The 57,671-nt window shown below is 54.1% G+C and carries 48 protein-coding genes and 3 pseudogenes (1 of these 51 running past the window's edge); 20 read left to right on the top strand and 31 right to left on the bottom strand.

The window, feature by feature from the left end:
* Positions 1–595 precede the first annotated feature (595 nt).
* Positions 596–3,247 (bottom strand): AsmA family protein, encoded by a 2,652-nt coding sequence (locus ACR0LI_RS19675; RefSeq protein ID WP_480719092.1) that lies wholly within the window; start codon positions 3,245–3,247, stop codon positions 596–598.
* Between the two features lie 421 nt (positions 3,248–3,668).
* Between ACR0LI_RS19675 and ACR0LI_RS19680 the strand changes: the two genes are divergently transcribed.
* From ACR0LI_RS19680 to ACR0LI_RS19695, 4 genes are all read left to right on the top strand, one after another.
* The gene (locus ACR0LI_RS19680; protein WP_348539562.1) at positions 3,669–3,938 is read left to right on the top strand and encodes a potassium channel family protein; all 270 of its coding nucleotides are present in this window, start codon (positions 3,669–3,671) and stop codon (positions 3,936–3,938) included.
* Positions 3,939–4,116: 178 nt separating this feature from the next.
* Positions 4,117–5,196 (top strand): AI-2E family transporter, encoded by a 1,080-nt coding sequence (locus ACR0LI_RS19685; RefSeq protein ID WP_171634622.1) that lies wholly within the window; start codon positions 4,117–4,119, stop codon positions 5,194–5,196.
* A gap of 104 nt (positions 5,197–5,300) precedes the next feature.
* Entirely contained in the window at positions 5,301–6,257 is a 957-nt protein-coding gene (locus ACR0LI_RS19690) for an HlyD family secretion protein (protein ID WP_171634624.1), read from the top strand.
* A complete protein-coding gene (locus ACR0LI_RS19695) occupies positions 6,247–7,257 on the top strand; it encodes a DUF2955 domain-containing protein (RefSeq protein ID WP_171725207.1) in 1,011 nt (336 codons plus the stop codon). Before ACR0LI_RS19690 ends, ACR0LI_RS19695 begins: the two co-directional genes overlap by 11 nt.
* A 355-nt stretch (positions 7,258–7,612) precedes the next feature.
* Here ACR0LI_RS19695 and ACR0LI_RS19700 read toward each other — a convergent pair.
* The 13 genes and pseudogenes from ACR0LI_RS19700 to ACR0LI_RS19760 all read right to left on the bottom strand — a co-directional run bounded on the left by ACR0LI_RS19700 (position 7,613) and on the right by ACR0LI_RS19760 (position 23,395).
* Positions 7,613–8,753 (bottom strand): annotated as a pseudogene (locus ACR0LI_RS19700) (IS3 family transposase).
* A gap of 576 nt (positions 8,754–9,329) precedes the next feature.
* The gene (locus tag ACR0LI_RS19705) at positions 9,330–11,111 is read right to left on the bottom strand and encodes a thiamine pyrophosphate-binding protein (RefSeq protein ID WP_480719093.1); all 1,782 of its coding nucleotides are present in this window, start codon (positions 11,109–11,111) and stop codon (positions 9,330–9,332) included.
* The gene (locus ACR0LI_RS19710; protein ID WP_480485655.1) at positions 11,111–12,520 is read right to left on the bottom strand and encodes an aldehyde dehydrogenase family protein; all 1,410 of its coding nucleotides are present in this window, start codon (positions 12,518–12,520) and stop codon (positions 11,111–11,113) included. Before ACR0LI_RS19710 ends, ACR0LI_RS19705 begins: the two co-directional genes overlap by 1 nt.
* Complete coding sequence (locus ACR0LI_RS19715; protein ID WP_209834496.1) at positions 12,501–13,415, bottom strand: sugar phosphate isomerase/epimerase family protein; 915 nt, start codon at positions 13,413–13,415, stop codon at positions 12,501–12,503. Before ACR0LI_RS19715 ends, ACR0LI_RS19710 begins: the two co-directional genes overlap by 20 nt.
* Positions 13,416–13,569: 154 nt before the next feature.
* Positions 13,570–14,760, bottom strand: a complete 1,191-nt coding sequence (locus ACR0LI_RS19720) for a Gfo/Idh/MocA family protein (RefSeq protein ID WP_480719094.1) — start codon at positions 14,758–14,760, stop codon at positions 13,570–13,572.
* Positions 14,753–15,427 (bottom strand): hypothetical protein, encoded by a 675-nt coding sequence (locus tag ACR0LI_RS19725; RefSeq protein WP_209834499.1) that lies wholly within the window; start codon positions 15,425–15,427, stop codon positions 14,753–14,755. Before ACR0LI_RS19725 ends, ACR0LI_RS19720 begins: the two co-directional genes overlap by 8 nt.
* The gene (locus ACR0LI_RS19730; RefSeq protein ID WP_245223558.1) at positions 15,417–16,604 is read right to left on the bottom strand and encodes a Gfo/Idh/MocA family protein; all 1,188 of its coding nucleotides are present in this window, start codon (positions 16,602–16,604) and stop codon (positions 15,417–15,419) included. The genes ACR0LI_RS19725 and ACR0LI_RS19730 overlap by 11 nt, the downstream gene beginning before the upstream one ends.
* Entirely contained in the window at positions 16,594–17,409 is an 816-nt protein-coding gene (locus tag ACR0LI_RS19735) for a citryl-CoA lyase (RefSeq protein ID WP_210093389.1), read from the bottom strand. Before ACR0LI_RS19735 ends, ACR0LI_RS19730 begins: the two co-directional genes overlap by 11 nt.
* Positions 17,410–17,417: 8 nt before the next feature.
* On the bottom strand, positions 17,418–19,310 hold the full coding sequence (locus tag ACR0LI_RS19740) for a bifunctional sugar phosphate isomerase/epimerase/4-hydroxyphenylpyruvate dioxygenase family protein (RefSeq protein WP_480719095.1): 1,893 nt from the start codon (positions 19,308–19,310) through the stop codon (positions 17,418–17,420).
* Positions 19,310–20,605 (bottom strand): TRAP transporter large permease, encoded by a 1,296-nt coding sequence (locus tag ACR0LI_RS19745; protein ID WP_480492542.1) that lies wholly within the window; start codon positions 20,603–20,605, stop codon positions 19,310–19,312. Before ACR0LI_RS19745 ends, ACR0LI_RS19740 begins: the two co-directional genes overlap by 1 nt.
* Positions 20,602–21,177: a TRAP transporter small permease gene (locus tag ACR0LI_RS19750; protein ID WP_171634653.1), complete on the bottom strand. Its 576-nt coding sequence runs from the start codon at positions 21,175–21,177 to the stop codon at positions 20,602–20,604. The genes ACR0LI_RS19745 and ACR0LI_RS19750 overlap by 4 nt, the downstream gene beginning before the upstream one ends.
* Positions 21,178–21,207: 30 nt before the next feature.
* A complete protein-coding gene (gene dctP, locus ACR0LI_RS19755) occupies positions 21,208–22,218 on the bottom strand; it encodes a TRAP transporter substrate-binding protein DctP (RefSeq protein ID WP_171634656.1) in 1,011 nt (336 codons plus the stop codon).
* Between the two features lie 100 nt (positions 22,219–22,318).
* Entirely contained in the window at positions 22,319–23,395 is a 1,077-nt protein-coding gene (locus ACR0LI_RS19760) for a Gfo/Idh/MocA family protein (protein ID WP_480719096.1), read from the bottom strand.
* Positions 23,396–23,608: 213 nt separating this feature from the next.
* On the opposite strand from ACR0LI_RS19760, the gene ACR0LI_RS19765 reads away from it, so the two are divergent.
* Together ACR0LI_RS19765 and ACR0LI_RS19770 are read left to right on the top strand one after the other, a co-directional pair.
* Positions 23,609–24,262: a GntR family transcriptional regulator gene (locus tag ACR0LI_RS19765; RefSeq protein ID WP_170417164.1), complete on the top strand. Its 654-nt coding sequence runs from the start codon at positions 23,609–23,611 to the stop codon at positions 24,260–24,262.
* Between the two features lie 251 nt (positions 24,263–24,513).
* Complete coding sequence (locus tag ACR0LI_RS19770) at positions 24,514–25,497, top strand: hypothetical protein (RefSeq protein WP_480719097.1); 984 nt, start codon at positions 24,514–24,516, stop codon at positions 25,495–25,497.
* 510 nt (positions 25,498–26,007) lie between these two features.
* On the opposite strand, the gene ACR0LI_RS19775 is transcribed toward ACR0LI_RS19770, so the two are convergent.
* Positions 26,008–26,679, bottom strand: a complete 672-nt coding sequence (locus ACR0LI_RS19775) for a GntR family transcriptional regulator (RefSeq protein WP_480719098.1) — start codon at positions 26,677–26,679, stop codon at positions 26,008–26,010.
* A 117-nt stretch (positions 26,680–26,796) separates the two neighbouring features.
* Here ACR0LI_RS19775 and ACR0LI_RS19780 point away from each other — a divergent pair, with 117 nt between their 5' ends.
* From ACR0LI_RS19780 to ACR0LI_RS19795, 4 genes are all read left to right on the top strand, one after another.
* Positions 26,797–27,795 (top strand): TRAP transporter substrate-binding protein, encoded by a 999-nt coding sequence (locus ACR0LI_RS19780; RefSeq protein ID WP_480719099.1) that lies wholly within the window; start codon positions 26,797–26,799, stop codon positions 27,793–27,795.
* Positions 27,796–27,873: 78 nt separating this feature from the next.
* Complete coding sequence (locus tag ACR0LI_RS19785; protein ID WP_170347550.1) at positions 27,874–28,359, top strand: TRAP transporter small permease; 486 nt, start codon at positions 27,874–27,876, stop codon at positions 28,357–28,359.
* A gap of 10 nt (positions 28,360–28,369) precedes the next feature.
* A complete protein-coding gene (locus ACR0LI_RS19790; protein WP_226688646.1) occupies positions 28,370–29,653 on the top strand; it encodes a TRAP transporter large permease in 1,284 nt (427 codons plus the stop codon).
* A 47-nt stretch (positions 29,654–29,700) separates the two neighbouring features.
* Positions 29,701–30,846, top strand: a complete 1,146-nt coding sequence (locus ACR0LI_RS19795; protein ID WP_480719100.1) for an alpha-hydroxy acid oxidase — start codon at positions 29,701–29,703, stop codon at positions 30,844–30,846.
* A 24-nt stretch (positions 30,847–30,870) separates the two neighbouring features.
* On the opposite strand, the gene ACR0LI_RS19800 is transcribed toward ACR0LI_RS19795, so the two are convergent.
* The 13 genes from ACR0LI_RS19800 to ACR0LI_RS19860 all read right to left on the bottom strand — a co-directional run bounded on the left by ACR0LI_RS19800 (position 30,871) and on the right by ACR0LI_RS19860 (position 41,605).
* On the bottom strand, positions 30,871–31,284 hold the full coding sequence (locus tag ACR0LI_RS19800) for a methylglyoxal synthase (protein WP_480719101.1): 414 nt from the start codon (positions 31,282–31,284) through the stop codon (positions 30,871–30,873).
* On the bottom strand, positions 31,265–31,783 hold the full coding sequence (locus ACR0LI_RS19805) for a 2,4'-dihydroxyacetophenone dioxygenase family protein (protein ID WP_170347546.1): 519 nt from the start codon (positions 31,781–31,783) through the stop codon (positions 31,265–31,267). The genes ACR0LI_RS19800 and ACR0LI_RS19805 overlap by 20 nt, the downstream gene beginning before the upstream one ends.
* 9 nt (positions 31,784–31,792) lie before the next feature.
* On the bottom strand, positions 31,793–32,494 hold the full coding sequence (locus ACR0LI_RS19810; RefSeq protein ID WP_480719102.1) for an SDR family NAD(P)-dependent oxidoreductase: 702 nt from the start codon (positions 32,492–32,494) through the stop codon (positions 31,793–31,795).
* Positions 32,491–33,117 carry a 2-dehydro-3-deoxy-6-phosphogalactonate aldolase gene (locus ACR0LI_RS19815; protein ID WP_170411673.1) on the bottom strand — a complete coding sequence of 209 codons (627 nt, stop codon included), beginning with the start codon at positions 33,115–33,117 and terminating at the stop codon, positions 32,491–32,493. Before ACR0LI_RS19815 ends, ACR0LI_RS19810 begins: the two co-directional genes overlap by 4 nt.
* Positions 33,114–34,034 (bottom strand): 2-dehydro-3-deoxygalactonokinase, encoded by a 921-nt coding sequence (locus ACR0LI_RS19820; protein ID WP_480492537.1) that lies wholly within the window; start codon positions 34,032–34,034, stop codon positions 33,114–33,116. The genes ACR0LI_RS19815 and ACR0LI_RS19820 overlap by 4 nt, the downstream gene beginning before the upstream one ends.
* Positions 34,015–34,704: an RraA family protein gene (locus ACR0LI_RS19825; protein ID WP_480492536.1), complete on the bottom strand. Its 690-nt coding sequence runs from the start codon at positions 34,702–34,704 to the stop codon at positions 34,015–34,017. The genes ACR0LI_RS19820 and ACR0LI_RS19825 overlap by 20 nt, the downstream gene beginning before the upstream one ends.
* A 12-nt stretch (positions 34,705–34,716) precedes the next feature.
* Positions 34,717–35,748 carry a C-terminal binding protein gene (locus ACR0LI_RS19830; RefSeq protein WP_480719103.1) on the bottom strand — a complete coding sequence of 344 codons (1,032 nt, stop codon included), beginning with the start codon at positions 35,746–35,748 and terminating at the stop codon, positions 34,717–34,719.
* Entirely contained in the window at positions 35,741–36,235 is a 495-nt protein-coding gene (locus tag ACR0LI_RS19835) for a lactoylglutathione lyase family protein (RefSeq protein ID WP_480492535.1), read from the bottom strand. Before ACR0LI_RS19835 ends, ACR0LI_RS19830 begins: the two co-directional genes overlap by 8 nt.
* A gap of 22 nt (positions 36,236–36,257) precedes the next feature.
* Positions 36,258–37,046, bottom strand: coding sequence for an SDR family NAD(P)-dependent oxidoreductase (locus tag ACR0LI_RS19840; protein ID WP_480719104.1), 789 nt, complete (start codon positions 37,044–37,046; stop codon positions 36,258–36,260).
* A gap of 1 nt (position 37,047) precedes the next feature.
* Entirely contained in the window at positions 37,048–38,049 is a 1,002-nt protein-coding gene (locus ACR0LI_RS19845) for an ABC transporter permease (protein ID WP_480719105.1), read from the bottom strand.
* Positions 38,046–39,569: a sugar ABC transporter ATP-binding protein gene (locus tag ACR0LI_RS19850; RefSeq protein ID WP_480719106.1), complete on the bottom strand. Its 1,524-nt coding sequence runs from the start codon at positions 39,567–39,569 to the stop codon at positions 38,046–38,048. The genes ACR0LI_RS19845 and ACR0LI_RS19850 overlap by 4 nt, the downstream gene beginning before the upstream one ends.
* An 84-nt stretch (positions 39,570–39,653) precedes the next feature.
* Positions 39,654–40,688: a sugar ABC transporter substrate-binding protein gene (locus ACR0LI_RS19855; RefSeq protein WP_480492532.1), complete on the bottom strand. Its 1,035-nt coding sequence runs from the start codon at positions 40,686–40,688 to the stop codon at positions 39,654–39,656.
* Positions 40,689–40,714: 26 nt separating this feature from the next.
* Positions 40,715–41,605 (bottom strand): SMP-30/gluconolactonase/LRE family protein, encoded by an 891-nt coding sequence (locus tag ACR0LI_RS19860; RefSeq protein WP_480492531.1) that lies wholly within the window; start codon positions 41,603–41,605, stop codon positions 40,715–40,717.
* Between the two features lie 85 nt (positions 41,606–41,690).
* Between ACR0LI_RS19860 and ACR0LI_RS19865 the strand changes: the two genes are divergently transcribed.
* The 8 genes and pseudogenes from ACR0LI_RS19865 to ACR0LI_RS19900 form a co-directional block, all read left to right on the top strand.
* Positions 41,691–42,362: a GntR family transcriptional regulator gene (locus tag ACR0LI_RS19865; RefSeq protein WP_010437239.1), complete on the top strand. Its 672-nt coding sequence runs from the start codon at positions 41,691–41,693 to the stop codon at positions 42,360–42,362.
* Positions 42,363–42,497: 135 nt separating this feature from the next.
* Positions 42,498–44,063 carry a sugar ABC transporter ATP-binding protein gene (locus tag ACR0LI_RS19870; protein ID WP_480492530.1) on the top strand — a complete coding sequence of 522 codons (1,566 nt, stop codon included), beginning with the start codon at positions 42,498–42,500 and terminating at the stop codon, positions 44,061–44,063.
* Between the two features lie 2 nt (positions 44,064–44,065).
* Positions 44,066–45,052, top strand: coding sequence for an ABC transporter permease (locus ACR0LI_RS19875; RefSeq protein WP_174818509.1), 987 nt, complete (start codon positions 44,066–44,068; stop codon positions 45,050–45,052).
* A gap of 56 nt (positions 45,053–45,108) precedes the next feature.
* Positions 45,109–46,104: a substrate-binding domain-containing protein gene (locus ACR0LI_RS19880; protein ID WP_480492529.1), complete on the top strand. Its 996-nt coding sequence runs from the start codon at positions 45,109–45,111 to the stop codon at positions 46,102–46,104.
* Between the two features lie 51 nt (positions 46,105–46,155).
* Positions 46,156–47,058 carry a hypothetical protein gene (locus ACR0LI_RS19885; protein WP_171634709.1) on the top strand — a complete coding sequence of 301 codons (903 nt, stop codon included), beginning with the start codon at positions 46,156–46,158 and terminating at the stop codon, positions 47,056–47,058.
* A complete protein-coding gene (locus tag ACR0LI_RS19890) occupies positions 47,046–47,855 on the top strand; it encodes an NAD-dependent epimerase/dehydratase family protein (protein ID WP_171634711.1) in 810 nt (269 codons plus the stop codon). The genes ACR0LI_RS19885 and ACR0LI_RS19890 overlap by 13 nt, the downstream gene beginning before the upstream one ends.
* Positions 47,856–48,393: 538 nt before the next feature.
* Positions 48,394–48,507, top strand: a pseudogene (locus ACR0LI_RS19895) (IS5/IS1182 family transposase); the annotation flags it as partial.
* A pseudogene (locus ACR0LI_RS19900) lies at positions 48,506–48,706 on the top strand (transposase); the annotation flags it as partial. The pseudogenes ACR0LI_RS19895 and ACR0LI_RS19900, both read left to right, overlap by 2 nt.
* A gap of 51 nt (positions 48,707–48,757) precedes the next feature.
* Here ACR0LI_RS19900 and ACR0LI_RS19905 read toward each other — a convergent pair.
* From ACR0LI_RS19905 to ACR0LI_RS19915, 3 genes are all read right to left on the bottom strand, one after another.
* The gene (locus ACR0LI_RS19905; protein WP_480719107.1) at positions 48,758–50,029 is read right to left on the bottom strand and encodes a peptidoglycan-binding domain-containing protein; all 1,272 of its coding nucleotides are present in this window, start codon (positions 50,027–50,029) and stop codon (positions 48,758–48,760) included.
* The gene (locus tag ACR0LI_RS19910; protein WP_480719108.1) at positions 50,026–54,480 is read right to left on the bottom strand and encodes a Tle-like phospholipase domain-containing protein; all 4,455 of its coding nucleotides are present in this window, start codon (positions 54,478–54,480) and stop codon (positions 50,026–50,028) included. Before ACR0LI_RS19910 ends, ACR0LI_RS19905 begins: the two co-directional genes overlap by 4 nt.
* 1,263 nt (positions 54,481–55,743) lie before the next feature.
* The gene (locus ACR0LI_RS19915) at positions 55,744–57,060 is read right to left on the bottom strand and encodes a tetratricopeptide repeat protein (protein WP_216600164.1); all 1,317 of its coding nucleotides are present in this window, start codon (positions 57,058–57,060) and stop codon (positions 55,744–55,746) included.
* A gap of 122 nt (positions 57,061–57,182) precedes the next feature.
* Here ACR0LI_RS19915 and ACR0LI_RS19920 point away from each other — a divergent pair, with 122 nt between their 5' ends.
* Complete coding sequence (locus ACR0LI_RS19920) at positions 57,183–57,461, top strand: hypothetical protein (protein WP_480719109.1); 279 nt, start codon at positions 57,183–57,185, stop codon at positions 57,459–57,461.
* A 1-nt stretch (position 57,462) separates the two neighbouring features.
* Positions 57,463–57,671 carry the beginning of a sulfatase-like hydrolase/transferase gene (locus tag ACR0LI_RS19925; RefSeq protein WP_480488432.1) on the top strand. Its footprint extends 1,429 nt past the window's final position, so the window shows 209 of its 1,638 coding nt (coding positions 1–209); it begins with the start codon at positions 57,463–57,465; its stop codon lies off the right edge, out of view.

Raw genomic sequence — 57,671 nt, forward strand, 5'->3', positions numbered from 1 at the left:
AGATTGGCGACGTGTGGCAACCCGATACGACAGGTGCCCAAAGGTCTTCCTCTCAGCCATCGCACGGGCGGCTACCGTCATCTTTTTGGCTTTGAATTCTGACCCTAATGGCCAGTCTTAATCAACCCAGGTACTTATCCAAACCTTGATTTGTGTCCATAAGATCGCGTGGAAACTCAAGGGCATATCACGGGCGCTACTTGATCGGATTCATCGAAGGCTGCGGAGAGAAATCGCGATGGTTGGAAACACAATCTTCGTGCAGCCATTCAAATCGGTAGGTGGGTATGTTGGCGGGTAGCTGGTAAAAACCGCCAATTTTTCCAATGGATTCAAAGTGTCGGGCGACACATAGTTTTGCCACTCACGCTTCACTAAGCTATTGATTTCGCTTTAGCTACCATTTCAACAGAGCACACGTTTTTCCATTTGCGTCTCAAAGGTCTTCCATCATGTCCGCTGAACTCCACGAGAGTCTCTATTCGCCTAACGTGCGGAATATATCGAGAGAAAACCCAAAGCAAAAATCGCTTTCAGAAAGCGATGCCATTCTTTTTGAACTTTAAGAATGGTCTTTTATCGACTGCCTCCGCCACTACTGCAGTTGTAAAATGTCCGGAACGCAAAGCTGTCTTCTTGCCGGCATTTTGTCCGCACCATCCGATCGTTTCAGCCGCTTCGGACCGTCTTTGACCTTGATCTTCGGCTTTGCTAGTGGACCCTTCAAGGTCACGGGCCAAGGGCTCTTCGAAAGAGGTTCGCCAATCTTGCGGGGCTGCAGATTTAGGTCCAAAACCTTGCCCGCCACATTAACACCGCCAAAGACGACGACTTGGACATGATCTGTCTCCAATGTGGTTTGTTTCGTCGAAATACTTCCATTTGAAATACTAATCGGCGCGCGCAAACATACAATTGGAGCAACCTTCTGTTTCTTTTTGGTAAACACCCAAGGTAGCACCCCCAATCCTGCCAGATCTAAAAGCTGGGTCTCGATCGAGCCATCACGCATTGAAACTGTGGCATTGCCGCTCATGCTATTGGCAAAATGCTTGACTGAATCGGTCCCGCCGGTCACCGAAAAATCTGCATAGATCGTACCGCTTGCGCCCTTTTTGAAGTTCAGGCTGTGAAGAATTTCATCCAGTTGCCAGCCACCTGCCTTGCCGGTCAACGTGAGCAGATGTGCGTCGTTCGATAGATCTATTTGCCCACTGACGTCGAAATGAGCGCCTCCGTATTCAAACTTCAGTGGTCCTGCCTTAAGCGCGTTTTTGTTGAGCGTCACTTCGCTCTGCAGACTGCTGATGCCCTTGGCACCTTCGATGTGCCGAAGGTCAACGTCGACATCCATATCCATGCCGGACAAGAGAATTGAGCGCCCGATAGGTTTAAGCGTTACATCTCTTAACGCGCCTTGGTTGCCCTCGTCTTCTTTCTTAGGTTCTTTCTCTTCCGGATTTGGGCCGCCTAATTTCCGCAACTGTGCGGCAGCCTGAACGATAGTTCGGATCTGATCTATCATTATCAGGTCACTCTCAATGGAACCCTGCAGCACCGGGTCGCTTGTTGCATCATCAAGATCGGCCATAATCTGCAAGATAGAGTCGGCGACCTCAACATTGGCACTCGCGTTCCAATCAGTGCCTTCGCTAACAAGATTGATTTCAAGGCGAGCCTGCCCGGTTTCCACACGTTCAAGCGATAGTGCCTGCAAAAGATCCGCTCCGGATGGAACTGCGACATCAATTGCCAAATCCAGGTCCTCGAATTTGAGTACATTCTCGACAGTGCCATGCACCTCAAGGTTCCAGACGTCTGTATCGCTTGTCTTTCCATCCAAGTTCGTCAGCGAAAGCTGATTGATGTCGCCGTTCAAATGGAAGTCACCGGAAAACCTGCCAAGCTGGTCGTCTGGTCCCAACAATTCTGGCGAGATCAAACTGCTTGCCGGTATATCCACTAGGCCTTCTGCTGAAATGCCTTGCAACTGAAGCGCGTCATCGACCGAACCGTTCAAAATGATAAACGGATCGGCTGGGTTGCCAATTCTAAGGTTGATGTTTCCGACTTTTAAAGCGCCTTCTGGTGTTCTGGAAAGCTCGGAGAACTTAATCGGGGGCGGGCCTTCGCCGGACGTGTCCAACGTGAAACCGTTGGTCTTAATGACCATTTGTCGCTGCGGCACCTGCCCAGGCACGCTGTCGATAACCATGTCGACTGCGATAAGTTTAAGATCATACCGCGAGGCGGCTGGGGCTGGTTCCGCATCTTCTGGGTACAACCTAATTCGGGTTGTCAGGGATACGTCTTCTGGGTTTCCCAACTCTCCGATTTGTCCCGTCAGCGAAAGGCTTTGCCCACCATCCAATTCAGTCAATACAGCCAGGTCATCAATCCGGGCTACGCCGTCGACTGATTTGAATGCTGCACCAATACTCCCTGAACCCTCCAGAACGCGATTGAGTTTCAGGATATCAAGAAGCTGACCAAGTTCGGCAACCTCTATGGTCGTATTCACTTGTAGCCCGTTCTCTTGAGGGACTTCCTCGGCGGCAATCGCAATCTGATCGAAGTTCACCGCGACCTGAAACGAGTCGTCCGCAGGAATGCTCGCGTTCAGAGTAAACTTCTCTCCGTTTAGTGCACCAGCCCCAACCGCGGTCACAACGTCGGTTTCCGTATCACGCTTTAAATTCAGCTCAGGAAGCTGCAGATCCAGACCAAGCCCGTTTAGATCGTTCTGGTAAAGAACGGTGACGTCGGTCAGGTCAATTTTGTGGTCCGTTAGAATTCCAGCCACAGACAGGTTTGCAGGTTTGGCCGGATCCCTGGCTCTAGCGCCCGTTTGGGAAGCGGACTGCCAGTTTCCGACACCGTCTTTGTCCGTGATCAAGTTGAGGTGAACACCCGAGAGAGAAAGCTCACTCAGCGACAATTTTCTGTTCCAAAGGTCGCGGGCAGAAATTTTGAACTCAAGTTTATCGATTGCTGCCAGATTCGCTTCGGCTCTGATCGCGCCGGGTAGTACCAATCCCGCTGCTGATACATGCAGTTGCCGACCAAGGCCTAGACGCACTTCATCATCGATTAACACGTCCTGACCAAGTTTCTTCGAGATCAGGTTTTCAACAAAAGTGGCTCTGACAGAAGAAAACAACGCAGAGGACAGGAAAAGCCATGCCACAACAACCGCGACGAACGCGACAGCGCAACAAACCATGACACCTTTTGTGATGAACCGCACGCTTTTCTCCTAAGGTTCTGATTCCTTTTTTGGGCAGACTAGACCATTAAAGCATCATGTTAATGGAATGTGTGGCTTCTCATTTTGCTGAACCCTAAATGACCTTGACCATTTAACCGACTGCTCTTGCGGAATTGGTCGGGCGGCTAAGAAACGGTTAAAGGACTAAATTTAGGATGTGCTGCTGACCCAGTTTCAAAATAGCTGGCTTGAAACGCGTTTAACGATTCGTAAACGGGCACATTGCATTAGCTTTGATTACTGCGACCCGACGCCCAACCAAACTAGTGGCGGCTAAAATACTTCAATTCCCTCATCCATCTAATTACTGTTATATGTGAATTATTCAAACGATGGGGACACAATGAATTCGCTAACTAGAATCACACGTGGGATTGGTGTTGCTTTCAAGGATGGTAGAGTGAAAGGCCTTCTTGCCTTTACAGTCGGAATGATTTTATGGGCCTCGGCCTTCTACCACTTTGTCGAAGGTTGGAGTTGGCTCGACTCAATCTACTTTTCTGTCGTGACCATTTCGACCGTAGGGTTTGGTGACTTCTCACCCGAAACCGCGGCAGGGAAGATCTTTACGATGGTATACATCATTGTAGGTCTCGGTGTCTTCGTGACTGCAGCAACCACAGTGGCGGATACAATCTTGTCCCAAGACGACAAAAAAGCGGACAAGTAGATTATCCCAATTTGGCCAACCCGAACTCATGCCCAGGCATTGATTTGACTGGGCATCTCAAGCCGTGGCCCGGATTGATTTGTGTCTTCAAGCTGATAGATGACCACTAAATTCTAAAAAAATATACATATTAGGTTTTTTGAGTGTAACATTCAAAAAAAGTTCACGGAGGGATGGAATGGAAAAGACTCAGGACGCGAAGATTGTCGACCTCGCAATACGATTGCTTTTTCTCGGATTATTCCTTTACAGCGCCTTGGTCATGGTGGCCCCGCTTGCAAGTGTGGTTATCTGGGCAACGATCCTCTGTGTGGCGCTTTACCCGGCATTTGATTGGCTCCAGTCCAAGCTGGGAGGGCGGAAAAAACTTGCCACAACGATCTTGGTTTTGTTGGGCCTTGTTCTGACCCTCGGGCCAGTCGCAACTGCGGTGTCCGGGGCTGCTGAACTAGGGTCCGAGTTTGCGGAACAAGCAGACAAGGGTGAGTTGAAAATCCCCCCTGCCCCTGAGGGGATCAAGGAACTACCACTGATCGGAAGCAAGATTGCCGATGTCTGGAGTATGTTTGAACGGAATCTGGACGGTGCGCTTGCAAAATACGGCGCGCAAATCCTTGAAATCACCAAATCGCTCTTCGGAAAGGTGTTGGGCATTGGTATCGGGCTTCTTGGCTTAGCTCTGTCCGTGTTGATTATGGGGGCATTGTTCAGCCCCGGGCCAAATTTGGTCCAGGGTCTTCAGCGCTTTGCCAACCGTGTCTTTGCGCCGCGCGGCGGTGAATTCGTGACACTGGCAGGCGCAACGATCCGAAACGTTACAAAAGGCGTGATTGGCGTAGCAGCCATTCAGGCAGTTTTCGTTTGGATACTGTTGGCATTGTTTGGGATTTCTTCGGCCGCCACGCTGGCATTTATCTGCCTCATACTCTCAATTATCCAAATCGGGCCCGGACTGGTTCTGATACCAGTTATTATCTACGCATGGAGTTCTATGTCCGGTGGAACTGCTTTGATCTTCACCATATTGGCCGTTCCCGTCATGATAATGGACAGTTTCCTAAGACCCGTGTTCATCTCAAAAGGCCTTGAGACTCCCATGCTGGTCATCCTCATCGGTGTTCTCGGAGGTATGATGGCGTACGGGTTGATCGGCGTTTTTATGGGGCCGGTACTCTTTGCTGTCTTCTATGAGCTGTTCAAGGTTTGGATTGATACCTCACCTGAAGCCGAGGGCACTGTCGAAGGTGCGACGAAATGAGGAAAACGATATGGACAACCCTGGCTGTCATTCTGATTTTCCTTGTCTGGTATCTGGTCGCTGATCGAAAAACACCTTTTACCGGGAACGCCAGAGTAAAAGCTGTGGCCACCCAAATCGTGCCTCAGGTGACCGGAACGGTAACGGAAGTCTTGGTAGAAAACGGCCAAATCGTTTCGGCAGGTGATGTTCTGGTTCGAATAGATTCCAGACCCTACGAAATCGAGCGTTCAAAGGCGGAAGCTGATCTTGAAGCGGCAACCCAAGAGGTGGGTGCGTCTTCGGCAGAGGTAAGTGCGGCACAAGCCAAACTCGCAAGGGCGCAGAGCGATCTGGATACGATGCGCATTCAGACGGAACGTGTATTTGCGCTCGAAAAGAAAGGGTTGATTGCCGTCTCAAAAGCCGATGATGCACGAGGACAACTGGCAGAATCCGAGGCAAACTTTGAGAACGCAAAAGCTGATCTGGAAAAAGCAAAGCAAAGGCTTGGTGACGATGGGATTGAAAACCCGAAAATCCAGCGCGCACTGGCGGCCTTGGCGGATGCGGAACTGAACCTTGAATGGACCGAACTGCGTGCTCCTGCGACAGGTGTCATTTCTAATCTGCTGATTGCCCCCGGAACGTATGCGCGATCCGGCCAGGATCTTTTGACGTTTCTGGATGCAACCGACGTCTGGATCGAGGCGTATTTTACCGAGAACAATCTGGGAAGAGCTTCAATAGGGTCTCCGGTTGATGTGGTGTTGGATATGCATCCAGGTAAGATTGTTCCGGGCGTCATTGAGAGCTTTAGTGCTGCTGTTTCTTTGAGTGGCAGTGATGAGCCAGGGCAATTGGCGAGCCCGCCAAGCACCAAGGGATTTTTGCGGGAGCCCGAAAGGTTTCCGGTCAGGATTGTTTTACCCGGCTATGAAGCTGGAAGTGCCGAAGACGATCTTCGCTTTCAACTGAACGGGCAGGCCGATGTAATCATGTATCTAAGCGACAACTCGTTGCTGAACCTCGTAGGCCGCGCCTACATCCGCGTGGTTTCAATCTTCTCCTATGCATACTGAGAACCAACGCTCTGTCACCCGGCTTGCGCTGGGTGTTACCGGTGTATTTGCATTGGGCCTGTTTCTCGGGTGGCCACTCGCCATCATTGGAGCGGTTTTCACTGCCCTTTTTCTTCAAGCGCCTGCCGCATTGCCTTTGGCAGCGTTCGGCAAGCTGTTTGTCTTCTCGATTGGATTGATGTTCACTTCATTCCTGCTTTCCTCAATCTTCTCACCATATCCTGTTGTGTTCCTGATCCTAGTGGCGATTGGAATAATCCTGTCTTTCATATGGTCCGTTTCCGGTGCCGGAGTATTGCCCGGTGTCATCGCCCTCATGGGAGCGTTGATGATCCCGAACTTGGTTTTGCAATCACAGGATCTGGCCTTGGTGCTCGTGTATTGGATACCACTGAATCTGCTGTTTGCAGGCTTTGTATCGACGCTGATGTTCGTGTTGATACCCGCTGCACCTCAAACGGCACCTCAAAAGAAAGCTGCAACATCGCCGGACTTCGACTCACATCGCCGAATAGTCAGGATGTCTCTGGTCACAGTGCCCTTTGCTATGGCGTTCTTTATTTCTGGCGCTTCTGCTTTGTTGGTCCTGTTTTTTGTCGCCCTGCTGAGCCAGCAACTTGCGGCAATGCCTGCTGCAGGCAAAACAGTTGCAAAAGCTATGCTGACGGCAAATCTACTTGGGGCCGCAGTATCCATCATTTGTTATGAAATAAACGTAATAGCTCCGGTTATTCTCACCCCCGTTTTGCTGTGTTTTTTCTTTTGCCTAACACTCGGAGCACTTGGAAAGTCAAAAGTCCCGCTCGCCGCCGCCGCCGGTTCCGCTATTACGACAGCTCTGATAGTATATGGCGGTTCGGTTGCACCATTTTCAGACGAGGCTGACGTCAAGAGCATCACTCGCGTATTGCAAGTTGCCAGCGCCGCGTTTTTCGTAATCATCGCATATGTTGTGGTAGATGAGTTTTGGCCGGAGAAAGAGCGCCAGGCGACTCAATGAAGTTAGTTGCGACAAAACTGGGCGCTGAAACCAGCAGAGTTCCCAGTTTGACCAATTTTCGCAACCACCGCACGAGTTGCAGCGCCATAACAAACCGCAAACACCGCAGTAGTGGTTTATTGTGAAGCGATCTCTGGTTGAGTGCCCGACCTGTTCTCACGTACCTTCGACAATGGCATTTCAAGCCTTGGCAAATTCCTTAACGATGTACCGCAGCAAGTTATTACCCTCGTCAATGAGATCGTGGCGATCTTCTTTCTTTGTCACCACAGCTGCCCATGCCATTTGATCTTTGACCCAGCCCCTTGATCCGGGCCGTTTGGATGTAGAATCCGTTCCTGTTTTTTTCTCGTGACTAGGTTGCGGTCAAGGCCTGCTGAGCGGAGCCTTTGCGTAGCTCAAGCGAAGCAGACCGGGCGGCACGGTTGAGATTGGCGTAAACGGCCGGTGCCAGTCCGCCAAGCGATGTGTGTGGTCTCTGAGTGTTGTAGTCGATCCTCCAGGTTTCAATGATCTTTCGGGCTTCTGCGAGATTGCCGAAGATATGTTCGTTCAGGCATTCGTCACGCAGTCGACCATTGAAGCTCTCCACGAATGCGTTCTGCATGGGCTTGCCTGGTGCGATGTAGTGCCAGCCAACGCCAGTGTCTTGGCACCATCGAAGAACGGCATGAGATGTCATTTCCGTTCCATTATCGCTGACAATCATGTCCGGCTGGCCACGCCTGCGGATCAGATCATCCAGTTCACGGGTCATCCGCGCGCCTGACAACGAACGATCCACGACAGTTGCCAGTGCCTCTCGGGCGCAGTCATCAATGATGCACAACACACGGAACCGCCGACCATCCTCAAAGGCGTCGGACACAAAGTCAAACGACCACCGCTGATTGGCCCGATCCGGCACAAGAATAGGCCTTCGCGTGCCCAAAGCTCGTTTGCGCGACCGACGACGGCGCACAGCCAATCCTTCCTCACGGTAGAGACGAACAGCTCCTTGTGGTTCACTTCAAAGCCCTCTCTGGCCAATAGGATGCCCAAACGCCGGTAGCCGAACCGACGACGTTCGTTCGCCAGTTCGCGCAAGCGCTTGCGCAAGGCCGCGTCATCCTCGTCCTGTTTCTGATACTGGAAAACAGACCTGTGCAGGTCGGCCAGTTCACACGCCCGACGCTCAGACAAATCGTGTCGATCCATCACGTCTGACACGGCCCGTCTTTTGACATCGGGCGTCAGTAGTTTTTTGTCGCGAGATCCTTCAATGCCGCATTGTCGAGCATCGCATCTGCCAGCATGCGCTTCAGGCGGTTGTTCTCATCCTCAAGTGCACGCAGCTTCTTGGCATCCGACACGTTCATCCCGACGAACTTGGCCTTGTATTTGTAGAACGTTGCATCGCTGATCCCGTACTTGCGGCACAACTCCTGTGCTTTAACTCCAGCCTCGTATTCCTTGATCATTCCAATGATCTGTTCGTCCGAAAATCTGCGTTTCATAGTCCATCCTTTGCTTGGACGGATTACTAACACTTCAGTGGCCTGATTTCAGGTGGTTGGGTCATGAGGCAAGTGTGGTGAACAGCTGTCCAGCAGTGACCGAGGATATTCGTTAGTTTTGGCAAAATTCAAACTAACCAGTTCAGCCAAAGAAAACTCGGCAAATCGTCGTTACGCGCACGCACCTCAAGTGAGCATACCCAAGGTCATGAAAAATGCGACCAGGTCCAACCACCTCTGCCCAATCCGATTCCGGCATCAGCCATCACCGACTGGCACATAGCGAACCAACAAAAAACGAAGCGTCTATCACCAATGGAACGACTATGGCTGCCAAATGGCAAAACTATGTGTCGTCCCACAAGGAATGTCGGGCGACACATAGTTTTGCCATTCATCGACATCTAAGCCTTTGATTTTAAATTTCCCTAGAATAGCACGAGGCACGAGTCTTGCCATTTGCGACTCAAAGGTTTTCCATCAAGCTTAAGCCATCGCATAGCGGCAATTGCCCTTCTGTTAAACAGTTACAGGCAAAAGCCGTATGCACAGGCGGATCGCACACTCCAAATTGATCTAGGTGGCAACGTGCGAAACATCCCTGTCCGGCGAGTATATGTCCAAGATGTTCCAATGTCCGGTCGTTGGTGTTGGGTTGTTGATCATTGGGACATCAAGAACGGTTGGTTTGCCGCTGGCGATTGCCGCTTCCAATGCGGGCAACAATTCATCAGCAGCACTGAGCCTGTGCCCTTCTGCACCATAAGCTTTTGCAATATCTGCATAACCCGGTCCGTTTGCGGGTGCGGCGGCTGATCCGGGGAACGTGGTTCCATAGGTCAAACCGTAATGAGCTTTTTGAAGGCCTGCGATCGTTCCGAAGGCGTTGTTGTTCATGACCAGCCAGATGATGCCCAGATTGAGTTCGACGGCCGTTGCGAGCATCGACGGGTTTTGACCGAAGCCACCATCGCCAACTAAACTTAGTACGACTCGATCAGGTGCTGCCAATTTTGCGCCGATCGCGCCCGGAGGGCCAAAACCCATCGTCGCGAACCCGCCCGGGGTCAGTATTGAGCCAGGGGTCAGGATATCGAATTGCTGTCCGACACCGTTCTTGTTCCACCCAACGTCCGTGGTGATGATGGCATCCTCAGGCAGTGCCTTGCGGGCATCTGCCAGAATGCGCTCGGGCATCATCGGAAAGGCTGATGAGGTCGCCATTTCCACATTGCGCGCTTTGAAGTCCGTCCGAAAGTCAGCGATCTTCTGCTCCAGCACGGGGCGTTGGAGGCCCTCCGGATACATCTCGCGGACGACCCGGTTGAGGACTAGTAAAGCGGCCTTGGCGTCAGCAACGACTCCGATCTCGGTGGGGTAGTTCCGGCCGATCTCCTGCGGTTCAATGTCGATATGAATGACCTTGGAACCGGGGATGTTGAACGTATAGCCGGGGTACCAGCTGGAGCAATCGGCCTCTTTGAACCGAGTGCCCACGGCAAAGATGTAGTCCGCATTCAAGCAGGACTGGTTGACCAATTCGGTGCCCCAAAACCCGGTCATTCCCAGCACAAGCGGATGGTCGTCTCGCAACGCGCCTTTACCCATCAGGGAATGCGCGACTGGAAGGCCCATATGTTCAACAAATTCTCGCAACTCCTCACTGGCCTGCGCCAACAGGATACCGCCGCCGACATAGGCAACCGGGTTTTCGGCCTGTGCCAGAGCCTCAATGATTTCACGTGCGGTTTCATCGTCAATCGACGGCTTCTTGAGCGCGCGCGTGTTATCGCGGATACGGTCGAAGCTGTCCGAGGGGATCACCTCGGAGAAGATGTCCATCGGCACATTGACCAGCACCGGCCCGGGCTGACCGCTTTCAGCCAGATGGAACGCCTTTTCCAAGATTTCGGCCATCAGGTCGGCGCGATCCACCCGCCAAGCACGTTTGACGAAGGGGCGATAAATCTCCCATTGGGCCGCGTCTGCGTGCAGGTTCACTTCCTGATGCGGATGCTTGCCATAGTAATGCGTGGGAATATCGCCCGCGATCACGACCATGGGGATACAGTCCAGCGCCGCGTTGGCGACCCCGGTGGCACAGTTTGTCAAACCTGGGGAGAGGTGTGACAACACCACCGAGGCCTTGCCCGTCACGCGGGCATATGCGTCCGCCGCGTGGCTGGCGATTTGTTCGTGCCGCACCGTGACAAAATCAATCGGACTTTCGGCCAGTGCAGCCAGAACTGCGATGTTTGTATGGCCACAAAGCCCGAACACATGCTTGACATCACGGCGTTCGAGGAAATCAACGATGTGTTCGGCGACGGTTTTACCGTCGAGTTTGCTTGCGTCCATCACGCGACCTCCTGTCCGTAGAATTCACCGAACAGGTCCGGCTCCGAGGGGCGATCCTCAGGGATCGGACGGCTGACCCAGGTGTAGTTCATCATGTGTTTCATGGTGACGTTTTCATTTGTGATGTTGCCGCCCCAGATGCCGCAACCAAGACTGCTGGTCATAGGCATGCCATTGGTCCACGCACCCGCGTTGGCCTTGGACTGAGGCTGTCGAACCATCATGCGACTGACCGGAGCCAGACGCGCCAACCGGTCGATGTGATCGTCATTGTGGCTGTAGATGCCGCAGGAATGGCCCTTGCCCCCGGTGTTGTAGATCTGGCTGACCGTTTCCAGCGCATCATCGAAAGTTTCGAAGTGATATAGCGCCATTAACGTGGTCAGTTTTTCCTTGGAGAACTTATGCTGCGGGCCGATTTGCCCCTGATTTTCAACCATCAGGAATTTGCGATCTTCGGGGATCGAGAACCCGGCGACCTTGGCCGTTTGCTGAGGCGGACAAGCTATGGTCGGGAACGTGCGGTTGCCCCTATCATCCCACATAGCCGCTTCGAGCATGGCCTTCTCTTCATCCGAACAGAGATATCCACCTTCGGCCTCAAGTGCCTTGATCATATCGTCGTAGACCGAGCGCTGGATGATGATGTTGCCATCTGCCGAGCAGCCAGACCCAAAGTCAGAGGTCTTAGAAATACGAGTGTTCTGAGCGGCAATGTCCAGATCTGCGGTCTCATCGATGACGATGGACGAATTGCCCGCGCCCACGCCATAGGCCGGACGTCCCGAGCTGTAGGCTGCTTTGACCATGGGCTTGCCACCCGTCGCCAGCGTCAGGTCGCAGATCTCCATCAGATGTTGCGTCAATGGGATCGACGGTTTGCGAATGGATTGGAACAAGTCCTCGGGGGCACCGGCAGCACGACAAGCTGCACGCATGACCTCGACCATTTCAAAGGTGGTATGGGCGGTTCGCGGATGCGGGCTGAAGACGACCGCATTCCGGGCGTTCGCGGCGGACACGCCGGTCACTGGTGGAGTCATTGCCGGGTTGGTCATCGGGATCAGGGAGGCGATCACACCGGCAGGTTTGGCATATTTCACCAGACCTTTTTCCTCATCCACCTCGACGATACCCGTCGAGGGTGTGCGCAAGACATCTCGCAGCACCATGTGAATCTTGAAGCGCTTCGCAGGACGCCCTGCGCGATCTCCGATACCGCTTTCGTCCACGCCCTGCTGGGCCAAACGCGTGAAGGTCTTCTCGTTCCCCGCATACCACGCAATGGCCTGAGACAGGCGGTCCAGCCTGTCCTGACCCCAATCCTCGATCTCGGCCATGGCAGCGCGGGCGCGCGCCAGCATATCGGCCGCCATGTTGCGGTCGTTCTCAGTGAGCTCTTTGCCCATGATAATCCTCTTGGTGTTTTGGAATTGCTGCATCGGTCATACGACGCTGAGATCGCGCCGCGCCGAATGTCCGCTTGGCGTGGCTGAGACAGCGACGCGCGTGTTCTTCATATCCCAACTCGGCAACGCGGCTTTGGTTGGGCAGTTCGATGGAATAGTCGACGGGTGGCATCCGTTCGATGATGCCGGTGAAATCGATCCAGCCTTCGCCGGGGTACAGCCTTGCATCACGGGCCAGCTGGATCATGCCTTCGCGCGTATCAGCGATTCCGGGCAGGCAATCTGAGATATGCAGGAAGTGAAAGAGGTCCGAGGGGACGTGCAACAGCTCTCCAAGATCCACTCGGCTGAGGTGCAGATAGAGCGTGTCGACCAGGATACCGCCGTTGGGCTGATCGGAAGCGCGGACAATATCCAGGGCCTCATCCAGAGTGCGCAGGCGGGAAAAACTTGGGAACTCCAGGTCCACCGTTAACCCGTAGGGCGCGGCCAGTTCGCAGGTTTCAGAATAGACGTCGATCAGAAAATCACGATCATCACGGGTATTGGTCCACGCGCTCATGATCATGCGCTTGGCACCCAATTCCCCACCGATCTCAAGAGAAGGCTCAAAACTGCGCGGATCGACATCTTCTGTTATGCGCGCAAGTTCGACATCGAGGACTTTCAAGCCAGTGGTAGAGAGAGCAGTTTTGGTGGCATGCACCTGTGCCTTGTCTATTGGAGATTGAGTGAATTCACCGGGCACATGCATCGGAATGAAGCGGGGGCTGACGGCATCGTAACCGGCCCGCGCGGCGATATAGACCAACTCGGGCGGCGTACAGCCAATCAGCGTCAGATGCGCCAAGGAATAGAGAGAGGGGCTTGCGCCAGCCTCTTCGGGTTTCACCATGAACGACAGCTCCACGTGTCTGCGAATCTTAAATTCATCACACGTAGTAAAAAATATCTGATATTTTTTAAAATATCAACTTTTAATACTGAGCAGGAAATGAAAGCGCCCGGGCAACTGCCCGGGCGTGTTTTACAATCTTGTTGGCAGAGCCTTAGAGAGTGACCCAGTCACCTCCGGACTGGTGAGAGCGCACGGAGGCTTCAATAAACCGGACGCCATCTGCACCTTGTTCGACACTGGGATAAGTAAGCCAATCATCCGGAACGGTAACGCCATCCCGACGCGTGGCTACGGCCATAGCAAATTCCGTATAGAGGTTGGCCCAGGCTTCGATAATCCCTTCTGGGAAGCCGCGCGCGGTCCGGATTAGACGTTCTGCGCCGGGGCCGATGCCATGCCCGTGACCTCGGCTGATGATACGATCCGGCTCACCGAACCGATTGAACTTCAGCTGTTCCGAATTCTCCAGGTCCCACTCGAGACCTCCTTCGTTCCCGAATATGCGCAACCGCAACCCTCCCCGATTCCCAGGGGCCAGGCGAGTCGCCATCAGAGTTCCCGGAACCTCGTTTTGATAGCGGGTGAACATGAATGCTGTGTCTTCCAAAGGCTTTGGCGCGCCGCAGACATGAAACTCGGCCCGTAGGTCGGTCAAAGGCAGGCCCGAGACAAAACTGGCGAGATGCGCGGCATGGGTGCCGATATCGCCGACACAGCTGGTCGGACCAGAAATCTTTGGGTCCAGCCGCCATTTGACGTGGGGCGCATCAGCCACATCATCGGGCGTCATCCAGTCTTGCATGAACTCGACGTGGATTTGGTTGATTTTACCGATGCCGCCTTCCGCCACGATTTGTTTGGCCTGACGGATTACTGGAAAACATGACATCGTATATCCGACAGCAAAGATGTTTCCCGTGCGCGCGGCGATCTCCTCAAGCCCCTCGGCCTCGGCAACTTCGTTGGTCAGGGGCTTGTCGCACAGCACGTCAATGCCCGCCTCAAGAAACGCTTTGGCAGCTTCGAAATGAACGTGGTTCGGGGTCGTGATCATGACGGCATCTACGCCATCCGGGCGCGTCGCCTCGGCCTGCGCCATCTCGTCGAACGACGCATAGCACCTGTCTGCCGGCAGGAACCACTCGGCCCCGCGCGCCTTGCTTCGCGCGGCGTCAGAACTGAGCGCGCCTGCGGTGACCTCCCACCGGTCGGTCATCCGCGCGGCCGTTGCCTGCGTGACAGAGATCCGTCCGCCGCCAACAACGCCCAGCCGCAAACGGCGAGACAACCGGGGGAAAGGTCCGTCAAAGTTCAGGTCTTTGGGTAAAAGTCTCTCAGCCATTCTGAACCTCTATTTCCGGGGCCCGTACGCCTTCTGGCAGTATTTCCACCGCCATGAAGATGCTGGGGGTAATCGTCTCGTATTGATGCCAGGGATAGTTGCCTTCAGCGTCATACATCGGTTTGTGCGTCGTGCCGGGGGCCATGAATTCTTCGAGGTAAAGGGTTTCAACATCCCGCTCACGGCATTGCTGCATTTTGCCAAAGCCTACGATTTGTGTATGCACTTCGCGAAACCCCGGTACCGGGCAGAACGGATGATCCTTGTGCAATCCGACATTCAGCGGCACCGAGCCGGAATGGTACATGGTCAGCCCAACGTTACCTACAAAGACCTTTGGCGACATGTAGTGGCTGACACCGCGCAAACGCTCCTCTTGGCGAACATCAAAAGCAGATGGCCATGTATCTTTCACCCATGCGAACAACTCGTTGTCATCCGCATGGGCGTCGAAATCGTGGACAATGACTGCACGTTCCACGCCGCTAAGCGTGCTGTCTTGCACGATCACAGACGAAAGCGGTGCAATGGTCTGATCCTCGACAGAGAGATTTCGCCCCCCAAGGTTAAGGACGATGGCGCGACCCTCTATAGAAATTCTGCGCTCGTCAGTTATGTGCTGGACGCGAAAGAATGGCTGAGCAAAATCGAGTGTCTCAATCGGCATGGACCAACTCCTTCCTCTCATCGTTCAGGAAATCGACCGGCAAAGGTTCCGGAGCCTCGCAACGGCTTTCTATCGTCTGATAGGCACCAAATTTCGGCGCCCGTTCAATCGCGTCCATGACCTCGAATACATGGTAGGCAAGCGCTCCACTTGCACGGGGTTGGCGTCCTTCTTGCGCCGCCAGGGCCAGATCCAAAAGGCCGAGCCCGCGGCTGTCTTCATTGAACCCGTGTTTGTTTTCGACCACCTGCCAGTCTTCGCGACCGGTTGGACGAGGCTGATGAGACCAGCGCGAGGTCTCCCGCGTTTTCAGCCAGACATCCCCTTGAAAGATATTGGCACCATGAACCGGGTCTGGGTCTGGGATGCTGATGGTGCCGTTTTCACCGTAGATCTCGAACCGTGGAGTTTCGCTGTCCCAGACGTCGAAGCTCATGGTCATCGACCCTATAGCTCCGGAAGAGAACTGCAGCAGGCTTAGGGAGTGCGTGTCGACCTCGACATCTATCCATTCGCCGTTGCGAGGGCCGTTTTCGATCATCCTATTGTCGAACGTGCGCCGAGCCATTCCGGCAACCCGGTCAACGGGACCAAGGCAGCAGATCATGGCGGTCAGGTAGTACGGCCCAAGGTCCAGCAATGGCCCACCACCCGCCTTATAGTAGAAATCCGGGTTGGGATGGTGGCGCTCCGTCCCGTGGGTCCCGACATGGGCAAAAGCCCCTGTCGGTTTGCCAATGGCACCCTCGTCGATCAAGCGCCGAACGGTCTGCCAGCGACCGCCCAGAAATGTGTCGGGTGCGCAACCGACCAGTAACCCCTTTTCAGAGGCCATGTGCAGGATCGCCTTACCATCCGTTCGGTTCATGACCAGTGGCTTTTCGGAATAGACGTGTTTCCCCGCCTCCAACGCGCGCAAACTGATTTCCGCATGCGCCGCCGGGATTGTCAGATTCAGAACACAGTCAATCGTCGGATCGTCAAACACCTCATCTGGCGCACAGGCCTTGGCGACACCGTATTGATCCGCTTTGGCGCGGCTTTCAGAAGGGTCAAGGCTTGCGCAAGCCACGACCTCAACGTTTGAGAATTTGGATAGTGTTTTTAGATAAATATCGCTGATACGACCACAGCCGATAAGGCCGACCCGGAAGGATTTCGATGTCTCACCTGTCATCATTCCTGTCTTCGTAGAGGGGTAAGTAATTTGGGGGCATAGGCCCTTTGTTCCGACCGCCCTGGCTCGTCTGCTCCCAGGCGTGGGCAAGTATTCCGACCGAGCGGGACAGGCAGAACAGCCCCCGCGACAAGGGCGCAGGAAAGCCAAGTTCGCAGAAGATCACAGCTGTCGCGCCGTCGATATTCATGGCAATTGGCCGACCGCCGCGTTGACGACCGAGTTCGGCTTGAACCTCTTCTCCGATATCGGCAAACCGGCCAGATACTGTGCCTACTGCCGCCGCATCACGAACAAGTTGCATCAATCGTGGTGCGCGTGGGTCGACAGGCTTGTGAAACCTGTGACCAAAGCCCGATACGATCTTGCCATAGGTCTCGCGCCAGCTGTCCAGACCGTCCTTCACTGCGTCATTCAACGATGCTCCGCAATCCATGCGAGCTGCGATGTCATAGTACAGCTCTGCACACTGCTCTCCTGCCCCGCCGTGCACGTCGCCCAGCATGTTCACCGCAGTCGCCATCGCATTATTGAGACCTACCCCGCAGGTAGCGGCCATACGCGCAGCCGCGATTGAGGGAGCCTGTGGGCCGTGATCCACGCCTGCGACCAAAGCGGCTTCGAACAGGCGCGCTTGCGCGTCGCTGGGTAGATCGCCCCGCACCATAAGCCAGATCATCTGCGGGAAAGATACGTTTCCGATCAGGTCCTCTATGGCGTTTCCACGAAAAGAGATCTGTCCGGGTTTCATGTCGATGATAGAGGTACGCCACCATTGGCGAACGGCGCGCTCATCGTCTTTCATCTGCGCGGTCATTGCGTCTGCACCTCTTTCACCGGCTGGGTTTTGCTTTGCGCAGCAAGGCGAATGGGTGCATTGCGCGCGCCATAACCGGCATAGCCCATACGGCGTTCAACAATTTCGAAGAAGAAGCCGTTAAAGATGGGGCGGCTGTATATCTGAAAATACTCAGCACCCGCCGCCCGATCGTAGAGAATGTTCCCCCTGCGCAATTGGGCGACCAAATCGTCATCCAATCCGAATGTCGCTTGCAGATCAGCGTAGTAGTTTTCCGGGATGGACAGGCTGGGAAAGCCGGACTTGAGCAACTGCGCTGAGGTTTCAAAAATATCGTCCGATTGGAAGGCAATGTGCTGAACACCGGCGCCAAAGCCATCTTCAAGGAATGACGCCGCCAGAGTTCGGCGCCCAACGGCCCCGTTCAGGTTCAGGCGCACTTCGCCTTCTGGACTTTCGATAGCCTGGCTTTGCACGACGCCGGACGGATCGGCGACGTTCACAATAGGAGACTTTGCCATCTCAAAAGTCGAAATGTAGTAGAGTAGCCAACTTTGCATCTCATCATGACGCATCGTCTGGGCCAGATGGTCGATACGACGCAGACCGGCAGGTTGGGTGGCTTTGGTTTTCGCAACCGGCTCAAATTCGATATCCCAAACCCGATGGAGATCGGATTTCTCATCGATGAAATGAACGACGTTGCCACCAACACCCCGAATGGCCGGGATATCCAGTTCCCCTGTTCCCACCGGCTGTGAGAAATTCGGCGCGCCCAACGCGGTCGCCCGCTGAACCGTCTGATCCGCATCTTTGACACGCAACCCCATGTCACAAACGGAGGGGCCGTGACCCAGGAACGCCGAATGGGCAAAACCTTCCTTTTCGGTATTCACAACGATGTTTATGGCACCCTGCCGCCACAGCTCGACGGACTTGGTGACGTGTTTTCGCTCCATTCGAAAGCACATTGCTGACAGCATCTCTGCAAGCTGCGCGCCGCTTAATTCATCAGCTGTAAATTCGACGAACTCAAAGCCTGATACATAGACGCGTTCCGGCAGTTCCGGGATACCGAAATCGGTTCCCGGTTCGGTCCGAGATACCTCATCCAGGAGGTTCACCAGCGACCTGTAGCTGTCTCGGGCCAGCGTCCTGCCTCCGGGTTGCGGCGCCGCTTCGTTGACGCGCGCAATGGACCAAGGCCCCTTGTAACCGGCGCGCGACAACACCCGCACGAAGCCCGCAAGGTTCAGCGATCCGAGCCCGGGCAAAAGCCCGAAATGCCGCTTGAGCCTGCGGATATCCATCTCAAGCCGGGGTGCATCGGACAGTTGCACATGGAACAGCCGCTCTCCGGGAATGTCCCGAAGGCGGGCTGGTTTGGACCCATCGGCAAGCGAGAAGAAGGAATTCAGGGCCAGCCCGAAATGGGGGCTGTCGATGGCTTCAACGACGCGTAACGCCTGCTCATCCGAGCGAATAAGATCCGACCATGGCAAGCCCATATAGGCCAGACGCATCCCTATTTCTTTAGCGATTTGGGCCGCCTCGCCAAGATCTGCGATTACCTGTTCTTCGGTTGCAGCGGCATCGACGTCGTAGGCAGACCCGATTAGCAGTAATTCCGTACCCAACTCGGTCATCAGGTCGAGTTTGCGTTTCAGCCGATCAAAGGCGCGCTCCCGTCCACTGCCGGACTGGCCTTCAAGGTTATGGAAGGGTTGCAGCAGGCAAACCTTCAGGCCGAAATCTGACGCAATGTTCCGGATCTGAGATGGCGACCCGTCAAAAGCAGTCAAATCCGGCTCGTGTAATTCGACACCCCCGAATCCCGCGTCAGCGATAGTACTCAGCTTTTCAGCCAGATCACCGGGGATCGACGTTGTCGAAACCGAGAGGCACATTATCCCTGATACCCAAACATACGCGGCAACCACAGGACCAGATCCGGCATCAGCATCATGATCACCAGGGCGAAGATGAGAACCGCGAGGAAGGCCCAGATTTCCGAGATGATTTCACGCAGCGGAATGTCCGTCACGGCGTTGATCACAAAGAGTAGAATGCCATAGGGAGGCGTGATCAGACCGATCATCGAGTTCACGACGACCAGCACCCCGAAATGCACCAGATCAATTCCAAGCGCTTCGCAGGTTGGAATGAACAGGGGCACGATCACCAGGATGATCGTTGTTGCGTCTAACACGCATCCTAGCGCGAGGATCAGCAGGTTTACGAGGATCAGGAACACAATCGGGCTGACATCAGAACCCTCCAGCAGCGCCGAGATAGACTGCGGTATTTGTTCCTGAATAACGATGAAGTTCAGAATGAACGCGCCCCCAATGACCACCCCGACGGCTGCGGAAGAGCGCGCGCTGTCGACGAACACTTGATATAGGCCACGGAAGGTCAGCGCGCGGTAGAACAACGCTGCCAGAAGCAGGGCGTAGAATGCAGCCACTGCTGCAGCCTCGGTCGGAGTGGTGACGCCGCCATATATGCCGTACAGCAGGATTGCAGGCATCAGCAGCGCCGGAAACGCGTTGGCGGCTTTTGCGGGCAACTCGCGCAGCGGAACAGGTTCTTCCAAAGCAAAGTTCCGCTTTCCTGCCAGATAGTAGTTCATCGCCATCAGAACGACGCCCATGATCAGACCCGGCAGAATACCGGCCAGGAACAGCGACCCAATAGAGGCCTTGGAAACGAGCGCGTACAAAACCATCGGGATCGAGGGTGGAATAATAGGGCCGATCGTTGCCGACGCCGCCGTGATTGCAGCTGCGTAGCCTCGGCTGTAGCGGCCATCTTTGGTCATCATTTCAATGATTATCTTGCCGATCCCCGCGGCATCCGCGACAGCCGAGCCGGACATACCGGAAAAGATCAGAGACGCTACCACGTTTACGTGCCCGAGGCCGCCCTTGAAACGACCGACAGCAGCGACGCAGAAGTTCAAAAGCCGGTCCGTGATCGACCCAGCATTCATGATATTCGCGGCGACGATGAACAAAGGCACGGCAAGCAGGATCGTGCTTTTGTAGAAGCCTTGCAGGATTTTCTCGCCCGCGAGGGCGACGTCCAATCCGGCCGTGCCCAGATACACCAATGAGGCCAAAAGGATGGAATAGCCGATAGGTGTCCCGATGCCTGCCAGAAGAAAGAGAGCGAGCAGGCAGGAAAGAAGTTCAAAACTCATTTCTTAACTTCCTCGCCCTCTTCGACGTCGACACGCGGATGGTCGTCAACGACGTTGTACCCAACGACCAGTTCCAACTCTGTCTTTGGTGGGCCATTGCGCATGACGTCGAAGAATAGCCACGCGTACCGCGCTGCGACGACCAGCATGAATACCGCGTAAATCGAGAATACTGTGCGCAGCGGTATCTTCTCGCCGGAGAACGGATTGCGGACAGTCGATGTCTTGCGGATTTTCATCCAGTCGATGTAGTCCCACGTCGGAAGGAAGCTGTAGAGCATACCGACCACGATCGCTGCGGCCGCCAGCATCGCAAAGACCTGCCGCACGCGCATCGGGACGGAAAGGTAGATAATGTCGAACTTCACGTGATCCCGTTCTCGCACTATGAAAGCGCAACTGAAGAAGATCACCCAGACCCACAGAATGCCGATGAGTTCAAGCGTCCATCCGGCGGGGGTAAAGAAGTAGCGCAAGAGTATTTGCAATAGGAAGATCAGGAAGATTGCCGCCAGCATCCCGCCGGCAATCGCTTCGGTCAGTCGGGAGAACCCCTTCATAAAGGCTTTCATTATGGTTCTCCCTCCCTTCTTCAGACGACTTTAGTTGCCCAGAGCGTTGATCTGCTCAAGCACACCGTCCGGCCATGATCCGGCGAATTCACTTTCCAGGTACATAGACTGTACCTGATCGCGGAACGCAGCGAGATCGGGTTCGTAAATCTCCATGCCCTGCTCTTTCAGGAAGCTGACAAGATCCTCTTCTTTCTGAAGCTGTTTCTGGCGGCCTGATTCAGCTGCTGCGTCCGCAGCTTCCTGAACCTTGGCTTGCTGTTCCGGTGTAAGCCCGTCCCAAACCTCTTTGCCGATGGCGATATAGTTCAAGTCGACCAGATGCGATGTCAGGACGATCTGATTGGTCACTTCATAGAACTTGGCGTCGACGACGGTCGGCAACGGATTATCCTGCCCGTCAACGGCACCGGTCGACAGCGCGGTATAGACTTCGGAGAAGGCCATCGGTGTCGGCGCGGCACCCAGCGCTTTGCCAAGGAACTGCCATGCGTCGGTGCCCGGCATCCGCAGATTCACGCCTTCCAAGTCTGCTGGCGTCGTGACTGTCAGCTCATCCTTGGGTTGGCGCAGGTTAACCTGACGACGGCCCAGATACATGACCGACAGCAGTTTGACGCCCAGCTCTTCTTCAGCTTTTTGCTTGAAGGCATCCATCAAGGGATCGTTGAAGACAGCCACCTGATGCGCGGCGTCCTGGTGGACATAGCCTGCGGTAAAGATCGAAAACTCGGGGAAGAACTGGGCCAGTTCCTGCGCCGAGGTGATCGACATTTCTAGGTTACCCCGGCTGATGGCGTCCAACTCGGTGCCTTGGGCGAAGATGGTTCCATTATAGCTGGGCTCGTAGCTTGCGAAATCAGCGACCATGGGCGCGAAAACCTCGGCCATAGCGACCGAGCGCTGATCGGTCTCCGATCCTGATGTTGCGAGGCGAAGTTGCACTTTGTCTTCCGCCAGCACACCACTTGTTGCGCTAAACAGAACACCGGTTGCGACCAGGGCCGACACAGCAGCCCGGCGGGTAAGTTTGGTAATCACTTTGCTCCTCCCTGAGACATCATGATGCTTCTTTTTTGCGATTCAGAGTTTTGACCTATTTTGGACATTTTGCAAGATGTTTTGCAAAATATCTGATATTTTAGACTGCCGTCATACCTGCCATTTGTGTTTTTTGTAAGTTTTTGATGTTGACCGTATCACCTGTTCTGCAGGAATTCTGAATAGCTTCAATGACTTGAAGTGTTCTGAAGCCTTCCCAGCCGGACACAATCGGATCTGCTTCGTGCCGAGCAACGTCAACAAAATGCCCGAGTTGATTGACCAGTGGGTCAGAGGAACCCTTCTTCAGCGCGGTTGACGAAATTGGAATCCACCAATCCCTTTCCTCACCCTGGTAACTCCACAATCGAAGATCAGGAACGGACAACGAACCATGAGAGCCACCGATCATGTAGCTACTCTCAGCGGTCGACGGATAGATTGGATATTCCTGAGACGTCATCTCCCAGCTCCATGGAGCAACGATGCTGTCGGACACACTTATGGTCCCTATCGCCCCGCTTTCGAACGTCAACAGAGCACCGGCAACATCTTCGTTGTCGTAGCCCCGCTGCGATGCAGCCGACTGAGCCTGTACGGTCACGACTTCTCCGGCCAAATACCGCAGAAGATCGACGTCGTGGACCAGATTGACTGAGATGGGCCCTGCACCGGGTTTCTTTCTCCAAGGCGCAGCATCAAAATACTCGTCTGGCTTATAGAACCAGCAATTCGCATGGACAGCGCGCACATCTCCAATCTTCCCATCGACAATGGCTTCCTTAGCCGACCGGATCAGAGGATTGTACCGACGATGATGTCCGACCATCAGTGGCACATTGGCCTTTTCCGCTTCTTGGACAAGCTCCAGTGCAGCGGAGGCTTCCACGGCGATCGGTTTTTCGACAAGAACGGGACAACCATGTCGCACACATGTGAGGCCTTGTTCAACATGAAGCGTCGTGGGCGTCGCGAGCACAGCTCCGTCCGGCGTCTGATTTGCAAACATATTCTCGAGGGTCTCGTAACACGCAACGCCATGCTCCGCAGCGTAGGTGCGCCCTTCGTCACTGGGATCAACAACCGCAACAAGATCGACATGACGCAACGCGCGGATCGCGTCTGCGTGGCGGCGTCCAACAAGGCCAATGCCGACAATGGCAATGCGAAAGTTCATTGACACTTTGCTTCCTTCCAGAGGGTTCGGAAACTCCGAAACCAATGTTTATGACTGAGCTGCTTTGCCCAACTTGAATTCGACCGTATTGGGGTTTTTGCGATTCCACAATAATGTATGATATTTTTATTTCTACCATACATCAGATTGGATTGCTGATAACTCTATAAAGTGGTATTTGAAGGAGGAATCTAAAAATATCGGGTGAAACGCATGGCGAAACAGCCGTCTACGATAGGTGCAAGCACCTATCAGCGCATCAAGCGGGATATCATCTTCGGAGAGTTGCAACCCGGCTCCAAACTGAAGCTGGACGCATTGAAAGAGCGCTACTCAGCAAGCCTTTCAACACTTCGTGAAACCCTGAACAGGCTTGCCAGCGACGGTTTTGTCGAAGCTCCCGAACAAAGAGGCTTCCTGGTTACGCCGGTCTCTCGCGAAGACCTGACCGAGATATCAGAGTTGCGTGTCCTGCTGGAATGCCACGCGTTGGAGTTGTCCATTGCGAATGGCGACACGGACTGGGAAGGCAACCTCGTTGCTGCACACCACAAACTGCACCTGATGGAACAGCAGCTTCTCAAGGGCGACGAGTCCGAGAAAGAAACCTGGAAAAGATATGATTGGGAGTTTCACCAAGCGATGATCGCGGCCTGCAACTCCAAAAACCTTCTGTCTCTGCACTCGATCATCTACGACAAGTATTTGCGGTATCAGATGCTCGTGCTGACCTATCGCGGCGAAGAGGCAGTCAAGGAGCATAAGGGCATGTTCGATGCCGCATTGGCCAGAGACGCGGGCACCGCTAAGAAGCTGTTAGAAGATCACATCCGAAACGGTCTTTCACATACGCTGGAGGCTATGTAGCTCGCTGTTGTTGCCGCCTATCTCCATCACCTGAATCAACGGCACGGGACCTGAAAGGCAAGTTTAATTACTGTGCTTACCAGACGAATTCCGTAAGTTTATGATTCGACATCCGAACCCGCTACATCAGGCAGCCGTTTAAACAGAGATGAGAACGCTAAGCTTCCGCAACCAAGGGTTGCTTTGCACCACCACAACAAACCGCGAACATTCTTGAAACGGTTTTATGTGAAGCGATCTCTGGTTGAGTAGTGGCCCTTCAGTGGAACGAGTACATAAGGCATGTTCGCGAGTTGATCCCAACGCTTGATTGGGAGGGCGGTTCCCTCGGTGTACGTCTTCGCTTTGAGCCAAGCGACGTCGAAGAGCTATTTAAGGACTTCATATCTGCAACAAGGGATGCAGAAGAACTCAAAAGCGCCGCAGAAACGAAGCACGTAGATAGCTCCGAGACTACGGACACAAAACAGCCTGCACCGAAGCTTACCCTCTGGCCGAGAACCTTGACCGACTTTCTTCGAAAGCGACTATCAAAATACTTTATTGTCCGCGTCTATCCGCTTGACCCTGCAAAAGCTGCCGACCCTGTACGTGGACAAGCGGCCTTGCAGGAATTGCCGTCAAACTGTCTTCCTTACGAAGGTGAGCCATTGAAAGGGCTAGTACGAATTCACGATATCCCTGCGCAGCGTGGATTCGGTGAAGAAGCGGCAGGCGAGGAAGACGACGACGCTCCCGCAGGATCTCCTGGTAGCAAGCTTTCGGATCAACTCCGCAGCTACTATTCAAAACACCTCGATCCGGCGAAAGGACCTGATGCAAATGATTTAGGCGCGCTTCAAGCCATTGAAGCGGCGCAAGACGCGTTTGATCAAAAGCTAACCGAAAGCTTCGCAGCTGCATTTAGTGAAGTTGAAGAAATGAGTCACCCAGGCGTAACAGACCCGAAACCAAAGGTTTCTACGAGATTAAAGGCAATCGACGGGTTAAATCACTCTTCGGCTGTAACATTTGTCGTTGATGTGGCCCCTACGGAAAGTGAAGATATGGTGCCGCTGCTGCGGCTTGCAGAAAACAACAATGGGCTCGGATACCAAAACCTAATTTCGATGATTTTCAGGTTGATGAGCTTTCGCGACTCTTGGATGCGCGTCGGCAAGGCTGCCAATGCTAACGATGACGTTCAATACGAACCACTACATCTGGTGCTGGTTGAAGAACCGCAACCCTATTAGACAACACCGTGTCCTCGCCTGAGCCTGCGGGCCGCACCACTATTGTCGAATAGCATTGCCTCGCCCCCATCCGCGTTCGCCACGTGGCAGATCAGCAGGAACAGGTGCCTTCGGCGTCTGATCTGCAAATCAGCCCTGATTTCCCAATAGGGAAGTCAGGATCATTGAAATCGGTCTAGGTGCTAGATGAAGGACGTGAGGCGAAAAAGGCAAGGTTCTGTCGCTGGTGGCAGAACTATGTGTCGCCTGACAAGGAAATGTGGAACGTCACTGATATTTGACTCAACCGACAGACAAAACCTCAATAAATCGGCTAATCACGTCATTCATTTCTGACCCAATCGTCAAGCATTTCTGACCCAACACAAAAACCGCCCTCTAATCGTGGCCACGGCCCTTGTCTAAGAACAGCCCAACTCCGCCACTTTGAACTTATGTTGCCCACGCACGCGGCATTAGATTTGCTGCCAGATGCGCTTTTGGTGAACATCGTGACCAAATGGTGGGCACCTATGCTTGCCTTAGACCAACCAAATCAGAATAAGAACGCTCACCGCGAGTGATTTGACGTTTGAGGGTGTTCGTTGCAGCTTTTACTTTACCCTCGCCCAATAGCGATGTGATCGCTTGATGTTCCTTGTAAGATTTCTTCGTTCGATTGGAACGCTTTGACAGATGTGTCCGCATAGTTTGGACGATATCACTGACTTTTTGATATCCATCCCGCAGGTAACTGTTTCCGCAGGACCTGAAAAACGCGTCGTGAAACTCGGCGTCAAGTTCCAAGTACTGCTCGAATTCATCCGCTTCCAGCGCTTCTGACATCTTAGAAACAATTGTAGCCAGCTCATTGATCAGAACCGACGGGTTCTTTTCAAGCGCCTGCTCCAAAGCTGCAGATTCTAGGATGAGCCGATACTGGCAAAGTTGCACTACGTCCTCTTGAGAAAGAGAGAATACAAAGGCTCCTCGATGAGGAAAGATCTGAACGAGGCCCTGAAGATTCAAAGCTGATAGAGCTTCGCGAATCGGAGTTTTGCTGATGCCCATGGCATTTGACAACTTCACTTCCGGCAACGATTCACCCAATTGAAACGTGCCATTGATTATGCCTTTCCGGATATGCTCTTCAGCAGTTTTACTCAACGAATCCGGGCGCTTAATCGGCAAAATCTCGGTCATTTTCACTTCGTCCTATTTCGTCTCTCTAACACAATAGCACATGTAAGCTTGATTTCTATATTATATCTGATATCTCAGATAATAGATCGAAAATAACTAAATCCGTGGGAGGATACCTTGTTCAAGAAATCAACATTGGCGCTTGGCGTCGTCATCTCAGCCGGGCTTACTTTTGCAGCATCCGCTGAAACAGTCATTAAGGTTGGGCATGGCGCAGCAGAAGCGTTTCATATGCATCGCGCGCTACTGAAATTTGAAGAACTGGTCGAAGCTGGCTCGAATGGTGAGATCGACGTACAGATATTCCCTTCGTCGCAGATGGGCCCTGATCGCGAAATGATCGAAGGTGTTCAAACCGGCGTTCTGGAAATGGCCATTCCTCCTTCCTCTTTCTTCGCGGGCTGGGATCCGGCTTTTGCAGTAATTGAACTGCCCTACATGTATTCCTCCAAGGACATCGCCTTTGATGTTCTTGATGGTGATGCTGGTGATGGGATGCTTGCACGGGTCGAAAACCAGGGATTGGTCGGTCTTGGCTGGCTTGAATTGGGTGTACGCAATGTGACCAACAATGTCCGTCCGGTTGCAACCCCTGCGGATCTCGAGGGTGTCAAGCTGCGTACCATGAAGGTTCCGGCGCATGTGGCGACATTCGAAACGCTCGGGGCCAACCCGACGCCAATGAACTTTGGTGAGGTCTATTCTGCTCTCCAGCAAGGCGTGATCGACGGCCAGGAAAACCCACTGGCGATCATTACCTCACAGCGTTTCTACGAGGTTCAGAAATACCTTTCGACCACGGGCCATGTCTTTGCGGTCTATATGCCCGTCATCTCCAAACCGTTCTTTGACTCGCTGTCCGCAGAGCATCAGAAACTGGTCCGGGACTCGATGGCCGCCGCACGTGAATATCAGGCTGAACTGGTCGCGAGCGAAGATGCGGAACAACTGGAACAGATTCGTGCTGCTGGTGTCGAGGTTCTGGAACTGACTGCAGAGCAGCGACAGGCCTTTGCCGACAAAACCGAAAGCGTCCGTCTGCAGTATCGCGACGAGGTTGGCGCTGAAGCCTATGACGACTGGGTAGCAGCGGTTTCCGCAGCGAGCGAAAGCTGACCCTCGGACTACTCAGCCAATACGGGCACCCGCGCCATGAAAGTTCGGGTGCCCCTTTCGTTCAAGGGGAGGTGAACGGTGTCGGTTATCAAATGGATCGATATGAATGCCGAAAAGGTCTTAGCCAGTGCACTTTTGGCCGCGATTGTCTTGTTGATCTTTGGAAATGTGTTCATGCGCTACATTCTGAATGCCTCTCTTTCATGGGGCGAAGAGCTAACGCTTTGGCTGTTTGTATGGTTTGTCTGGCTAGGCGTCAGCTATGCGTTCCACACAGGCGATCATGTGCGTATCACGGTCCTGCGTGATGTCCTTAGCGAGCGCGCAAGGCTTTACGCGGATGTTGTGATCGCGCTTCTTGTCCTTGGATTTCTGATCGTTCTGACAATTGAATGCATCAAGCTTATCCGACAGCCTTTTGTCGCCAGCCAGACTTCGGTCGTTTTGGGGCTACCGATTCCGATCCTTTATGCTTCGGCGCCGATTGGCGCGGGCCTGTCCGCGATCCGCGTCACTCAACATCTGTTCCGAACCCTGCGTCTGATCGCAGGAACCAAAGCGTGAGGAACCCGGCATGCTTGCAACAACACTTTTCCTGACGCTATTTGCCTTGTTGCTCTTCAGCGTGCCTATTGGCATCTGTCTGGGCTTGGCCACTATGATTGTGATGGTCTTTGTGGATGGCACGCCACCCATGGTTCTTCTGGCACGGTCGGTGGTAACTGGCGCGGACTCGTTTCCTCTAATTGCCGTCCCTCTGTTCATATTGGCAGGCGACCTGATGCAGCACGGCGGAATGTCTCGTCGACTGGTTGGGTTCGCTAACGCACTGATCGGGCATATCCGCGGTGGGCTTGCTTATGTGAACGTACTCGCCTGTGTGTTTTTTGCCGCCATATCCGGCTCGTCTCCCGCGACCGTAGCCGCCATCGGATCGAACATGATCCCTGAGATGGAAAAGGTCGGCTATACGCGCAAATTCAGCGGCGCATTGACAGCATCCTCAGGAATGATCGGCGTTATGATACCGCCAAGTATTCCATTCATCATATATGGGGTAACTGCCGAGGTTTCGATCGGCAAACTGTTTCTTGCAGGCGTTGTTCCTGGCATCCTTTTTGCCCTCATGTTCATGTTGGTCGCTCGTGTTCTGCTGCGAAAGGACGAGGTTGTTCACCAATCGACGACTACGTTCTCAGGTCCGGGCGTCTGGCAGAGCTTCCGGTCTTCCATCTGGGCGCTTCTCGTACCCGTGATTATTCTTGGGGGCATCTACAGCGGTATCTTCACCCCAACCGAAGCCGGTGCCGTGGCCGTAGTCTATGCCGCTTTCATCGGCATATTCGTCTATGGCGACATCACCCTCAAGGACCTGCCAGAGGTTTTGGCGGGCAGTGCGAAGACCAGCGGGACCATTCTGATATTGGTGATCATGGCGACCGCCTTTGGCAGGTTGATCACGCTCGCAAGAATCCCGACAGAGCTCGCAACAACAATCACCAGCCTGTCCGACAATCCGATCATCATTCTGTTGCTGATCAATCTGCTATTGCTGGTGATCGGCATGTTCATGGAGACGATTTCTTCGATCATCATCATGACGCCGATCCTGCTGCCGGTTGCAACCGCACTGGGGGTCGATCCGATCGTTTTTGGTGTCATCTTGACGGTCAACCTGGCCATTGGGTTCTGCACACCGCCATTGGGTGTAAACCTGTTCGTGGCCAGCAGCATTTCCAAGGTTTCCATCGAAAGCCTCAGCCGGGCAATCCTGCCATTCTTTGCCGGCATGCTGATCTTGTTGATGTTCATCACTTATGTGCCCGCAATTTCCTTGGCCTTGCCATCCCTTTGGTGACCGGCTGAAGCCCTTCTAACGTTAGACAACAACACCAGAGGACCCGGATGGATCTGGACCTTTCTCACCCGTCGATAGAAGACCTTCGGCGAACCGCACAGAAGCGCATTCCGAAGTTTGCTTTCGAATACCTCGACAGCGCGACCGGCCGGGAGCTGGGACTGAAGGTCAACCGTGACGCACTCGATGCCATAGGATTCATGCCGCGTGTGCTATGTGGCCGAACAAAGGCCGAACTGCAGACTACATTGATGGGTCAAAAATACGACCTGCCTTTCGGGATAGCACCGGTAGGCATGTCCGGCCTGATGTGGGCAGGAGCAGAGCGGATGCTTGCCAAGGCAGCGGTTGCTCACAACATTCCGTTCTCGTTGTCCAGCGTGGCGGTTGCTTCACCGGAGGATGTGGCGCCCTACATTGGCAAAAACGGATGGTTTCAGCATTACCCGGTAAAGTCCGGCGAGTTGCGCCGCGCAATGCTTCCGAGGATAAAGGCAGCGGGATTTCATACGCTGATTATCACGGTGGACGTTCCAGAAGAGAGCCGGCGCGAACGACAGCGCCGTGCCAATCTGACGGTGCCTCCAAAAGCTGACCTGCGCACGCTGACTGAAATGGCATCACGACCCGCCTGGTGCCTTGCACATCTGCGCGAGGGCATCATGCCACGTATGCGGTTCTTTGACGATTACGTCCCGACCCGCGGGCGAGAAAGCTTTACCCATGCAGGCGCTCTGATCCGTGGGATTCCAGATTGGGACTACCTGCGCGAACTGAGACAGGAATGGGAGGGTCACCTGATCGTCAAGGGTGTCTTGCGGCCAGAGGATGCACAAAAAATGGTGGCCGAGGGTGTGGATTGCATCTGGGTCTCAAACCACTCCGGGCGTCAATTCGAAGCCGGGCCCGCCGTGATTGACCAACTCCCGAACATCCGCGAGGCGGTCGGAACAGATGTGCCACTGATCTATGACTCTGGCGTTGCCTGGGGATTGGACATCATGCGTGCCCTGGCGAAAGGTGCAGATTTCGTCATGGTCGGACGCGCCTTTCAATATGCCGTTGCAGCGTTCGGAGCACGAGGGATCGACCATCTCGTTCACATCCTGAAAGCTGACATTGAGGCCAACATGAGCCAGCTTGGCAGCGAAAACTTCGGCAGTCTGACAGAGCACCTTCTGAGTACCAGCTGATCGGCAATTACGGCGTGCGGCGGATCAGACAGGCGTGTTGTCATCCCCGTCAATCAGCCCCTTCACGATCAGATCCGCAGTTGAGCGCGAACATGCCATTGGCAGATTATATACCGTTGCGAGACGGGTCAGAGCCTTAACGTCGACGTCGTGTGGCATGGGCGACAGAGGGTCGACAAAGAAAACCAGTGCATCCAGTTTCTCTTCGCAGATCATGGCGCCGATCTGTTGGTCGCCTCCGAGTGGTCCGCTTTTCAAGCAGGTAACATCCAGTTCTGGATAGGCTTGCTTAATGCGACTGCCGGTGGTCCCTGTCGAAAAGATTTGTACTCTGGACAGGCGGGCCAATTGCAGACCCACCCATTCAACGATTTCGTCCTTTCGCGCATCATGGGCCACGAGCGCGAAACGGGGCGCATCACCTGATGAATTGTTCAACGTAATCTTCTCCAAGACCGACTTCCGCGAAGTGTTTTCGGCACAGATCAATCTTGGTAAAGACATCTTCGTAGCCAGTGACCTTGCCCCACGGATCAACATAGCACATCACGCCATTGACCTGGAAATAGGTGACCATCTCTTCGACATCGTCGGGAACGACCAAAGTATGAGTCTCACCCGGCGGCTCAAAGACATATCCCCCTTCTTCCGCAACCCAATCATGTTCCAGATAATGCCAGCGCCCTTTCAGGACAAAACCGTGGACTGGCTGTGGATGGCGGTGCCGCGAAAGAACACCAGCTTTGCGTACTTTGAGGAGGTTCATCCAATAACCTTGCGAGCGGTTCAGGCAGAGCGGTCGGAACCAGACGTTCTCTGCCTGCGGAACCCATAGTCTGTCGTCCTCACTCATGGCATTCGGGATCACGATCTCGTCTTGCGCATCCTTGGGGAATGGCAATTGATATGGCATTCGGGCGGTGTCATCGTCATTCATTGATTTTCCTCACATAGCGAGATAACCGCCATCGACCGGATAGATCGATCCGGTCACAAAACTGGCGTTTTCACTCAAAAGCCATTGCACAAGCGCACCGACTTCTTCGGGTTTCCCCCAGCGCTTCATAGGCGTACGCGCCATGATCCCCGCTGTTCGTTCAGGGTCTTCCCGAAGGCCCTGGGTCATCTCTGTCTCAATCCAACCCGGCGCGATGGCATTGACCCGGATACCGTCTTCGGCCCAGCGACCTGCGAGCGCCTTGGTCAACTGTGCCACGCCGCCCTTGGAAGCGGAATACGCCGGAACCAAAGGCCCACCAAAGGTACTGAGCATAGAGGCGGTGTTGACGATGGCCCCACTCGCTTCAGCCAACAATGGATGCGCGGCAAGACAGCAGCGCATGGTGCCTGTCAGATTCACATCGAGCACCTTGGCGAAGACGTCGATGTCATATTCTTCGCCACGCAAAAGAATACCCGCGCAGTTCACCAAAGCATCGAGACCCGTGAGTTCGCCGAATACATCATTGATGGACGTCTGGTCGGTGACATCCAAGAGCTGCACCTTTAACCCGTCCTGAGGCTCGAATGCCTCCAATTCGGATTGGGAGGCGGATGCGGCGATGACGGACCAACCTGCGTCTGCCAACGACCGCGCAACACCCGCACCAATCCCTCGCGTACCGCCCGTTACTAGGGCCTGTTTCATCCAAGTTCCTCCAATACACTGATGAAGGCGCGCGCGCGCCTGCCGATTTCATCCAATGTATAGCTCGGTTTGAACAGCGCGGACCCCAGCCCATATCCATCTACACCCGCGGCATGATACGACGCCATCGTATCCGGCGTTATGCCGCCTACCGCAGCGACGACTGCGTCTGTAGGCAATACGGCGCGCATGGCAGCAATGGCAGCTGGCGGCACCATTTCCGCCGGAAAGAATTTGAGGACCGATGCTCCGATATCCAACGCCGTAAAGGCCTCGGAGGGCGTCATGACTCCTGGACACCAATAAAGATCCCGAGCGACAGCTGCGCGCCCGACGTCCGGGTTCATATTGGGCGACACGATGATCCGCCCGCCTGCATCAGCAACCGCCGCGACCTGATCCACAGTCAACACTGTGCCAGCGCCGACGATGGTTTGAGCGCCATGTTTCACGGCGATCTGCCCTATCGATTCCAGCGGGTCCGGTGAGTTGAGTGGCACTTCGATTATCCGAAACCCGGCATCGAAGAGTACATCAGACACCGGGCGCGCATTTTCTGGTGCTAGCCCCCGCAAAATCGCAATCAGCGGGTTCTCAGCAAGAGCTGCGGTGAGGTCAATCATCCAACCAACCCCGCAGCGCGAGCAATCAGAAAATGCCCTTTCGCAACGATATCATCTGGCGCGCGACGGCTGTCGAAACCAGCAGTTCGAAGCGCTATTTCGTATCGGACGGACAAATCGCTACGTCCAACAACAGTGATCGTGCCGACGTCTTTTACTTCGCCGGTCGCGGCAGCAACCTCGGTCCCGATCAACAAGCCCGACAAGTAGTCGGCCGTGGCAACCTTTGGGATTTTGCCCATGAGAGGAAGCGTCCGAACATGAAACAGGCTGTGCAGCAGGTTCGACTCACCACTGAGGCCCGCCTTGACGCCCATCACGAATGCGTCTTCGCTGAAGGTGTCCTCCTTCATCAAGGTGCCAAGAATTGTGTGTTCTTTCAGCGCCGAAAAGATTTCACCTGTCATGTAGGTCGAGAAATCCACGATCTTCCCGTCGGCAACCTGAACCCATTTACTGTGCGTTCCCGGCATCACGAACATACCTTCGCTCAAACCTAGCGAAGATGCCCCGATGATCTGGGTCTCCTCGCCGCGCATTACGTCCGGTCCTCCGGCATGTTCTGTCGAGGCACCTGTCACAAAATGAATACGCGCTCCGTTGGCCGCTTCGTGGGGGACCAACGCTCGCGCAAGACCGCCAGCACCCAGCGGCATTTCAGCATATTGCGTTTCTACCCAACCATTGCGGCTGGTGATCATGCCAGATGCCAGGATCGGCAGGTTAGCGTTGGCGACCCAAGGGCCGATTAGACGATCAAGGACCGCCTCAAAGGTTTGTCCCGCAACCTGCATGATACCTTCAGGCGACGAGACCCCATCGATCACGTCGCCCTCCGCACCAATTAGAAATGCACGGAACGATGAAGTGCCCCAATCTACGCCGATCAGCGCTGGCTCAGATGCGACCGAATTCATTCAGCAGATCCTCAACGGTTTTGCCTTGGGCCACCCATTTTCGGGTTTCCTCCTCACGGTCAGCTTGCTCTTGAGCAAGGCGCACGGTTTCTTCGGCAATTTCCTGTGGAATCACAACGACGCCCATAAGATCAGCGACAATGAAATCTCCGGGGTTTACGACGACGCCCCCACAGGCAATGGGCACATTAATCGAAAGTTCTTCTTTACGTTCCGAGAACATCGTGTGCGTTCCGCGCGGCGTGATCGCGCGCGTCCAGATTGGCCAGTTGATGTCTTCCAACTCATCTGTGTCACGCCCAGTGCCATCTACGATCATACCCCGAATGCCACGGTTCTTGGCCAGGCCACCCATTAAACCGCCGCAGACTGACGTTTGACGATCACCACCCGCGTCCACAACGATCACGTCTCCGGGTTGTCCCATTTCAAGCGCTCGCAATGGGTCGACCAGATCACCTTTTGAAAGCTGAACCGTCACGGCCTGGCCTGTCACCTTGGCGCGGAAAGCGGGCTTGATGGCGCTGTCCATCACGCCTGTTCGGTACTGCACATCCGCAAAAATGGCAGCAGCAGAGTACGCCTCCAACACCTTGTCGAATTTTTTGAGAAGTTCCGGGTTTCTTTCAAAATCATTGAAAACCCTGAGGTCCGTGCTGACGTCTGGCATTCTTGTCTCCTGTTATGCGGTAGATACGGCCAACGCGTCGGCATTGACTGTGTAGTCGGGGTTTTGTCCTGTCAGGACCTTGGCCACCTGAGTGGCCGCAGTGACCCGCGCTGCGTGTATGGATTCCTCGGAATAGTAGGCCGCATGTGGCGTTACGAGGACGTTGGGCAGTTTGAACAACGGGTTGTCATCAGGCGTCCAGTTGGCGCGCTTGGCCGGTTCTTCTTCGGGGTCGTCGAGCCCTGCGGCTGCCAGATGGCCTTCGGTCAGCGCCCGGAACAGGGCTTTGTTGTCGACCGTTGGTCCGCGTCCAGTGTTCACGAGTATCGCACCGGGTTTCATGACCGAAAATTCGGCATCCGACAAAAAGTGATGCGTGTTCGGCGTCATCGGCGCCTGCATCAGGATATAGTCGGACCTTGCCAGCAATTCAGGCTTGCTCACCAGCTCGACCCCAATCTTTGCCGCGACTTCTCTTGGCAAATACGGATCGAAGGCGATGACCGTAACTCCGAAAGATTGCGCTCGCGCTACGATGGCTTGCCCTATTTTTCCCAGCGAGACGACACCCATCGTCCGCCCGCGCAACCGGTAGACCGGCTGCCCGCTTTGCCACTTCCAGACCCCTGCATGAGTGGCCCGATCATAGTCAGGCAACTTGCGCGCCAGGGTCAGCCAAAGGGCAATCGCGTGATCGGCGACTTCCTCGGTGCAATAGTTTTGCACGTTGGTAACGAGGATGCCTTTTTCCGTTGCCGTGCCGACATCCACGATATCTACGCCTACGCCATAACGCGCGATGACCTCGCAGTTCCGCATCCGCGTAATCGTTTCCTTCCCGATCCGGGCATATTGATTCATCATCGCTGCGCAATGCGGCGCGACATCAAACAGGTCTTCCTGGCGCTTGGCCTGAAGCGCAATCACCTCGGCTCCTGCGGCTTCCAGGATTTCCGTCTCAACGGCAACATCACCAAAGTCGTAATCGGTTATCACGACCTTGGGTTTGTCCGTTCTGGGGGGAAAGGCGGCGCGATCAGTCATAGGCACCCGCCGAATAGGTCAATTCGTACGAGTGGCTATAGAGCTCGAATATGTTGCCAAACGGGTCTTCCATATAGACCATGCGATAAGGCTTTTCACCTGGGTAATACTTGCGCACTTGGCTCATGCGCTGGCGCCCGCCAAGGTCTTCGATAACCTTGATGCGGCCTTCCAGATCCTCGTCCTGTACGCAGAAATGAAACAAGCCACGCCGCCAATATTCAAACGGTCGTTCTTCTTCGACGGTCTTCGGGAATTCAAACAATTCGATGCCAACACCGTCGCCCATTGACAAGTGAGCGATGCGGAAGCTTCCCCATCCTTCCCCAAATACATCGTCGCACATCTGACCGATGGCGCTTTCGTCATGCATGATTTCAGTTGGTTCCATCAGCACGTACAGGCCGAATGCCTTGGAATAAAACTCCACGGCTTTTTCCAAGTCGGGAACTGTGATGCCAATGTGAGAGAAAGTGAGAGCGGCCATAGCAGGCTCCTCCAGTTAGCAGTTAAAGAATATTGCGAACGATGCCGCCTTCGATCCGATGCGCAGAACCATTGGAGGCTGTGCTTGCTGAGATCGTGACGATCATGCGGGCGACTTCGTCTGGTTGGACAAAGCGTTGTATGAGCGATGTGGGCTCATCTAATTTGAAGTAATTGTCGACGATCGTGTCGAGCGGCTCACCCTTCTGATCGGCGAGGCCGTCAAAATAGGCTTCGACACCTTCTGTCCAGGTTGGACCAGGCAGGATCGAGTTAACCCGAACTTTTGTCCCCTTTGTCAATTCTGCCATGCCACGTGTCAGACCTAACATGGCAGTTTTAGTGACAGAATAATGCACCATCTGAGGTAGTGGTTTCACTGCCGCTTCGCTGGCCATGTTGATGATAGATCCCTTATCCCGGCCAAGCATGTCAGGCAGGAAAATTCGGCTCATCCGAACGGCGGACAGGACGTTGATGTTGAAATAGTGCATCCAGTCGTCATCCGTGAGATCCTCGAACGGTTTAACCGAAAAGATGCCGACATTATTCACCAGAACGTCTACCGCACCGCGCGCTCGCGCAAAATCCGCCAGCGTTTCTGCATCTGAGGTCTTGGTTAGGTCGGCCGCAATGCCCTCAACGTCGCCCAGAGATGACAGGTCGTTGACGCAGTCGGACACTTCCGCCTCGGTCAGGCCATGCACGATGACCCGCGCGCCTTCTTCCAGGTAGACCCGGGCAGTGGCTTTGCCGATGCCAGAACCTGAACCAGTCACCAGGACCAGTTTATTCTTAAGCCCCAGATCCATCTCAGGCCTCCTTCTTAACGTTAGATGACTGCTGCGATGAAGGGCGGCCGAACATTCGACCCATCAAGCCCGAAATTTCCGCGCGCCACATGTCTATGCCGACGGCCAACAGAATGATCAGGCCCAACACGATGTTCTGAACCGAAGATGGCGCAGCGTTCAGGTTCAAACCATTCTGGACGATAACGATTGTCATCGCCCCCATCAGCGTGGCGAGGATGTTGCCACGACCGCCTGCAAGGCTGGCTCCGCCGACAACAGCAGCGGCAATGGCCTGCAGTTCCAGCGTCTGGCCATAGTTGGGCGAACCAGAGTTGAGGCGCGCTGACATCAGGATCGCACCAACAGCCGTCATGAAACCAGCGATGACAAATGTCGTCGTCTGAACTTTTCGTACGTTGATACCCGTCAGAACGGCAGCGGCTGGGTTACCACCCACGGCATAGATCTCACGCCCAAGTTTCGTGAAGTTCATGGTGAACGCAGCAAGGACGTAGAAGAATACGAGGTAGAAGAAAGGCATCGGAACGCCGAACAGCTTGCCGTAGAAGATTGGCTCTAACGCCGGATCCAGCGAGAAGATCGGAGACCCATTGTTGAAGGTCAGGGCAAGGCCCCTGAAGGCAATCAACGCCGCCAATGTCGTGATAAACGACGGGATACGCCCGTAGGCTGTTATCAGCCCAATGAACAGACCAAGCAATCCGCCCATGAAGAGTATGAGGGGCAGCGCCAGAACCAGTGGAATGCCGACAAATTTCAACATTTGCGCAACGATCATGGTCAGCAAAGCCACCATAGACCCGGAACTCAGATCGATGCCCGCAGCGAAGATCACGATAGTAGACCCGATTGCGATCAAGGCCACGATGCTTACCTGTAGCGAAAGGTTAGAAAGGTTGCCCGGGTTCAGGAAGCGTTCGGTCGTAAGGGCCACGATCAGTGCGACAATCACCATTGCTGCGAATGGCCCGATCAACTGGGTGTCAAAGATCCGCTTCATGCGAAAGCCTCCTTAGGCTTGGATTGGGGGGTGTCGGCGGACGCGCGAACAAGATCGTCATGCGTAAGGTCGGATGCATCGACCGTGCGCACTATCGTTCCGTGCTGCACGACGGCAATCCGATCGCTCATCGCAAGCAACTCATCATGGTCTGAACTGATTAGAATGATCGATTTTCCCGCCCGCGTGAGCCTGTTAATCAACTTATAAACAGCGATCTTGGCGCCGATATCGATCCCTTGCGTCGGTTCATCAAGGATCAGGATGTCAGAGGCTGAGAACAGCCAACGTGCAATCACGATCTTCTGCTGATTACCACCAGACAAGAAGTTGACCGTCTTTTCCTCGGCCTGGGTCGAGATTTCCAGATCGCGGATCAGGTCATGGGTGGCTTGCTCTTCCGCCTTAAGATTCAACACGCCGAACCGGCTTAGCCCGCCAAGGGACGCTGCAGTGACGTTCCCGCTTGCGCGGAAATTGAAGAACAACCCGTCAAACTTACGGTTCTCCGGAACAAGGGCCAATCCAGCACGGATCGCATCGATTTCCCGGCGGAAGCGTACTGGTTTGCCATGCAGTGTTATCTGTCCGCCCGCCAGCTCGTCTGTCCCAAACAGGGCGCGGGCAATCTCTGTGCGGCCACTGCCCAATACACCACCCAAACCCAAAACTTCACCTCGGTGCAACGAAAACGATACATCTCTCACGCCCGAATTGGTGACCAGACCCGCCGCCTCTAGCACAATATCCTTGGTCGCGTTCTGCTCCTTGGGATAATGCTCACCAATGTCCTCACCGACCATTGCGCTGACAATCTCAGAGACGTTGATCTTGGTCTCGCCACTCGCTCGCACAACACAGCCGTTGCGCAAGATCGTCACTTCATCAACGATCCGTTCAACCTCATCCAGCCTGTGCGACACATAGAGAATAGCGGTTCCGCGTTCACGCATATTGCGCAGTAACTGGTGCAGGCGTTCAATTTCATCTTCACCCAATGCCGCCGTTGGCTCATCCAGGATGATCATGCGGGCGTCCATCGCGACGGCTTTCGCGATCTCGACCAGTTGTTGCTCGCCTACCGATAGCGAGCCGGTGATCGTTTCGGGAGAAACATCGACATCCATTTCCGCCAAAACGCGCGCGGCTTCGTTGTGGACCTTGGCCCAGTCGATCACGCCAAAGCGGGACCGAGGCATATTGCCAAGGAAGATGTTTTCGCCAACCGACAAGGTGGGCACGATCGAGAATTCCTGAAAAACTGTTGCGACACCAAGTTCACGTGCCGCCTGCGGATCGCTGATCGTGACCGGCTTGCCATTGTGCAGGATTTGACCGCTATCGGGTTGCTGCACGCCGGACAGTGTCTTGATCATAGTCGACTTGCCACAGCCATTTTCACCCAGCAGCCCATGAATGGAACCGGGCATAAGCCGGATGCAAACCTCGTCATTCGCCAAAACCCCAGGATAGGCCTTGGTGATATCGACAAACTCCCAAAGTGGCGTTGCGGGTGTCATTGCGATTGCCTCGACAAAAGTGAAACTCGGTTGAGTTGCGACCCGGCAGCACGCGCACGCGCCACCGGGAAGCGGGGAGAAAGCTCAGTACTCTTTGGACGGCTGCGGGAAGAGCTTTTCTGGCTCTTGCAGCACGCTGATCGCACCATCTTTGTCTTCAATTGATGTGGGCGTTTCGATCCAGCCGCCGGGATAGGACCCGTTGAGCGCATCAATGGTTGCGTGCATGGCCGCTTTACCCATTAAGAATGGCGAGGTGTTGACGGTTGCCGTGATGTTGCCAGCCGCGATTTCTTCAAGGCCAGACGTGTCACCATCATTGCCCAAAAGGACGATATCATTGCGGCCAAGTGCTTTTGCAGCAAATGATGCCCCAATGATCATGTAGTCGTTCGCCGCAAAGATCATGTCGAGATCGGGGTTCGACTGCAGGATATCCATACCAGCAGTGTTGCCGCCTTCAACGTTCCATTTACCATCAATGGATACCACAACGTCGAAGTTATCATTGCCCTCGATACCGTCGAGGAAGCCGCCCACACGTTCGGTCGAGTGATAGCCAGGCTGCCCTTCGATAATGCCGACCTTCAGCGGTTGATCACCATAAGTTTCAATGGCCCAATCAGCGATAGCATGCGTGCCGTTACGCTGAGAGTACCCGACAACGCCATGAATTGGTGTCGGGAAGTTCGGGATGTCCGAATTGATCATCAGAACTGCCATGCCCTTGTCTACTGCCTGCTTTAGCAATGGTGCGGCAGCAAATTCATCGTGTGTCCCAAAGATGATTGCATCCACATCCTGCGTCAGCACATCCTGGATCATTCCCATTTGGCCGTTGATGTCCGCACCGGACTGGGGCGCAAGCATGAAGACTTCGACCCCGGCCTCAGCAGCAACCGCTTTGATGCCTTCACCGATGGCGATGTAGTAGTTGAACTCGGTCGCCGGCGGCATATACGCGATCCGGAACGTATCGTTCTTGGGTTCTATTGCATCGATTGGCGCTTGTGCCCCGTCCTCAAGTGGAACAGGTGTTGGATAATTTTCCGCCAGAGCGACCGTTGCCAGCGTGGCGAACCCCGCGGCAAGCGTAGTGGTCATTAGCGTTTTCAACATAGTTTTCTCCTCCAGAATTTCGTTGGTTATCCTTTGAATGGCGCGTCTATCACGCCACGAACGCCGGGTTTCACAGCAAAGAGGCCGCCGGATTCCGGTTCTTTTGTTAAAGCTGCTTCGTCACTCATCAGCCTTGAGCTCGTTATGAACAGCGTGTCGAGATCAGGCCCACCGAAAGCGCAACAGGTGGGCTTCCAGACCGGCACCTCGATCACTCGATCTATCGTGCCGTCAGGTGCGACGCGAACAACGCGATGGCCTTCCCATTCGGCGTTCCAGACGCCCCCTTCGGCATCGACACAGGACCCATCAGGCAAGCCTGGCTCATCATTGAAAGAAGCGTGCTGCCGACGGTTCGAAACGGTTCCACCGCGTGTGTCGTAATCAAATGCAACGATTTCCCGATCCGGGGTATCCGCAAAGAACATCGTCTCACCGTCGGACGTAAAGCAAGTCGAATTGGCGCAAGACACTCCTTCGATAATCGTCCGTACACTCAAATCCTTATCGACGCAGATGACTGACGAATCGGCTTTACCAGAAACTTCGTTCATGCCTCCAACAATCAATCGCCCTTGGCGATCGGTTCGCCCATCGTTAAGCCGTGTCTCCGGATTGTTCGGCTCGAATCGCGTCACGAGGGTTTCCTCGCTATTGGGCGAATCGAACAAGACAACTCGATCCGCATAGGCAACGATCAGACCGCCAGACGCGCGCGGCGCGAAGCAACACACGCGCTCCGGCATCTCATGAGAGGCAGTTTCTGACGTTGCAGGATCAAATGACCAAAGCGCACAGCCTTCAATGTCGGTCCACCAGATTAGGCCGTCGGCGGGATTCCAGAAAATCCCTTCCCCGTGCTGGTTCTTACAATCGACGACCAACTCTGCGCGCACTTTTTGATCTCCTAAGTACATTCTGATATCTGATATACCAGCTTGCCTAATCTGGTGTATCAGATATCTTGCATCTGGCAACACCTTTTTTTGGAGATATCCTCAGATGGCGCTTGAGAGACCCAAGTCTTTGCGTGAACTCGCACTGGAACATTTGCGGAATAGTATTATCGATGGCTCCCTGAAAATGGGCCAGGTTTTGTCGGAGCGAAAAATCTCCGAAGAGCTGGGCGTATCGAAATCGCCAGTCCGCGAAGCACTCGCTCAATTACGTGACGAAGGGTTGGTCAGTATCGAGCCTCAAAAAGGCGCACGCGTTTTTTCGCTGTCTGAGCCGGAAGTGACTCAGATCTGCGATTTCAGACAGGCTATCGAAACTGCCGCCTTTGAACTTGCGTTGTTGCGGAACCCGGAAGGTCTTGCCGACGACATGCAGCGTGTCGTGAAGGACATGGAGAAGGAACGCAGGCGAGGCAATGAAAAGGGCTACCTTTCACTGGATACCACGTTTCATCAGTTGATTTTTGAACATGCCGGTAACGATTACCTGACGGCCAGCTATACACGCTACATTGGTAAGATTGCCGCATTGCGGACCCATTTGGCGAAGCTGCCACAGCATACTGAGCTCTCCTTCGATGAGCATTCGAAAATCGCTATTGCCGTTCGCGAAGGTGACATGGCCAAAATCAAATCTCTTCTCACAGCGCATATTGACCGCACCAGACAAGCCTACAAAAGCGCCGCCATCGTCCTCGAAGGCGCGACCGCATCCTAGCAAAAACGTAGCTTCGTTGTGACGGGGGCGGGCCAGAACGGCGCCGCCCCTTTCTTTTGGGCACCTCACGGTCTTTTCTTTTTCAGTTGACATCTGAGATATCAGATGCCAATCAAAAGACGGGAGGAAGCTTGTATGACGCCAGCAATGAAACCTGACTCACCGGGGCTACAGCCACTGATCCAGCTGGATCGGGTTGGCAAAAGCTTCGGCACGAACATTGTTTTGGATGGCGTCGACTTTGAATTGAGACCCGGCGAAGTTCACGCGCTATGCGGGGAAAACGGCGCCGGAAAATCCACTTGTCTCGGCCTGTTTTATGGACTTCACCAACCTTCTGCTGGGCGTATCCTGTGCGACGGCAAGGAACAGCGAGTCGAAAGCCCATCACACGCGCAATCCCTGGGCATCGGCTGTGTTTTTCAAGAACTCAGCCTCGCTGGCGCCCTCTCTGTTGCGGAAAACATCTACGCGGGGCGCGTACCCACCCGGTTTGGCGTAGTTGACTGGCCTGAACTGCGCCGCCGTGCGGAGGCGTTACTGGCGGAATTCGGTCTGGATATCGACGTCTCAACACCCGTGGAAAACTTGCCAATAAGCTCCCGCCAGATTGTTGAAATCGCCAAGGCGCTGTCGTTGAATTCCCGCGTCCTTTTGCTGGATGAACCGACATCAGCATTGGCACCCGACGAAGTAGACGCACTATTCGAAGTCCTAAAGTCCCTGACAAAGAAAGGGATTGGCATCGTCTATGTCAGCCACCATATGGCCGAGATTTTCCAGATCTCGGATCGCATTACCGTTTTGCGAGATGGGCGCCACATCAGCACTTTACCGGTTTCGGAAACTTCTCAGGAACAAGTCGTCGCCGAGATGATCGGCGGCGCTCACCCCGGTGATGTCACGCGGTCAGGTAAGGTTAACGGCGAAGAGGTTTTGCATGTCCGAGAATTAACCCATCCAGATGAATTCGAAGACATTTCTTTCTCCATTAAAGCCGGAGAGATTGTAGGGATGGCAGGGTTGATGGGCGCTCGCCGCAGCGAGATTGTTCGATCGATTGTCGGGTTGATGCATGGCGCGACCGGGGAGATCAGACTGCACGGCAAGCCTGTTAACTTTGCGTCCTTGCGGCAGGCGATGCGTGCTGGGGTCGGGTTTGTTCCCGAGGAACGCAAGACTGAAGGCCTCTTTCTGGAACAATCACTCAGCGACAACCTGATCGCGGCCAGTCTTTCCGATCATGCGTCTGCTGGGTTCATGCGTTCGGGCTCGATCAAAGAAGCAAGCCAAACAGCCATTGACGCATTCAGTGTCAAAACCAGCGGGATTAACGAACTTGTTGGTGATCTCTCAGGGGGCAATCAGCAAAAGATAATGTTGGCCAAGTGGCTCAAACGCGCGCCAGCTCTTCTGATCATTGAGGAGCCCACAAAAGGGGTCGATGTCGGAGCCAAATTCCAAATCCACACGGAACTTTTGCGTCGAGCAGCCGAGGGAATGGCCATCCTCGTCGTGTCATCCGATTTTCCCGAACTGGTCTCTCTCTCGACCCGCATCCTTGTCGTCCACGACGGTCGCCTCATGGGAGACATCGCAGCCGCTGAGGCAACCGAAACCACGCTTCTTCAAATGGCCGCTGGAAATTCCGTTCCAATTGTGGACGCACCCCAAACCAATCAATCAGGAGTCGCGACGTGACCATGACCGCTCAAGCCAACTTGCCCATGAAGCGTCCGCTGCTGCGCCGTGTTCTACAAGCTTTTGTCGATATTCGTGAACTGACGCTGATCGTTCTGATCGCCGCCATCATCATCGTGATGTCCAACGTTAATCCCTATTTCCTCAGCTTCTCGAACTTTCGAGCCGTGGCCGTGGGCATGGCCCCCACCGCGATCATCGTGATCGGTATGGCGATCCTACTTGCATCCGGCGGGTTCGATCTTTCCGTTGGATCGGTTATGGCTTTGTCTTCTACCGTCGTAGCCATGCTGCTTTTGACTGGTATGCCAATTCCGCTCGCTGTGGTATGCGGATTAGTGTTGGGTGGAATTGTCGGGGTAGTCAACGGTTTGCTCGTGACCGGCCTCGGGATCAATCCGCTTATCGCGACCCTCGGCACGATGTCGATCGCGCGAGGCATCGCTCTTGTCCTGACCGAAGGTTTTTCTGTCTCAAGCCTGCCGGCATCATTTGCCTGGATCGGCAAAGCTGACATAGGCGGCTTTCCGGTAATCGTCTTGTTCACCATTCTGCTCGTCGTTCTGTTTGACCTGGCCGTCCGCCATACGCGCTTTTTCCGTCAGGTCTATTTCATCGGCGCCAATGAAAAGGCCGCGATGTTGTCAGGCATCCATGTCACACGCGTACGTATCATTCTGTACGCACTGACCGGTATTCTGGCTGCTTTGGCGGGTGTATTGCTGGCCTCCCGCCTGATGAGCGGCACGCCCACGGCAGGAAACGGTATCGAACTTCAGGTTCTGGCAGCGGCTGTCATCGGTGGCGCATCTCTACGCGGCGGCGAAGGTACTATTCTTGGTGCTTTCCTCGGCGTCGTTTTCGTTGCGTTGATCAACAACACTATGACGATGCTGGCTGTATCGATCTACTGGCAGATGATCGTCATCGGCGGTGTACTCGTTACAGCGGTCGCCTTGGACATGCTGATCCGAAGCAAACGGGGCTAATCCCGAAGCTTTCCAAAACTCAACAACAACCAAAGATCCAAAACAGGGAGACTACGATGACTGAATTGAACGTGAATCGGCGCAGGCTGCTGACAGCGGGCACCACCGCTGGATTGGCCGCAGCGTTCGGACTGCCCATGCTGTCCAAAGAAGCCATGGCGCAAGCGGCCGGCAAGGAGTATGTGTTCCTGTCCATCGTCACGCAGGTGCCGTTCTGGGTGGACTATCGAAATGCAATGGAAGACCTTGAGGAACTGATGGGCATCAAGGCCACATTCACGGGCCCCTTGGATTTTGACACGGCCGCACAAGCACGCCAATTGGATGAACTGATCGCTAGACGTCCCGCAGGCATCCTTATCTTCCCCGGTGATCCGGCCACTCTGGCTCCCGGCGTCGAACGTGCGGTCGAGGCGGGCATTCCGGTCACATGTTGTATTGGCGATATTCCCGACAGCCCCCGGTCCACATTCCTTGGTATCAACGGCGTTCAGGCAGGACGTGTCGGCGGTGAAATGCTCGCGCAAGCGATTGGCGGGAAAGGCAAGGTTATCCTCGGCACTTTCCCTGCCCCCTCCACGTTGGAGCGGGTCGAGGGGTACAAACAAATCTTTGCTGAGAAATACCCAAATATCGAGGTCGTCGACGTCGTCAACGATAAGGCCGACCCGTCCTATGCGCCGACAGCCTACCTTCAGGCAATTCAGGCGAACCCGGATATTGTTGGCATTGGCGGCACGGACGGCGACAGCGGCAAAGGCGCGGCAATTGCCGTCAATGAGGCGGGACGCAAGGACATCAAGATCGTCGCGATGGACCGAAATGATGATATGCTTCCCTATATCGAAGACGGCACAATTCACGGCGCTGTGGCTCAGAAATCCTATCTTGAGATCTTTCTCGCCTTCCACATGATGCATTGGCAGAACACTGACGCGCTGAAGGTCTTGCCCGATTGGAAGGCGGCTGGCATCAATCCTTTGCCAGAGCGTGTTGAAACCGGGGTTATGCCGATTACGGCCGAAAACGTCGTCCAGTTCAAACACACCTAAGCGATTGTCCCGGCGCATTCTGTCGCGCCGGGAACCGATAGGAGGGGGTACATGTCGGACAGATGGAGCGTTCTTCACCTGCAGCAAAACGATCTGCAGCTGACACTCCTGCCCGGCATCGGGGGCCGCTTATGGGATATAAACTTCCAAGGTCGCTCCCTCCTATTTCAAAACGCAGATCTCGACGGTTTGGATGTCGATGACACACGGCTTACCGATCTGCCCACACGCTCTCCACAATTTGGTTTTCCACTCTGGGGCGGCGAGAAGACGTGGATCGCCCCAGATGCATCCTGGGTAAACGGCGCTCCGTTTCCCGTGTTGGACAGCGGCTCTTACCAGATCACTTCAAGAAGCAGCACTCGTATCGACATGACCAGCGCATTATGCCCGACCTCGCACTTGTCAGTGTCGCGCCGCATCACGCTGACCTCGGCGGAAAGCTGGGAAATAGAACACATCGTGGTCAACCATGGGACCTCCTCGCGCCTGACCGGCATTTGGTCAGTCATGATGCTTAACACCCCCACCAAGGTCGGTGTCGAATTGGAAGACCCTGCATTTTATCCTGTTTTTGGCTCTGCCGAAGGGATGATAGCTACGCACGGCAACGGCATTGTCGTGGATTGCAACAGACAGCAGGAATTCAAGGTCGGGCTACCGAACCCCAACGGTCGTACATTGATACGGTGCGGCGCTGATACCCCGTTGCTAATGTGCTCAGTACCAGAACCTCAACAGGGCGATCAATTTGCACACGACTTTCCGTTTGAGGTCTTTAACTCGGGCGATTACGCCTATTGCGAAGCGGAGTGGCACTCCCCGGCACGCAACCTCGCACCGAATGAAACGCTGAATTTTCGGCAGACGTTCCGCGTCTTGGCGGAGGAAGATGCATCCCAAATGCCATTGGGACTCGCAAACAACAAGGAGTTCCTGTCATGCATGTCCTGATTACAGGCGCTGGTGGGCATCTCGGCCGCAAACTTTTTGACGCGCTAGAAAGCGACCCCGACTACACCGTTTCTGGCATCGACATTCGCCCCGTTGACCATCCCGACATTCACACCGCAGACCTGTCCGACGACAGCAGTTGGGTCAGTTTGCTTAAGGGAGTGGACGTTATCGTGCATCTTGCCGGAGACCGAGAGCCCTCCGCCACTTGGGCCTCCGCGATCAAACACAATATGGATGCAACGCTTTCTCTCTATCACCATGCGGCAGCCATGGGCGTCAGCCGCGTGGTTCTTGCCAGCTCCAACTGGGTTCACGGCGACAAAAGGTTCACGCATGAGGTGCTCAACAGCACGACATCACCAGGGCCAGTAAACGCTTATGGCATGTCAAAACTATTCTGTGAACGGACAGGGGCCTATTTTGCCGAGCATCACGGACTGTCGGTCATCTGCTTGCGCATCGGCTGGACGCAATGGACTCACGGCAACCAACCCGGCACACACATGGCGATGGGCCGGTGGGGTCAGGAAATGTGGTTGAGTGATCGGGACTTTCTAGGCGGAATGCGCGCCGCAATAGATGCCAAGGATATTTCCTTCGCAGCCCTGAACCTAATGTCAGATAACCCAGGTATGCGCTGGGACATCACCGAAACACGACAAGCGATTGGCTATTCTCCAAAGGATGGAAGCCCCGCAAAAATAACAGTGGGCATTTCCTTGAGATCAATGCTGCAGCAGCTGTTTACAGTCCGGCTCCCCAGCTATTTCACAACACGTTTTCCGGATTGGTAGAGTACAAGGCCCGGGTATTGTTTTCGCGTCGCGCAATCAGTTTCCGAAACCTCACATCGAAGTAAGCGCTGAAAAGGTCAGCGTTGTCCTCTTCGCGGTCGACGGACAGCGACATAACGAGCGCCAGATTTGGCAACCATTGATGTTTGATACTTCGATAACAAACCGCAAACGTCGCTGAACGGGTGTTATCTGAAGCGATCTCTGGTTGAGTGCGAGCCTTATCTGCGGACCGAACGAACCATCATTTCAACCCCTCAGATAACCGTCATTGATCCAATGTGCATAGAACGCCTGCGATGAGCCCACACCGGTAAATTCACTTTTTGTGCTGCGAGTGCGCACAGAGTAGATTCTGCCGCGCCAGCAAAAAAATCTGGTGCCGCGTTGCAGCTGCAGAACCCGCCACTCACGTTCCGCGCATTGCAATTTGCCGGCCTAGGTTTAGCACCCATTGATTTCTGCAGGGTTGATTGATTCTCGGTTCGAAAAACGAGCGGTGAACATGTCTGATCTGTTTTGACGGACCGGCGCCCAGATGGCGCGTCTTGAGCCTTTCTTCCCAAAGTCTTACGGCAAACCCCGTGTCGATGACCGGCGTGTATTGAGCGGGAAAGTCTTCTTTAATCGCAATGGTTTGCGCTGGCGCGATACGCGGGTGCATCCCAAGCCGGAAGCAGCGGATAATACCAGTGAAGAACGACAAGCTTCGCTACAAACGTCGCAATCGGATCTAGATCATGTTTGGAAGGCTGAAAGATCGGCGGCGAGTGGCAACCCGATAAAACAGGTGCCCAAAGGTGTTCCTCTCAGCCATAGCACTGGTAGCTAACATCATCTACTGGCTATGATTCCTGACCTAAAGAAGGCTAGACCGGTTGACCTAAAATCGACCTTACTGGCTATCGTTTCGAAGCATAGAAAGAGCATCCGTTTGAGTCGCGACCCCGCAACACCAGTTCATAATCGTCAACACGAGCATTTAAGTTCACCTTACCAACCAAAAGCCCAAAGTTGGTCACAGCAGATACGGAACGCCCCTTGAGAGTCGCGCTTACGCGTCCACGCAATCCCTGTGAATTTGACAGAGTCCCGGTATAGTTTCGGCCCCCGGCGTGTTGCATAGCGAAGATTCCGGTAATCTTAAGTCTGCCCAGTCGGCTTCTTGAACCGCAATTCGTAGTATAGCGCCAGTTCCCGGACATATTCTGCGGACCAATTGCTAGAACCGGCGGCGGTTCGTATAGCTTTGCATTGTCTTCCGAGCGTAACCATTCTTCTAAATCGCCTTGAGATTGCGTCTTTAGAGTTGAGAGCTGGACCTTGTTCAAATAACCCGTCGGTTCTGCGCTGACCGTGGTCTGCCATGCTTGGATAGCCGAACGCGTTCCTTTTCCCAACACACCATCTACGCCATTGGGGTCGTGTCCGATCACCATCAGCCGAGCCTGGATATCCCGAATAGCTTGTTTGTCCAGGCCCAGGCCCTTTTCGGTACTTTCTGAGCCGACAGGTAGCGCAACAGCAGCTTCAACCCCGATGGCCCCCGCATCACTGTCATTCTCTGCCGGCGACGGCGTCACCTCTAAAAGAGACAGGCGACCGGCGTCGGACAGTTTCAATTGATAGGGTGAGCCGCTATTTTGATAAGGCGCACATTTTTCAAGAGCAGCAACTATTCCCAGATACTGCAAACGATCCTCAGAATTTGGTTTCTTTGGCTCTATGATCTCAGGGAGATCGGCTAGGTTGCCGCCCGCGTCTGTAGAAAACCCAAATAGCATGCGGACACCAGATCGATCTGCAATTGCGGACGTCAGGCAGGCTTCTTTGTCATTTGACCCGAGCTGTGCCTGGGCTTGATCAAGATCGTCGAGGGTTTCAAGGGCTGCTGTCAGTCTCTGTTCGAAAGCGCCAAACACGATCCCCTTATAATTTTCTCCAAGCAAGACACTGACGGCGGCATCTGAGGCTGGAAAGTCATCTACAATACGCTGAACTTTGGCGACTGCAGCACGTAGTTCATCTACGGAAGCGTTCTCGTTCGCTTGTACGGCTTTCAAATCCGTCAGTACTGCGTCCAAGTCGTGTTGGGCGAGGGCGAAGCCACACAAAGCAAGCCAGATGACACCGGACCACACGAGATTAACTCTTGATCTAAACACATCGGTCACCGTTTCAGTTCACAATCAAAGATCGCTGACCGACCGTTCAACGACTGCATAGTGGCAGAAAAACGGGCGGTGCTTTTTCCGTCGAGTTGTTCAAGGGCGCTGGCGTCAAGCCGACACGTTACGTTGATACTAGGTCCTGAATAGTCCCGCCCCACACTGGCAGTTGTGTCGAACCACTGCTCCCAAGTGCCCATTTCGGCGCGAGCGGCGTCTCGGACAGGTTTCAGGACATCGGTCGGATCATGTTCATGCGAGATGATTACCGTTCCATCCTGAAAGTTCATATTCGCGGTGGCGAGTTGTAGTGTGACCCCCTGTGACAGAAGGGATATCGCGCGGGCTTTGTTGTACTGAAGCAGGTCGCCGACGTTTTGGATCACGTATTGTCCCGTGAACACATCGTCCATGTGCGCCGCCCAGTTCTGCTCGATCTCTTGCCGGATCGCGGCAATCCTGGCTTGCTGCCTCGCTTTCTCCGCTTGGGCCGCTTGCTCTGCGCGCAACCGTTCCGCTTGGCGGATGGCTTGGGCCCTTGACTGGTTGGTTGCAATCACCTGTTGGCGGATTTCATTGGTAATTGGATTTTCCTTAAAACACTCAGAAATGCCCGAAAGCCACGGGCGGAATCCGCAACCCGGCAAGATGCGATAAAGATCCCCGCCCGGGATAGGCCGATCGGTATCAACAAACGGCTTTATTCGGGGATGGTTAGAACGTGCGAAATTGATTGAATAAACCTTAAAACGCGAAACTTCCTTGCGAATGCTGACGCGCTGACGCTCTTTCTCGCAATCCGCAAGAGCGATCCGCTGAGCCTCTTCCATGACCACTTTATGCACCTCGGGGTTTGCCAGCGGAATGCTCGCATCCACAATCAAAAGAAGCGGAGAGACATCGTGTACTGCATCCGAGACGGCGATACATTCTTTGCCGTAGCCGACAGTGCCATCTGACAGGTTGGTCGCATATCGGACCGTGACGTCACTCGGTCTGAGTTCAAATGCGGGCACTCCGGCAACGGCGGGATATCGTGCGTTAAAAATCGTCCGCCACCCTTCGTCTTCGCCGGAATACCAAGTCAGGACCCCTTGTCCTTCAATCAGCCCATTCTCGCACGCGCCGCTCCACCGGGTGCTTGGGTCCGCCGTTTTTTGCATGTACCTGAGCCAACCTTCTGGACGCTCAACACAGGCTTTGCATCCGTTGGAGGTGGTTACCCATTCGGCCGCGCAGTTAGGAATTGCTGCGGGTGTCGAAGATATCTCTGCTCCTGCGGGTTGAATTGGACGAGACTCGCTGTCTCGGCTGCCACATGTTTCTGGCATTAGTCCTTCCAAGCCGGTGCAATTTCCGACCCACCATGCCTCTGTAGCTTGTATGACAATATCACTCGGTCTCCAGTCACCTTCTTGCTCGGTGAGGAAACCGGAAACAACATGGGCGTTCCCAACACCAAAATCGACTGCGCCACGACCAGCCGCAGGCGTTGAGCGGATGTCGATGGGCACGCCGTTTGGTCTTTGCGCCGAGAACTCGACATAGGCTTTGCCGTTTAGCACGCGCATAGTGTTCACAACGAATTCAATAGGCGGTCCGAAGTGTTCTTCGGCGATCGGTCTTACAGCCTCAAGGATGTTTTTTCGAAGTTCCGATCCGCGTTCCGGTTCAAAGTGAGCGGTTTCAGTCTCTTTGTACCCAACCTGGCATTCCACCTGCCACTCTCTCTTGTACTGATGTACCTGGTTCTGAACAGAAAAAACACAGGGTGCTTGGCTGCCTTGGCGTGCGAACAGGAACACTTCGGTGTCATCCAGGGTCAAAACCATCGCATGACTTGCTGTGTCGAAAGACGCGGTTACCTGAGTATTCGGGACAAGTCCCGACGAGCCGTCTCCATTGTCTGACCATACATTACATTGCAACTTGGGCAGCAGCGCATCCCAAGTTGTTATGCCGTATTCAGAAGGCGCACCTGCACCTTGGGGCACCCAATGCGTGCAGTTCACGGACAGGTCATCCGAGATTTCCACATTGAAGCCTGTGGACCGCAGCTCGCCATCGTTCGACAATGCGGCGACCTGGTCGAGTTCCTCTTTTTGGAACACAAATGTGATCCCACTTGAGGTTCCATCTTCAGTTGGCGCGGAAGCGGCTTTCGCCCCGCCGACTTCTGTTTTCAGGTCTTCACAGCGCTTGTAAAGCGCGGGTTCAAGATTGCCGAAGGTATTCTCCTGACTCAGAAAGACGAACTCGGAGTTGGAACGCAGGTCTAAACGCCAACTTGCTTCCCTTGTCGCATCGACCCAACTACAAGACCCGCGAAACAGGGTTACGCCGTTTCGAATGTCGGTACGCCTGGTTTCGCATGGATTTTCGTGACCCAGTGTTATGCCGGTTCCATCTATGAAGATCTGTTCCCAAAGCAGATCCCAGTTCTCGTGTTGCTCGCATTGTGCCAGGTCGCGAACATACTTGCCCGCAAGTAGTGGCGTGTTTGCAGCCACACCATTTGGAACTTGCTTTCCTGAACAGGGCATTTCAAATCCGTCGGCAGCAACAATTGCTGCGGCTGTCGCGCTATCTGGTTGCCCGGTTGCCGGCAGGCATCGCTCTGCTTGAAAAGCCATTAAGGCGTTTCGTGTTTGGGGGCCGGGATATCCGTCCATTTCACCCGCATTGTAGCCAAGGACATTGAGTATCGTTTGAAGGCTGTCCGGGCGCTCCCGCAACACCTGATGTGAAAGATCCACATTATCGCTCGGGTCTCTTATTGAGAGGCCAATGGGTGTGCGCTTTAAGGTCCCGCCTGTTGCCGGCCCGATTTCAAGGAACGTTACAGCGTTGCCGAGGATCGGGCACGCCCTGCAACCGTCGATGATGGTTTCAACTAAGACAAAACGCTGCGTCCCATCTTCCAACAATCGATTAGACCGAATTTGCGCCGATCTACTGATTGCCTGCGGGAACTGCCCCAACATCTTTCGGCTCGTTGGATCAGTGAATACTGCCGCAAGGTCGTTGGTCGTCTCTAGAGTGATTTCCCCAACAGAACCGTTCAGCAAGATCGGCCAGCGATGTGGCGAAGCTCCATTGAACTCGACATGGGCCACATCAATCTCGCCTGCCTCGAGAAAGTCCTTGGCGAAGACTTCGCCAACCAAATCTCCGGCCACGGCAAAAGAGAAATCGATTGCGTCTTTACCAAGTCCTTTTTCTTCCAAACAGCGCCTAATGTCAGTGCGATCACCGCAAGGGCGATAACCTAATTCAACGGTGTCTGCCGGAACAATTGACGGCCCCCATCTTTGCCCATCTGCCACGATGATCTCTTCTGTCGCGTCGCCGCCATCTGGCAGTGGTAAATCTATGAGATAGGCGCTTAGCCACCCAAGGTCGTGTGCTTGACGTACATTTTCCATAGCCCGGTAAAGAACGTCGATGTCATGGAAGTAGGTTTTTGTCGCGTTGTTAAGCGGATTCAAGGTGAGTATGTTTGATGCTTCAAAGATGTTTTCAACTTCAATGTCATTTGCCGGCGCAACGCCGCTGAGCTGATCCTGCGGATGCCGGAATCGCTGCAATGGTGCCTGCGGGTTTGCGATCAAATTGGCAACTCCCAGAACACTCAGCTCTGGCAGGCCAACAGGCGCGGAGTTGAAAACATATGCGGGAACATCAATGACGCGGCGACTCGCTTGAGCCAGGCGCCCTCCCAAAGAATGGCCTGTCAGTACTAGGTTCGGGTGATTCTCTCTGAATGCGACCGCCAGAGAAATTGCATCAATGACTTGCTCACCTGCAAGCGGGACCGGAATAACAGTGCTGCCGTTTGTGATCCAATCCCCAGTTGTTGTCGAACCTCTGAATGCCAGAACAGCAAGGTTCCCTTTGGTGAACAGAGACGCTTTCGCGCCGCCCACGATGAATGAATCTGCTGCCGGTATGTCACTTTCAGTCCATCCCAATTGGCGGGCACGTTCCTTCGCTGTTTGGCCATCCTCATGGTCGTAGGTCGCGGCTGACAAAAGTGCATAGACCGCGGCGTTACCAACAGAGCGCATGACATCAATATCGTTATCGTAAGCCGCAAGAAGGTCGCGTGCGATGCCACGTTTTCCTTCGTTCCAACCGACCGGGATGAGTTCGTCAAAATTTACATTTGGGATTGTGCGGCGCTTGATCAGTCCAGCGAGACGGTGATCAGGGTAATTTGCCGAAACCTGACTGAAGAGTTGAAGTACTTGAAGCAAGCTTTCTGCTCGCTTCTCGCCGTCTTGCTCCATAGCAAGACGATGGGTTTTGAGCGCTTCAACAAATAGCTCGTTAACGTCCTCTGAGGTATTTTGAGCAAAAACCCCAGAGCAAAACACAATTGAAAAAATCAGGCACCCCAAATACGGAAGAGGCTTCATCTGAACTAACCTCGGAAAAAATTTCGTCTCTTCAAGCATCCTATGTAGGGAACGATCGTTATCCGCAAAAATCAACTGTTATCAGACAATATTGAAATATAGCACCTGACCGCCGACAGACTGCGCAGACGCAAGCGCGCAGTGAAGCTAGTGCACTGATGGCGATTCAGCTGGAGCCGACCAAATGCATCTCTGACGCGCTGGAGGACGGTCATATGTTTCGAGGGGTGAATGTTTGATGACTTCAGCCGGGGGTTCTGCGATGGCATCTGATAGACAATACACAACACCCTCCGGGCATGCTGAACGCGGACCTCCTGTCCGCACACGTGAATTTAGCGAGCTTTGTAATGCCGATTTTACAGTCGGTTGTCGTCTTGGCTGAGCGATGCAAAAAAACTCTTTGCACTAACCTACAAGGATCGTTGCAGCCCGTGGTATCCGCAACGAAAATAGAAGACACCGCGCGAGATCAATTGGACCAACACTATGAAACAGAGAGGCGTGGCGGTGGAGCTTTCCGAGTTAAGAGTCAAGATATGACAACACTGTGCTATAGCTTGGTGGCGAACTTGAGGACGCCCTAAGCATTGCTGAGAAGATCGACATTTGAACGATATTGGCAGACGGCGTCTGCCGTTCGCCAGTTCAGACCGGACCTACGGTCGTACCGCCGCAATAGTTCGGTTCGAGGCCAAGGACAAAACCGCTTCCAAGGTATTGATGGATGTCGCTGATGTTTCGCCTTGCTGTGAGCGGCGAAATAGCGGTTTGGATTTGAACCCCCGGGATGGTCGACAACGACCGTTCTGGCGACTTGGGCTGCAACGCAGATTTGTTGGTGCTGCACGAGCGAAGCGATGCTGCGTTAGCAATAACCGCTGCTGCAAAAGGCTGCTCTGTCCGCTGCCCTGCCATCTGTGAAGCGCCTGGGAACGTCCGGAATACGCGGATTACGACGTGCTGCGCATGCAAAAGGCGAAAGCTTGGTCGACGGCAGCAATGGGCTCTACGCACCAGCTCGGGCCCGTCGCAGAGAAAGTCGGCAGCGAGCCCACTTTGACCGATACTGCAATCAGCAACAACTGGAAGAAAGGGCGGGAAGCAGAAGTTCGCTGCGAGTGCAAAGATTATCTCATCGGGAGCCAAGAGCAGACCTTTGTCTGTCCATCACACACCCATTCGGTATCGATGAACTTTGTTTTGATCTCGTCTGGAGGTTCGTCCACTTCACAACCAACGCACCTCCTCCTTGGAAGCGCATGCCTCTGAACGAATTATTACAAACCCTATAGAAAATCGTCAGGGCTTGGCGGGTCCTGACCAACCTGCAGCTATCATTGCACTGATCAGCTCTTGAACTGGCTGTGGGTCTACAAACACCCGAGCCTTTAGTTTTTCGAGGGGGAAGCTTGGCCAAGTGTCCGAAAATACTCTTGCAAGCCGCTGTGCCTCAGCTTGTTCTCCGTTCCTCCAGTGGGCTGCCATAAGGTAAGCTGCGGAAATTGGTCCGAACGGCCCACCGCGAGATATTGTTTTATCAAACGTTCGGATTGCGGCAGCATAGTCTCCCGTGTGGAACTGAGCCGCACCCAATGCGTTGTCAAAAACTAGCCCTCCACCGTTTTGGGCCAGTGCTCTATATCTCACTGATTGCGACAGAACCCGATCAAAATCGGACGTGTAAAGGGAGATCAGGGCGTCGAATTCAGCAACATGTGAATCATCGGGTGCCAAGTCTACGGCCCTTTGGGATAATCCAACCGCGCTTTCATAATTGCCCACCCCAAATTCAAACCAGGCCCGAGCTGAAAGCGGCCAAGGTGCATTCGGAGCCATTTCCAAAGCGTAAGCACTATTCTTGTCCGCTGCGTGCAAAAACTCGTCTGAACCGGGCTTGCCCGATTGCATAATGGCGAGCATTGTTTCGACCTGAGAAGCACCAGCATATCCCCCGTAATATAACGGGTCTCGTTCAATCGCTGTTTTAAAAATCAACAACGCGGGCTGAAGCCGGGCCAGATCCGTAACAGGGAAAATCAGATCCCGGCCTGCGTCGCTTAGGTTCATTGCCTCGACACGGGCAGGTGACACGTCGTAGATTGCAGTTTTGCCGGTTTTGGGTGCTACAGATTGCGAATTGCGGCCAATCAGGACACCAAAAAGAATGCTGACTATTAATAGTGAAAGCGAGATAACGACTGCGGTAGCCCGTCGCCTTCCGCGTAAGCTTCGTCTGCTTCGACTGGAGCCCGGCAAAAATTCGGGTGCGTAACCCCCGACGGGCAGTGAGATAACCAATTCGTCAGCAATCCCTTTACCGTCATAATAAGATTGCAGCTTTCGCCGAACACGCCCGGCATCCACACGCACGACGCCCTCGCGTTTCAATAACTCATCCGCGTCGTATCCATAAACATCCATCGCAATGGTCTTGGCACGTATTTCGTCGGAACGACCCTCCAGCGTTTCCGTCACCACGTAAGACAGGAATGATCGCATGCGGGCGGATCCTTTGAATTCATCCGACCTCAGAACCTTGTCCAACGCGGCACGCAACTGCTCGCCCGAGAACGATTGAGTACCAGTCTGGCCCTGATTGCCCACGCTGACGTTCAAAAACTATCCTTTCACAATAAGGGTTTGACGTCACGTTGCTACCGTAGCATGCGGCTTGAAACGTGCAATACATATTCTTTTGGATGCATGCTTAGAGGGAGAATGCCTAAAAAGCGCTGCCAATGACGGATGATGAATTCTTTGAATCTCAATTTCCCAAAGCGGGTCGTCTGCTACGGAACCTGCGGGAAAAAGACCAAGAGTTCGATCAAATTTGTCGCGACTACAAAGAGGTCATCGCAGAAATGGCGATGCCGCCAAAGTCGCATTCAGTTCTACAGATGCGCTATCTCGCGGATCTGGCAGAAAGCCTCTCGGACCTGCGCAGCAGTATTGACGGACACCTGCGGGCTCAGGGCGCGCGTGCGGAATCGGTACGGAACAAAGATTTGGAGGTTTGACATGAAACTTAGATATATCTTGCCTACGTTGTTGATTGGTGCTGGCTCCGTGCTTGCTCAGGAAACCCCAATTGTTCATGACGGCGAGTTTGAATTCCTCCGCGCGCAGTTTGGTGAGGCATGGGATGCACAAGACGTTGAAGTCGACGCCAAGCTGGCCGAAATTCGTGCGGCCAATGGCGATAAGCCCCCTAACCTCCTCTACATCCT

It is taken from the genome of Ruegeria sp. CL7 (genome assembly GCF_056536445.1).

Excerpts from the sequence above, each read along its gene's own strand:
- ACR0LI_RS19685 (WP_171634622.1), top strand. The coding sequence starts at position 4,117 with ATGGAAAAGACTCAGGACGCGAAGATTGTCGACCTCGCAATACGATTG.
- ACR0LI_RS19695 (WP_171725207.1), top strand. The coding sequence starts at position 6,247 with ATGCATACTGAGAACCAACGCTCTGTCACCCGGCTTGCGCTGGGTGTT.
- ACR0LI_RS19705 (WP_480719093.1), bottom strand. The coding sequence starts at position 11,111 with ATGGACGCAAGCAAACTCGACGGTAAAACCGTCGCCGAACACATCGTT.
- ACR0LI_RS19710 (WP_480485655.1), bottom strand. The coding sequence starts at position 12,520 with ATGGGCAAAGAGCTCACTGAGAACGACCGCAACATGGCGGCCGATATG.
- ACR0LI_RS19715 (WP_209834496.1), bottom strand. The coding sequence starts at position 13,415 with ATGGTGAAACCCGAAGAGGCTGGCGCAAGCCCCTCTCTCTATTCCTTG.
- ACR0LI_RS19720 (WP_480719094.1), bottom strand. The coding sequence starts at position 14,760 with ATGGCTGAGAGACTTTTACCCAAAGACCTGAACTTTGACGGACCTTTC.
- ACR0LI_RS19725 (WP_209834499.1), bottom strand. The coding sequence starts at position 15,427 with ATGCCGATTGAGACACTCGATTTTGCTCAGCCATTCTTTCGCGTCCAG.
- ACR0LI_RS19730 (WP_245223558.1), bottom strand. The coding sequence starts at position 16,604 with ATGACAGGTGAGACATCGAAATCCTTCCGGGTCGGCCTTATCGGCTGT.
- ACR0LI_RS19735 (WP_210093389.1), bottom strand. The coding sequence starts at position 17,409 with ATGAAAGACGATGAGCGCGCCGTTCGCCAATGGTGGCGTACCTCTATC.
- ACR0LI_RS19740 (WP_480719095.1), bottom strand. The coding sequence starts at position 19,310 with ATGTGCCTCTCGGTTTCGACAACGTCGATCCCCGGTGATCTGGCTGAA.
- ACR0LI_RS19745 (WP_480492542.1), bottom strand. The coding sequence starts at position 20,605 with ATGAGTTTTGAACTTCTTTCCTGCCTGCTCGCTCTCTTTCTTCTGGCA.
- ACR0LI_RS19750 (WP_171634653.1), bottom strand. The coding sequence starts at position 21,177 with ATGAAAGCCTTTATGAAGGGGTTCTCCCGACTGACCGAAGCGATTGCC.
- ACR0LI_RS19760 (WP_480719096.1), bottom strand. The coding sequence starts at position 23,395 with ATGAACTTTCGCATTGCCATTGTCGGCATTGGCCTTGTTGGACGCCGC.
- ACR0LI_RS19765 (WP_170417164.1), top strand. The coding sequence starts at position 23,609 with ATGGCGAAACAGCCGTCTACGATAGGTGCAAGCACCTATCAGCGCATC.
- ACR0LI_RS19775 (WP_480719098.1), bottom strand. The coding sequence starts at position 26,679 with ATGACCGAGATTTTGCCGATTAAGCGCCCGGATTCGTTGAGTAAAACT.
- ACR0LI_RS19790 (WP_226688646.1), top strand. The coding sequence starts at position 28,370 with ATGCTTGCAACAACACTTTTCCTGACGCTATTTGCCTTGTTGCTCTTC.
- ACR0LI_RS19795 (WP_480719100.1), top strand. The coding sequence starts at position 29,701 with ATGGATCTGGACCTTTCTCACCCGTCGATAGAAGACCTTCGGCGAACC.
- ACR0LI_RS19805 (WP_170347546.1), bottom strand. The coding sequence starts at position 31,783 with ATGAATGACGATGACACCGCCCGAATGCCATATCAATTGCCATTCCCC.
- ACR0LI_RS19810 (WP_480719102.1), bottom strand. The coding sequence starts at position 32,494 with ATGAAACAGGCCCTAGTAACGGGCGGTACGCGAGGGATTGGTGCGGGT.
- ACR0LI_RS19815 (WP_170411673.1), bottom strand. The coding sequence starts at position 33,117 with ATGATTGACCTCACCGCAGCTCTTGCTGAGAACCCGCTGATTGCGATT.
- ACR0LI_RS19820 (WP_480492537.1), bottom strand. The coding sequence starts at position 34,034 with ATGAATTCGGTCGCATCTGAGCCAGCGCTGATCGGCGTAGATTGGGGC.
- ACR0LI_RS19825 (WP_480492536.1), bottom strand. The coding sequence starts at position 34,704 with ATGCCAGACGTCAGCACGGACCTCAGGGTTTTCAATGATTTTGAAAGA.
- ACR0LI_RS19830 (WP_480719103.1), bottom strand. The coding sequence starts at position 35,748 with ATGACTGATCGCGCCGCCTTTCCCCCCAGAACGGACAAACCCAAGGTC.
- ACR0LI_RS19835 (WP_480492535.1), bottom strand. The coding sequence starts at position 36,235 with ATGGCCGCTCTCACTTTCTCTCACATTGGCATCACAGTTCCCGACTTG.
- ACR0LI_RS19840 (WP_480719104.1), bottom strand. The coding sequence starts at position 37,046 with ATGGATCTGGGGCTTAAGAATAAACTGGTCCTGGTGACTGGTTCAGGT.
- ACR0LI_RS19845 (WP_480719105.1), bottom strand. The coding sequence starts at position 38,049 with ATGAAGCGGATCTTTGACACCCAGTTGATCGGGCCATTCGCAGCAATG.
- ACR0LI_RS19850 (WP_480719106.1), bottom strand. The coding sequence starts at position 39,569 with ATGACACCCGCAACGCCACTTTGGGAGTTTGTCGATATCACCAAGGCC.
- ACR0LI_RS19855 (WP_480492532.1), bottom strand. The coding sequence starts at position 40,688 with ATGTTGAAAACGCTAATGACCACTACGCTTGCCGCGGGGTTCGCCACG.
- ACR0LI_RS19860 (WP_480492531.1), bottom strand. The coding sequence starts at position 41,605 with ATGTACTTAGGAGATCAAAAAGTGCGCGCAGAGTTGGTCGTCGATTGT.
- ACR0LI_RS19865 (WP_010437239.1), top strand. The coding sequence starts at position 41,691 with ATGGCGCTTGAGAGACCCAAGTCTTTGCGTGAACTCGCACTGGAACAT.
- ACR0LI_RS19870 (WP_480492530.1), top strand. The coding sequence starts at position 42,498 with ATGACGCCAGCAATGAAACCTGACTCACCGGGGCTACAGCCACTGATC.
- ACR0LI_RS19875 (WP_174818509.1), top strand. The coding sequence starts at position 44,066 with ATGACCGCTCAAGCCAACTTGCCCATGAAGCGTCCGCTGCTGCGCCGT.
- ACR0LI_RS19880 (WP_480492529.1), top strand. The coding sequence starts at position 45,109 with ATGACTGAATTGAACGTGAATCGGCGCAGGCTGCTGACAGCGGGCACC.
- ACR0LI_RS19885 (WP_171634709.1), top strand. The coding sequence starts at position 46,156 with ATGTCGGACAGATGGAGCGTTCTTCACCTGCAGCAAAACGATCTGCAG.
- ACR0LI_RS19890 (WP_171634711.1), top strand. The coding sequence starts at position 47,046 with ATGCATGTCCTGATTACAGGCGCTGGTGGGCATCTCGGCCGCAAACTT.
- ACR0LI_RS19910 (WP_480719108.1), bottom strand. The coding sequence starts at position 54,480 with ATGCTTGAAGAGACGAAATTTTTTCCGAGGTTAGTTCAGATGAAGCCT.
- ACR0LI_RS19920 (WP_480719109.1), top strand. The coding sequence starts at position 57,183 with ATGACGGATGATGAATTCTTTGAATCTCAATTTCCCAAAGCGGGTCGT.